The sequence below is a fragment of the Sphingomonas sp. GW821-FHT02B09 genome, assembly GCF_059421875.1.
In genome coordinates this window covers 274,552-330,846 of sequence record NZ_JBWKVV010000002.1, presented here as the reverse complement: position 1 = coordinate 330,846, position 56,295 = coordinate 274,552, and the positions used below count along the sequence as shown (strand labels likewise).

General features: G+C 66.1%; 57 protein-coding genes and 1 tRNA gene (2 of these 58 cut by a window edge). 19 read left to right on the top strand and 39 right to left on the bottom strand.

All coding sequences use genetic code 11. From position 1 onward, the window contains the following. Positions 1-198 carry the start of a Y-family DNA polymerase gene (locus tag AC07U4_RS09515; protein WP_495195274.1) on the bottom strand. The gene continues 1,356 nt to the left of window position 1, outside the view, so 198 of the gene's 1,554 nt are visible here — the first part of the coding sequence; the start codon lies at positions 196-198; the stop codon falls past the left edge of the window. After that, positions 107-880: a hypothetical protein gene (locus AC07U4_RS09510; RefSeq protein WP_495195273.1), complete on the bottom strand. Its 774-nt coding sequence runs from the start codon at positions 878-880 to the stop codon at positions 107-109. The genes AC07U4_RS09515 and AC07U4_RS09510 overlap by 92 nt, the downstream gene beginning before the upstream one ends. Positions 881-1,033: 153 nt before the next feature. Between AC07U4_RS09510 and AC07U4_RS09505 the strand changes: the two genes are divergently transcribed. After that, a tRNA-Gly gene (locus AC07U4_RS09505) sits at positions 1,034-1,108 on the top strand. 205 nt (positions 1,109-1,313) lie between these two features. Here AC07U4_RS09505 and AC07U4_RS09500 read toward each other — a convergent pair. Genes AC07U4_RS09500 through AC07U4_RS09475 form a run of 6 tightly spaced genes read right to left on the bottom strand, consistent with a single transcriptional unit; the run spans position 1,314 to position 8,268 of the window. Further along, positions 1,314-3,164, bottom strand: a complete 1,851-nt coding sequence (locus tag AC07U4_RS09500) for a hypothetical protein (RefSeq protein ID WP_495195272.1) — start codon at positions 3,162-3,164, stop codon at positions 1,314-1,316. Then, complete coding sequence (locus AC07U4_RS09495; RefSeq protein WP_495195271.1) at positions 3,164-4,093, bottom strand: TniB family NTP-binding protein; 930 nt, start codon at positions 4,091-4,093, stop codon at positions 3,164-3,166. Before AC07U4_RS09495 ends, AC07U4_RS09500 begins: the two co-directional genes overlap by 1 nt. A 17-nt stretch (positions 4,094-4,110) precedes the next feature. Continuing rightward, entirely contained in the window at positions 4,111-6,351 is a 2,241-nt protein-coding gene (locus tag AC07U4_RS09490) for a TnsB C-terminal domain-containing protein (RefSeq protein ID WP_495195844.1), read from the bottom strand. A 5-nt stretch (positions 6,352-6,356) separates the two neighbouring features. Next, a complete protein-coding gene (locus tag AC07U4_RS09485) occupies positions 6,357-7,130 on the bottom strand; it encodes a hypothetical protein (protein ID WP_495195270.1) in 774 nt (257 codons plus the stop codon). Beyond that, entirely contained in the window at positions 7,127-7,552 is a 426-nt protein-coding gene (locus tag AC07U4_RS09480; protein WP_495195269.1) for a hypothetical protein, read from the bottom strand. The genes AC07U4_RS09485 and AC07U4_RS09480 overlap by 4 nt, the downstream gene beginning before the upstream one ends. Then, positions 7,549-8,268 (bottom strand): hypothetical protein, encoded by a 720-nt coding sequence (locus tag AC07U4_RS09475; RefSeq protein WP_495195268.1) that lies wholly within the window; start codon positions 8,266-8,268, stop codon positions 7,549-7,551. The genes AC07U4_RS09480 and AC07U4_RS09475 overlap by 4 nt, the downstream gene beginning before the upstream one ends. A 464-nt stretch (positions 8,269-8,732) precedes the next feature. Here AC07U4_RS09475 and AC07U4_RS09470 point away from each other — a divergent pair, with 464 nt between their 5' ends. Next, entirely contained in the window at positions 8,733-9,878 is a 1,146-nt protein-coding gene (locus AC07U4_RS09470) for a hypothetical protein (protein WP_495195267.1), read from the top strand. Positions 9,879-9,938: 60 nt separating this feature from the next. On the opposite strand, the gene AC07U4_RS09465 is transcribed toward AC07U4_RS09470, so the two are convergent. After that, positions 9,939-10,856 (bottom strand): hypothetical protein, encoded by a 918-nt coding sequence (locus AC07U4_RS09465; RefSeq protein ID WP_495195266.1) that lies wholly within the window; start codon positions 10,854-10,856, stop codon positions 9,939-9,941. 292 nt (positions 10,857-11,148) lie between these two features. Here AC07U4_RS09465 and AC07U4_RS09460 point away from each other — a divergent pair, with 292 nt between their 5' ends. After that, positions 11,149-11,601: a hypothetical protein gene (locus AC07U4_RS09460; RefSeq protein ID WP_495195265.1), complete on the top strand. Its 453-nt coding sequence runs from the start codon at positions 11,149-11,151 to the stop codon at positions 11,599-11,601. Here AC07U4_RS09460 and AC07U4_RS09455 read toward each other — a convergent pair. Then, on the bottom strand, positions 11,584-12,021 hold the full coding sequence (locus AC07U4_RS09455) for a hypothetical protein (RefSeq protein ID WP_495195264.1): 438 nt from the start codon (positions 12,019-12,021) through the stop codon (positions 11,584-11,586). The genes AC07U4_RS09460 and AC07U4_RS09455 overlap by 18 nt on opposite strands. A 581-nt stretch (positions 12,022-12,602) precedes the next feature. Between AC07U4_RS09455 and AC07U4_RS09450 the strand changes: the two genes are divergently transcribed. Beyond that, entirely contained in the window at positions 12,603-13,433 is an 831-nt protein-coding gene (locus AC07U4_RS09450) for an alpha/beta fold hydrolase (RefSeq protein WP_495195843.1), read from the top strand. A 163-nt stretch (positions 13,434-13,596) separates the two neighbouring features. Here the strand turns inward: AC07U4_RS09450 and AC07U4_RS09445 are convergent, their stop codons facing one another. The 7 genes from AC07U4_RS09445 to AC07U4_RS09415 all read right to left on the bottom strand — a co-directional run bounded on the left by AC07U4_RS09445 (position 13,597) and on the right by AC07U4_RS09415 (position 18,736). Next, positions 13,597-14,796 carry a ThiF family adenylyltransferase gene (locus AC07U4_RS09445; RefSeq protein ID WP_495195263.1) on the bottom strand — a complete coding sequence of 400 codons (1,200 nt, stop codon included), beginning with the start codon at positions 14,794-14,796 and terminating at the stop codon, positions 13,597-13,599. Further along, on the bottom strand, positions 14,771-15,085 hold the full coding sequence (locus tag AC07U4_RS09440) for a hypothetical protein (RefSeq protein WP_495195262.1): 315 nt from the start codon (positions 15,083-15,085) through the stop codon (positions 14,771-14,773). Before AC07U4_RS09440 ends, AC07U4_RS09445 begins: the two co-directional genes overlap by 26 nt. A gap of 40 nt (positions 15,086-15,125) precedes the next feature. Beyond that, complete coding sequence (locus AC07U4_RS09435; RefSeq protein ID WP_495195261.1) at positions 15,126-16,043, bottom strand: hypothetical protein; 918 nt, start codon at positions 16,041-16,043, stop codon at positions 15,126-15,128. Further along, positions 16,043-16,789 (bottom strand): hypothetical protein, encoded by a 747-nt coding sequence (locus tag AC07U4_RS09430; RefSeq protein ID WP_495195260.1) that lies wholly within the window; start codon positions 16,787-16,789, stop codon positions 16,043-16,045. Before AC07U4_RS09430 ends, AC07U4_RS09435 begins: the two co-directional genes overlap by 1 nt. Positions 16,790-17,017: 228 nt before the next feature. Further along, a complete protein-coding gene (locus AC07U4_RS09425; RefSeq protein ID WP_495195259.1) occupies positions 17,018-17,428 on the bottom strand; it encodes a hypothetical protein in 411 nt (136 codons plus the stop codon). After that, positions 17,421-18,293, bottom strand: a complete 873-nt coding sequence (locus tag AC07U4_RS09420) for a DNA polymerase III subunit epsilon (protein WP_495195258.1) — start codon at positions 18,291-18,293, stop codon at positions 17,421-17,423. Before AC07U4_RS09420 ends, AC07U4_RS09425 begins: the two co-directional genes overlap by 8 nt. 53 nt (positions 18,294-18,346) lie before the next feature. Continuing rightward, positions 18,347-18,736, bottom strand: coding sequence for a hypothetical protein (locus AC07U4_RS09415; protein WP_495195257.1), 390 nt, complete (start codon positions 18,734-18,736; stop codon positions 18,347-18,349). Between the two features lie 205 nt (positions 18,737-18,941). On the opposite strand from AC07U4_RS09415, the gene AC07U4_RS09410 reads away from it, so the two are divergent. The 3 genes from AC07U4_RS09410 to AC07U4_RS09400 all read left to right on the top strand — a co-directional run bounded on the left by AC07U4_RS09410 (position 18,942) and on the right by AC07U4_RS09400 (position 20,696). Beyond that, a complete protein-coding gene (locus tag AC07U4_RS09410) occupies positions 18,942-19,208 on the top strand; it encodes an ArsR/SmtB family transcription factor (protein ID WP_495195256.1) in 267 nt (88 codons plus the stop codon). A 113-nt stretch (positions 19,209-19,321) separates the two neighbouring features. Beyond that, on the top strand, positions 19,322-19,609 hold the full coding sequence (locus AC07U4_RS09405; protein ID WP_495195255.1) for a CHC2 zinc finger domain-containing protein: 288 nt from the start codon (positions 19,322-19,324) through the stop codon (positions 19,607-19,609). After that, positions 19,521-20,696: an alpha/beta fold hydrolase gene (locus tag AC07U4_RS09400; protein WP_495195254.1), complete on the top strand. Its 1,176-nt coding sequence runs from the start codon at positions 19,521-19,523 to the stop codon at positions 20,694-20,696. The genes AC07U4_RS09405 and AC07U4_RS09400 overlap by 89 nt, the downstream gene beginning before the upstream one ends. Before the next feature lie 66 nt (positions 20,697-20,762). On the opposite strand, the gene AC07U4_RS09395 is transcribed toward AC07U4_RS09400, so the two are convergent. Both AC07U4_RS09395 and AC07U4_RS09390 read right to left on the bottom strand, forming a co-directional pair. Beyond that, the gene (locus AC07U4_RS09395; RefSeq protein ID WP_495195253.1) at positions 20,763-21,746 is read right to left on the bottom strand and encodes a phospholipase D family protein; all 984 of its coding nucleotides are present in this window, start codon (positions 21,744-21,746) and stop codon (positions 20,763-20,765) included. 108 nt (positions 21,747-21,854) lie between these two features. Continuing rightward, positions 21,855-22,295, bottom strand: coding sequence for a hypothetical protein (locus tag AC07U4_RS09390; protein WP_495195252.1), 441 nt, complete (start codon positions 22,293-22,295; stop codon positions 21,855-21,857). On the opposite strand from AC07U4_RS09390, the gene AC07U4_RS09385 reads away from it, so the two are divergent. The 12 genes from AC07U4_RS09385 to AC07U4_RS09330 all read left to right on the top strand — a co-directional run bounded on the left by AC07U4_RS09385 (position 22,281) and on the right by AC07U4_RS09330 (position 37,223). Next, positions 22,281-22,613: a PaaI family thioesterase gene (locus tag AC07U4_RS09385; RefSeq protein ID WP_495195251.1), complete on the top strand. Its 333-nt coding sequence runs from the start codon at positions 22,281-22,283 to the stop codon at positions 22,611-22,613. The genes AC07U4_RS09390 and AC07U4_RS09385 overlap by 15 nt on opposite strands. Before the next feature lie 78 nt (positions 22,614-22,691). Then, positions 22,692-23,246, top strand: coding sequence for a helix-turn-helix domain-containing protein (locus AC07U4_RS09380; protein WP_495195250.1), 555 nt, complete (start codon positions 22,692-22,694; stop codon positions 23,244-23,246). Positions 23,247-23,317: 71 nt separating this feature from the next. After that, complete coding sequence (locus AC07U4_RS09375) at positions 23,318-23,644, top strand: hypothetical protein (protein WP_495195249.1); 327 nt, start codon at positions 23,318-23,320, stop codon at positions 23,642-23,644. A 31-nt stretch (positions 23,645-23,675) separates the two neighbouring features. Then, positions 23,676-24,161 (top strand): hypothetical protein, encoded by a 486-nt coding sequence (locus tag AC07U4_RS09370; RefSeq protein WP_495195248.1) that lies wholly within the window; start codon positions 23,676-23,678, stop codon positions 24,159-24,161. Beyond that, a complete protein-coding gene (locus AC07U4_RS09365; protein WP_495195247.1) occupies positions 24,083-24,721 on the top strand; it encodes a JAB domain-containing protein in 639 nt (212 codons plus the stop codon). Before AC07U4_RS09370 ends, AC07U4_RS09365 begins: the two co-directional genes overlap by 79 nt. Then, positions 24,718-25,173: a winged helix DNA-binding protein gene (locus AC07U4_RS09360; RefSeq protein WP_495195246.1), complete on the top strand. Its 456-nt coding sequence runs from the start codon at positions 24,718-24,720 to the stop codon at positions 25,171-25,173. The genes AC07U4_RS09365 and AC07U4_RS09360 overlap by 4 nt, the downstream gene beginning before the upstream one ends. 161 nt (positions 25,174-25,334) lie before the next feature. Beyond that, positions 25,335-25,706: a hypothetical protein gene (locus tag AC07U4_RS09355; protein WP_495195245.1), complete on the top strand. Its 372-nt coding sequence runs from the start codon at positions 25,335-25,337 to the stop codon at positions 25,704-25,706. Between the two features lie 64 nt (positions 25,707-25,770). Beyond that, positions 25,771-26,100 carry a hypothetical protein gene (locus AC07U4_RS09350; RefSeq protein WP_495195244.1) on the top strand — a complete coding sequence of 110 codons (330 nt, stop codon included), beginning with the start codon at positions 25,771-25,773 and terminating at the stop codon, positions 26,098-26,100. A gap of 5 nt (positions 26,101-26,105) precedes the next feature. After that, positions 26,106-27,194 (top strand): ImmA/IrrE family metallo-endopeptidase, encoded by a 1,089-nt coding sequence (locus tag AC07U4_RS09345; RefSeq protein WP_495195842.1) that lies wholly within the window; start codon positions 26,106-26,108, stop codon positions 27,192-27,194. A 323-nt stretch (positions 27,195-27,517) separates the two neighbouring features. Then, entirely contained in the window at positions 27,518-33,481 is a 5,964-nt protein-coding gene (proA, locus tag AC07U4_RS09340) for an anti-phage protein ProA (RefSeq protein WP_495195243.1), read from the top strand. Further along, positions 33,481-34,602, top strand: coding sequence for a metallophosphoesterase family protein (locus AC07U4_RS09335; protein WP_495195242.1), 1,122 nt, complete (start codon positions 33,481-33,483; stop codon positions 34,600-34,602). The genes proA and AC07U4_RS09335 overlap by 1 nt, the downstream gene beginning before the upstream one ends. Next, on the top strand, positions 34,599-37,223 hold the full coding sequence (locus AC07U4_RS09330; protein ID WP_495195241.1) for an AAA family ATPase: 2,625 nt from the start codon (positions 34,599-34,601) through the stop codon (positions 37,221-37,223). Before AC07U4_RS09335 ends, AC07U4_RS09330 begins: the two co-directional genes overlap by 4 nt. A 48-nt stretch (positions 37,224-37,271) precedes the next feature. Here AC07U4_RS09330 and AC07U4_RS09325 read toward each other — a convergent pair whose 3' ends face one another. The 20 genes from AC07U4_RS09325 to AC07U4_RS09230 all read right to left on the bottom strand — a co-directional run. Continuing rightward, positions 37,272-38,117 carry a TolC family protein gene (locus AC07U4_RS09325; protein ID WP_495195240.1) on the bottom strand — a complete coding sequence of 282 codons (846 nt, stop codon included), beginning with the start codon at positions 38,115-38,117 and terminating at the stop codon, positions 37,272-37,274. Positions 38,118-38,286: 169 nt separating this feature from the next. Further along, a complete protein-coding gene (locus AC07U4_RS09320; protein WP_495195239.1) occupies positions 38,287-38,490 on the bottom strand; it encodes a hypothetical protein in 204 nt (67 codons plus the stop codon). 197 nt (positions 38,491-38,687) lie between these two features. Then, positions 38,688-39,167 (bottom strand): thermonuclease family protein, encoded by a 480-nt coding sequence (locus AC07U4_RS09315; protein ID WP_495195238.1) that lies wholly within the window; start codon positions 39,165-39,167, stop codon positions 38,688-38,690. 76 nt (positions 39,168-39,243) lie between these two features. Continuing rightward, positions 39,244-39,744, bottom strand: a complete 501-nt coding sequence (locus tag AC07U4_RS09310; protein ID WP_495195841.1) for an SH3 domain-containing protein — start codon at positions 39,742-39,744, stop codon at positions 39,244-39,246. 26 nt (positions 39,745-39,770) lie between these two features. Further along, complete coding sequence (locus AC07U4_RS09305) at positions 39,771-40,736, bottom strand: hypothetical protein (protein ID WP_495195237.1); 966 nt, start codon at positions 40,734-40,736, stop codon at positions 39,771-39,773. Beyond that, entirely contained in the window at positions 40,736-42,013 is a 1,278-nt protein-coding gene (locus tag AC07U4_RS09300; RefSeq protein WP_495195236.1) for a hypothetical protein, read from the bottom strand. Before AC07U4_RS09300 ends, AC07U4_RS09305 begins: the two co-directional genes overlap by 1 nt. Further along, positions 42,013-42,849: a hypothetical protein gene (locus tag AC07U4_RS09295; RefSeq protein WP_495195235.1), complete on the bottom strand. Its 837-nt coding sequence runs from the start codon at positions 42,847-42,849 to the stop codon at positions 42,013-42,015. The genes AC07U4_RS09300 and AC07U4_RS09295 overlap by 1 nt, the downstream gene beginning before the upstream one ends. Further along, positions 42,839-44,269, bottom strand: coding sequence for a hypothetical protein (locus tag AC07U4_RS09290; protein ID WP_495195234.1), 1,431 nt, complete (start codon positions 44,267-44,269; stop codon positions 42,839-42,841). Before AC07U4_RS09290 ends, AC07U4_RS09295 begins: the two co-directional genes overlap by 11 nt. A gap of 166 nt (positions 44,270-44,435) precedes the next feature. Further along, positions 44,436-45,197, bottom strand: coding sequence for a hypothetical protein (locus tag AC07U4_RS09285; protein ID WP_495195233.1), 762 nt, complete (start codon positions 45,195-45,197; stop codon positions 44,436-44,438). 185 nt (positions 45,198-45,382) lie between these two features. Next, entirely contained in the window at positions 45,383-46,294 is a 912-nt protein-coding gene (locus AC07U4_RS09280; RefSeq protein WP_495195232.1) for an alpha-glutamyl/putrescinyl thymine pyrophosphorylase clade 3 protein, read from the bottom strand. Next, complete coding sequence (locus AC07U4_RS09275; protein WP_495195231.1) at positions 46,281-47,276, bottom strand: thymidylate synthase; 996 nt, start codon at positions 47,274-47,276, stop codon at positions 46,281-46,283. Before AC07U4_RS09275 ends, AC07U4_RS09280 begins: the two co-directional genes overlap by 14 nt. 188 nt (positions 47,277-47,464) lie before the next feature. Then, positions 47,465-48,931, bottom strand: a complete 1,467-nt coding sequence (locus tag AC07U4_RS09270; protein ID WP_495195230.1) for a hypothetical protein — start codon at positions 48,929-48,931, stop codon at positions 47,465-47,467. Between the two features lie 204 nt (positions 48,932-49,135). Then, positions 49,136-50,920: a PAS domain-containing sensor histidine kinase gene (locus tag AC07U4_RS09265; protein WP_495195229.1), complete on the bottom strand. Its 1,785-nt coding sequence runs from the start codon at positions 50,918-50,920 to the stop codon at positions 49,136-49,138. Positions 50,921-51,027: 107 nt separating this feature from the next. After that, positions 51,028-52,008 carry an MFS transporter gene (locus AC07U4_RS09260; protein WP_495195228.1) on the bottom strand — a complete coding sequence of 327 codons (981 nt, stop codon included), beginning with the start codon at positions 52,006-52,008 and terminating at the stop codon, positions 51,028-51,030. Between the two features lie 18 nt (positions 52,009-52,026). Beyond that, positions 52,027-52,239, bottom strand: a complete 213-nt coding sequence (locus AC07U4_RS09255) for a hypothetical protein (protein WP_495195227.1) — start codon at positions 52,237-52,239, stop codon at positions 52,027-52,029. Then, positions 52,236-52,376 carry a hypothetical protein gene (locus AC07U4_RS09250; protein WP_495195226.1) on the bottom strand — a complete coding sequence of 47 codons (141 nt, stop codon included), beginning with the start codon at positions 52,374-52,376 and terminating at the stop codon, positions 52,236-52,238. Before AC07U4_RS09250 ends, AC07U4_RS09255 begins: the two co-directional genes overlap by 4 nt. Positions 52,377-52,428: 52 nt before the next feature. Next, a complete protein-coding gene (locus AC07U4_RS09245) occupies positions 52,429-53,130 on the bottom strand; it encodes an adenylate/guanylate cyclase domain-containing protein (protein WP_495195225.1) in 702 nt (233 codons plus the stop codon). A 140-nt stretch (positions 53,131-53,270) separates the two neighbouring features. Further along, positions 53,271-54,197 (bottom strand): TIR domain-containing protein, encoded by a 927-nt coding sequence (locus tag AC07U4_RS09240; protein WP_495195224.1) that lies wholly within the window; start codon positions 54,195-54,197, stop codon positions 53,271-53,273. Next, positions 54,184-54,891: an E2 domain-containing protein gene (locus AC07U4_RS09235; RefSeq protein WP_495195223.1), complete on the bottom strand. Its 708-nt coding sequence runs from the start codon at positions 54,889-54,891 to the stop codon at positions 54,184-54,186. The genes AC07U4_RS09240 and AC07U4_RS09235 overlap by 14 nt, the downstream gene beginning before the upstream one ends. Positions 54,892-54,917: 26 nt before the next feature. After that, on the bottom strand, positions 54,918-56,295 hold the 3' portion of the coding sequence (locus AC07U4_RS09230) for a nucleotidyl cyclase domain-containing protein (RefSeq protein WP_495195222.1). Its footprint extends 176 nt past the window's final position; 1,378 of the gene's 1,554 nt are visible here — the last part of the coding sequence; its start codon lies beyond the right edge, outside the window; its stop codon occupies positions 54,918-54,920.

The window sequence follows — 56,295 nt, the reverse complement described above, 5'->3', positions numbered from 1 at the left end:
ATCCGCGAGGGTCAGCCCCGGCTCCAGCCCGATCCGCGCCGCGGCGAGATCGGTCGCGGTCAGCCGCACGGCATTGCCGACGGTTTCGACGAAGGCGACCGGCGTCTCACCCCGTCCGGCGAACAGGTGCGGCCGGGTGGCGCGCAGCCGCTCGACCGGGAGCGACGGAAAGACCAGCGCCAGATAGCGACGCTCCACGGAAACTCTTGGCATCACGATCCCACTCCACGCGCCAGCGCTGCCCCGCGGGGCCGCCGCGCCGGCGCAGACATTCCACATCGAAGGCGGCGAAGCCCGGCGCACCCGCGCCCGTGCCCTGGTCGAGCGCGGTCGACGGCACCGCCGCCACGCCCCAGCGCGTCGCCGCCGCACTCGCGGTCGGCTCGGCACCGATGCGCAACGACAGCACGGTGACGCCCGACGATTCGGCGGCGAGCATCAACCGCCGCGTCGCGGTGAGATCGAAGCCCGGCGCGCGGCCGACGCTTTCGACCAGCACCGTACCCAGCCCCGGACAGCGCGCCGCATCCGCCGCAGCGCGCAGCAGCGCCGCCTCGTCCGCGACGATTCCCAGCACCAGCGAATCGGCGGACAGGCCGAGTTCGATCAGCCCGCTGGCATGCAGCCGCCCCTGCGTCCGCTCGCACGCCTCGGTACGCAGCCAAAGCAGCGGCACGGCCCGCGCCGCCAGCGCGACGGCGATACCGAAGCCCGCGCCGCTCGGCCCATCGCCCTCCTCGACCGCATAGATTTCATGCAGTTGCGCACCCGTCAGCCCGTGCGCCAGCCAGGCATCGTCCGGCGCCGCGGCACCTTGCGCAGCGCCGTCACCGGCGGCAAGGCGCCGCAAACGGGCGATCAGGGCGGACGAGTCGCTCATATATGTTCTTGTAATGTTCTAATGGCCGAGTCGCCAAGCCGAAATCGTGTTGCTGATTTTGTACGATTGCTGTTGCAGCCCCGGAAAAGCGCTGCTAGTGGCGCGCCTCACCCAAACGGTGGCTCGCAAGAGCAGCCGTTTCAAGGCGCCAGAGCGGGCGTAGCTCAGGGGTAGAGCACAACCTTGCCAAGGTTGGGGTCGAGGGTTCGAATCCCTTCGCCCGCTCCAGTTTCTTGCGAATACCACTTAAGGTTTTCGCATCGCCACATAACGGTGAAATAGAACATCCCCGAATCGAATACTTTCGAGCTTCTCGGGGCTCACGCTTGGTAAGCGTATAGCTCCTTGCATCATCTTGCTGAAACCAAGGCGGCGTAGGTGATTGCTCATGGGCGACGGGCTACCTCACGCCGACCATGATATCGCGATCCCGTCAGGCCAGCCGACTCAACTGTCTAAGCACCGACTGCCTCATCCATCCTAGATCGCTGGGCGGGTGACATCCAAGGCTCAGCAAGGTGTCGCGGATGGTCCGGGGATAGAGCCCCGTCCTGGCGACCAGCTCGGGATATGAAATGTATCGCTTGGCAGCCCGATCGAGTTTGCAGCCGTCGATTTCCCATCTCTTGGGATCGCTCGACCCGACGCGGAGCTTAGACAGAGCCTTCCCGTATTTGGGAAGCAGGTTGAGGATTTCGAGGGCGTCGGCCTGACTGAACGTGTCTCTCGATGCTCCCAGGTCCAACGCCATGCACCGAGCCACATCTCGACCCGCTATGCAGATCGTGCTGACGTCCACGTCCTCGCCAATAGCGCAAAACCGAAGCTGCCTGGAGAGCAACATCGAGAAGATCGTCTCCCATGGCTTCGGACCACCTCCGAACCCGCGCATTACCGTGGCGAGGTCCACCCTGTGAGCGATGCTCCGCGACGAGCTTGCCAGAGAGAGAACCCTGTCCTGAAGGGCACGGACATTTTCTTCGGTTGTTACGGGCGACCCAAAGCGAGCGACAAGCCAGGGATGATCGTCGGCTTCCAGCATGTCGGCAGCGACCAGCCGCTCTACAGCGTAGGCTGGAAGACGCAGCCTGAGGCCGACGGCGTGAGCGCCGAGTCGGTTCCGCCGCGCATGCTCGAGGCGCGCGATTTCGGCGCCGTCGAAATTGAGCAGGATCCTTCCATTGCTCAGGCCAAGCCGCGTCTCGAGCAGTCCCGTGTCCCGGCCTCGACTGACCTCGCCCTCGGTTATTCCCAGTCGCCGCGCCGCCGGTTTCACCAGGACGTTGATTGAAGAAGGCGGATTATCAATGCCGCGATAGGTGTCCGCCACCGCATCCATCAGCTGTCTCACCTGCGGCAGCTTAGTGGCCCGGTCTCGGGACTGCATCAGATTGACGAGCCGCTGCCTCGCCGCACGGCTACGGGCGGACTGTCTTTTCTCCGCCTTCGGACGCGCAGAGCTGATCGTCTCACATACGAGTCGGTCGAAGGCGGCTGGCCATTCGAGCAGGACGTTCCAGGCAGCTGCCAGAGCCGATGCCAGCCGGCGTTGATCCGCCAGCTGCAGGCGTGCGGGACGCTCCAGTGGCAGCCTGGGATCGCACGCCATCGCAAGAGAGTAGGTGAGATCGAGAATGCCTCCTGGCCCTAGCGCCGCCAGATCCGGAGGAAGCCTGTCGATGGTTTCACTGCGATCCGTGCGATCGGATCCGACGATGCGCGACAGAGCCTCGAGCGCGGGGCGTAGAGCCTGCGGAACCGGTACCCCGACCTCTCTTTCCAGAGGAGAGGAGCAACCGTCGCACCGATCAAGAGCCCAGGCATGCCGCCATCGCTGCACCTGCCCGCAGACGGAGCATGTGTCCTTGAGGTACTCCCAGCTTTCCGGACAGAACGGCAGCACACGATACATCGCATGCATCGTGTGAAACTTCCGTTCCCCGACCGACCTTGGAGAGAACCGCCGCACGGCCGTGACAATGTCGTCCCGGCGTACTTCGATCCCGTCCAGGACGCTGAAGCCCGACGTCTCTGACCCACCCAGCATGCGAGAGGCGACGTCTTCGGTCTTGCCGCCGAGCGCCCGTGCAAGGTGGCTCGCATCGACGCCGCCGTCGAGAGCGGTGTACGGCCGGCTTTCGTAAGCCAGACCACACCGCCGCAGAACGGTGAAGGGCGATCGATGTACGTTTTGCCGTCCGGTGCGGGTCAGCCACGAGAACAAGGACTCTCCGTCGATTGCCGGCACCGGCCACATGACCTGATCGGGCGGAATCGTCTCCATTACTGAAGAGCGTCCAGTGGATTGGCGGTCAACGTGCCCGGCTGCACGTACCGAATGTCGACGGCGCGCCGCAGGTCGCCCGTCTCTATCCTGGTACCCCCGCGATGAAGTACGCTTTCGAAGCTGTCCTGGATCACCGCGCAGACTTCTCCGATCAGACCGCCACAGGCGGTGCAGAGCGCCCGCGCGATAGCGTCGTTCTGGAGACCTGATGCGGCAGGTAGCAGCTTCAGACGCGCGATCTCGGCATCCATGCCGCCAAGGAATCCAATCCAGCCTGCCATCTGCTCGTCATCGCTTGGATCGATCGGATGCAGCGACACCTCCGACGCGCAGCGGCGACGAAGTTCGGCGTTCCCCTTGAAGAGCCGATCGGCATTCTCGGTGCCCAGGAAGACGATCGGCACCCAGCCCTCGGTGAGCATGTTCTTGAGGGTATTCGAGACGTCCTTTCCAAGCACCTTCTGGCTGCAGTGGTTGAGCTCGTCGATGATGAGCAGCTCGACGCCTTGCTCGACGAGCGCGAGTCTGAGCCGTTTGAGAAGGAGGCGCTCGCCGCCCTCAGTGCTGTACTGATCCCCCAGCTTCTCGAGGATGGAGGATATCGCGCTAAGTGGGGTTCCCGTGGTGTTCAGGGTAACGTGCACGATCGTCTTGCGACTGGGATCGAAGCCCGGCTGAGACGCGACGAGCCGGCCATAGTGGATGGCGGCCTCGCTCTTGCCTGCTCCAGTCGGCTGGATGATGCGCAGACCTCTCGTCGGCGACCCCGGCTTCCGACCCTGACCAGAGGCGTGGATAATGCCGATCGAAGCGGTCGCCCGATCCTGCCAGGGCACTTCCAGCCTTATCTCCGAAAGCTCTCGCAGCTGCTCGCCGATCCATTGCGCCTTCTGGAAAGGCGTCGCGTCTTCAGGTCTCTCGATCACGGCTTCTACTCTCCTCGTTATCTCGGCTTGAAGGGCTTGGGCGGAGGCGGGGTGGTTCGCGTCGTGGGGGGCTTGGGCTGCGCGTCGGCGCTCGAGGACGCGGATTGTCCGCCGCCGCTCTTCCCTGACCCCTTGCGCCTGTTGCCGCGCTGGCGACGCTGAGGCTCGACCAGCGCTTCGCGACGAATGCCTGCCCGGAGATCGTGTTCGACTACGCTCTCCATGCCGCTGGGTGACGGCTTCACCCTCACGACGTTCACGGAGTCGCCGAGGTAACGGCGCACGTGCGGACGATCGTAGAGCATGGCGAGGGTCTCGCGTTCGCGGGCGGTGGCCTGCGGCATGATTTCCGCCATCGCATCGGAGAATGCGGCTACCGCCGCGAGCTTCTGATCTTCCGTCGAGAAGAGGAGACTCCGCTCCTTGGCGAACTCTGCGACCCGCTCGTTCAGCCAGACCGACATGTCCCGGGAATAGCGTCGTTCGGTGCAGCGCAAGTCGACGTAGCGGCGCTTGGCTGGATTCCATACCGAGACGAAGCCGAGCTGATCGTAATGCTTGATCTTCGCAGGGTAGACGCCTTCGCCACCCGGCGGGAGGGGAAGCGCCGCAGCCATGTCCGCTAGAAGATCTTCCGTGATCCCGGGCTCGGAATAACGCTGGCCATTAGCGGCACAGCCGTTTCGATCGAACGTCACGTACTCGACAGAGCCGATGCAGCGCAGGAACTGGTCGAGGTCCCGGGGCTGGCTCAGGCCGTGGAGGTCCGACTGCTCTATCCAAACGTCCAGTGGTACTCGACCACCCAGAGCAGCGACCTCGGTCGTCGTATGGTAGAGCGCGATCGCCTCGGCGAGCAGCGCACGGAACTCCTCGAGCGTCACCAGGACGTGCTTTTCCGGATCGTATCCGTACTTGCGCATCAACGGGATATCGAAGGAGCTGCCAGGCACCTCCCGCATCAGGGACGTCACGGTCTGATGGCCGCGCTCGACGTGGTTCTTGTGCGTGGCCTGCCCTTCGCCGGCGAGACGCACCTCATGACAGAGATCGCCGGAGGCATCCTCGTTCGCGCGCGCTACGTTCTCGAGCGCGTTGTCGTAGAGCATGCAGCCAGTGATGTAGCCGCCGATGTCCGCGAGCCGTGCATAGCGGGCAGCCAGCAGCGGATCCTCGTCGTTGAGGAAACGCTTCGGCACCTCCTTGCAAAGACCGCAGTGCGCCAGCGCGCGCATCCATGACGCCGTGGATGGCGGCCCATAGGCGACGTCCCATCCGACGAAGCAGTGGGTGAAGACGTCGAACGAGAAGACGACGTTCGGCGTGCCCACCGGCACGCGGTTCTCCAAATCGACCACGAAATACTTGCTGAACGGCGTGCTGTCCTGCTCGACCAGGTCCAGGAAGCGGGTCGGCTCCTTGGCGCGGCCGCCGCCGCCATATTCCTGGCGACGCGCCTTCGTACCGAACTGCGCTTCCTTGGTATCGGCGGACTGTGCCCGCTTGCACTCGCGGCGGAATATCTCCTTGCCATAGGCCTTGAGCGTCACGCCGGGCGGGTCGTACTCGAACTTGATGCCGTTGATCGTCACCGGCCTGCCTGCGTTCACGTCGGCCACGCTGCGCTTGAACAGCGCGAAGCCTCGGCGCTGGGTGCGGGCCGAGCCGGCGACGGCCACCGCATGGCGCTTGCCGAGAGCGATGACGATGTCGTGGAAGCGGCGCTTGCGTCGCACGCGTCCGCTGCGCGACTCCATGTCGGCCAGTCGTCGATCGCCAGGAACGCCGCGACTGGTGATCCAGTTGTAGAGCGTCTTGCCGCAGGGAACGCGGCCGTACGTGTCCTCGATCTCCTTGAGATCGAGAGTCTCTCCAAGCCAGCGGCTCAGGCCGCGCTCGCTGAGCATCGGCTTGTCGCCTTCGGGCTCCCGATCCCAGGCGCGGAGCGCGCGACGACGCAGCGAAGCCGACCGGTCGCGCTTCTCTATCTCGTCAAGCGCCGGCTCTTCGGCACGCGCTTCGGCCCGGACGTCGTCCTCAAGCCGCGGCGACCGCAGGAAGAGCCGCTGCTCGCGCTGGGTCTGCCGCATCATGTCCGTGGTCGGCATCCGCGGCAGGCCTGTCGCCGGATCCGGCATGAGCAGGACCCGGCCATCGGCACTCATGGCCATGAAGGCACCGTCGGGCGTACGGGTCGTGTAGAAGTAGCTTATGCCCTCGAACACGATCTCGTCGCCTGGGCGCATGCTGGAGAACATGTCGCTCAAAAGCGGATTCTCGAGATGAAGCTCGGTGGCGCCAGCAGCCTGAGCTCCGTTCCGTCATGGATGGGCATGGTGCGATCGCAGTCGATCCGGCCCGCGCACATCAGGGCATGGATCGCCGCGACGCCACGTACGCGACTGGCGTCGAGGGCGAGCCTGAGTTCACCCATGGCGATGACATCCGTGCGGCGGAAGATCCGCTCGAAGATCGCCATCCCGGCTTCGCCGACATGGAAGGAACGATGTGCCAGGATATGGCCGCGATTGATCGTCCGCCAGGCGCAACCGTTGATGTCACGATCGTACCGGATCACCAGATCGATATCGACGCGACTGAGGATTTCGCGTGCGACCTGCATCTTCAGCAGATAGTCGGGCGACATGTCCTGCGGGGTGCGCTTGACCTCGATCGCCTCCACGCGGCCGTCGCGGTACTGCCGGAAGTGGTCGCAGATCCAGGCGAAGGAGCCGGACATCAGCCCGTACTGCAGCCGGAACGCCTGGGTCTGATAGTCGACGACGTCCGGATCCACCTCGCTTTCCTGGATGAGATCGGGCTCTGTCAGTCCATCGTAGGGCTGCGGGAGACCCGTCTTCCACGAGGGGTACACGCCGATCGGATGCATGTGCGCATCGCCGAGCAGCGTCCGCAGCGCGCCCTCCGCGTCGGCCACGTAGAGGTGGGCGAGCGGGGTCATGGTAGCGCCGAGGTCGGACGCGGCCTCGACGAGCCGTGCCCGAAGGCGGCCGGAGGGGCTTTCCTGACGGATCAAGCATGCCCCCTTCGCGCCGATGCGCTGCGCGAGAGCATGTCCTGCAGTCGCCGGTGGCCGGGTGCGCCGCGCTGCTGCCGCCAGCGCCTCACCGACGAGGGACTGTCAGGCTCTCCGAATATGGCAGCCAGGGCCGGCGTCCAGTGGCGATGCATCGCCCGGTCGATGGACTTGTCGCCGTTCGGCACCTGATGCTCGTCCATCAGGAGGCACTGTGCGAGCCGCTTGCGCGCGCGGAACTGCTGCCAGTCGCTCAGGCCGTCGATGCGCTCGCCGGAATCGATGACCCGCGAAAGCATGGGCACGTCCGGGAACGCATCCTCGTCGTCGACTACGGAGACCCGGTCGAGCGCCACCTCATGCTCGGACGAGCCGAGCACGAGAGTGACGAGCAGACGGACATAGCGTTCGCCCGCGATCACGCGGCGATCTCCGCACCGATCTTGATGCCGCCGGTGGCTCCTCCGCTCGGCCAGCGCCCCAGATCCAGCAGGGGGCCCGGCTCGACCCGGACCGACGGCGTCAGTTCCGGATGGGGCGCGAGGCGGAGGAGCCCTTGGGCCGTCGCGGCAAGGGCGCACTCCCAGCCTCGGCTTGCACCGCCCAGCGCGCGGGAGACGTCGCAGAGCGTCGGCCGGCGACAGCTGATGAACACGTTCGAGAGGCGTTCGACGTCGAAGGCTGTCAGCTCGACGTCCTGCCGGCAGGCGACGGCCATGAGCGTCATGAACCGAGGCGACGAGCATTCGATCGCCATCGGCGCCACCACCATCGACACGAAGCCGAGCTGGCAGGCGGCAGCCTGGAGAAGTGCGGTCGTCCAGAAAGCGTCACCGCGTTCGACGTACGCGTTCGTCAGGACGGTATTGGAGCCGCTCTCGACGATCGCATGCACGTCGACGCCGCGGATTCTGTCCCCGTCATGGGCATGGACGGTCATGCCGTCGAAGCGGAAGGCGTCGACGTCGGGACAGGACGCGACGAGGCGTTCCAGTCGGACCGCCGCGTCTGGCAGCCCTGTCGTCGTCGAGCACGAGCTCGGAGCCGTTCGTCCGGCCCGGAGGCTCATGAATGCGTCGGGCACCTGGAAGGCGGCAGCCGAGGGAGTGCGGGCGGAAAAGTCGGTTTCGTGGTTCACATCGTGCTCCTGTCGCGGGCGAGCGTCGTCGGCTGCCGACGACGCCCTCCGCCGACAGGGTGAGGGGCTTGCCGTTCGGGCCGCCCTCGGCTTCGGAGTGTGGTAAGGCGGGGCGATCGCCCGCCTTGCTATCTGCTAGCTGACGTCCCAGCCGATGATCGCACGCGAGAAGCTGTCGATGAATATCGACAGCTGCGGCCCGCTCGGCTCCGTCCCGTCGGTCACACTGGCAGCATACGACTCTTCCGTGCTGCGACCCTGTGCCGTTGTGACGCGCGACACGCGCTCCGGCGACGCGCCTCGCATCGTCGCCCCGCCTCTACCCCTTCGCTTCTCCATGTCACCTCCCTTTCATTAACGTGTGAGTCGAATCCATCTAAGCGTGACCGATACACGGGGCAAGAGGTAGAATCACGGTCTAATGACTTTTTGACTGCCGATCGTGCTGCTGCTACCGGGAGGCCATGGAACGTGCGCACAACGAGGAGGGTGAGAACCTCGATCTGCACCGCTTCGAAGTGGATCGCCGGCTCAAATGCCTGCTCCCGCATCCGCTCCCGCCTCGGGAGAAGAGGCTATGGCTCGCCATGTCCGAAGGGCAGCGCGAGCGGGCGATGGAGCGGATGAAGGCTATAGTGCGGTGGTTTTCCGGTCGACGGCCACTCAGTCCATCCTCTGCCGCGGCCGCTGCGGGGCTGAAGACGAACCACTTCTATGAGATGGCGAAGGCATGGCAGAACGCCCCCTCCCTCGTGGCAGTCGAGACATCGGCCGCTGCACCGCGGACCCGGACCAGCGACTACGAAGCGGCGCTGACCAGGCACGTCAAGGCGGTCGTCGACACCATCCCGGACGGAGAAAAGCCGGTCCTCAAGACGCTCGCCGAGATGCTCGGCGAGGCGGCGGGCGAGCAGCTCGACAAGGTCCCCAGCTTCGCCACGCTGAGACGCAAGGTCGAAGAGGAGCTTCGAAGGCGGCAGAGGACGGTTCGTCCAGGAGCGCACATTCAGTTCGACGTGTGCCTGGCGACGATATCGACCCTGGATCATCCGCATCGCATGCTCTTCGCGATCGTGGACGCACGAACCCAGCTGGTTCTCGGAATGGCTTTGGGTCGCCTGCGCGAGGCGCGGCAGGGCTATGCATCCGCTGCGGGCGACGCGCTGCGCCGCCTTGGCTCAGGCTCGTTGAGGCATCTTGCCTGGGCGGACCGCGTCGAGAACATGGAGCTCGTCGCCGGGATCGACGATGCCGGCCTCGACGACGATCTGACGAGGATCGGTGTCGAAGTAGCGCGTGCCGGGATCCGGCCAGGCATCCAGCCTGCCATCGCCGCAAAGAGGTTCGGCCGCTACCTGCGCAAGGCCATGGGAGACCGAATGGGACGTGTCCTGCTGTTGGCAGCCGACAGCGCTGCATCAGCTGACGTCCACAGCCTCGACGACCTCCCGGGCACGAGCGACGACGCAGCCCGCTTCCAGGTGGAGGTCCAGATCCATAATTCCGCGATCCTGGCCGATCTCGAGCGTGATCCTGCAGGCCGCCCTCCCGCTGATCTTCTCGCAGTGCTGAAGATGTTCGAGGCCTGGTGCCAGCACGGTCCCGACTGACGCCTGTCTTCCAGGCGGATTTCCTCGGCCTTCAGGGACGCCATCGCCGCGTGGCGGCTCCTATCCGACGAGGCCCAGCCCGGGCGTCCCGCCCCTCGACATATTGTGCCTCTCTATTGCCGCCGCGATGATATGCCGGGCGTCGGCGACGTCGAGAGGATGATCCTCCTTCGTCCTGAGAAGCTGTTCCGGGCCGAACTTCGTTCTGTTGAACTTGAGCTCGAGGCCGCCGATCGCGTTTCCGATCATGCGGGCCAGCATGCGGCGCGCGATGCCCGCGGTTACGGTTACCGTGGCTTCCGGTCCACCTCCGAAGCTGGCGGCGAATGTTTGATCGATGGTGACGGTCGCGTCCGGCAGCGCCTGCCTGATCGAATCTCCAAGCCGACTCGCGCCGCGGGCTTCGTCTTCGAGCAGCACCGCGGCCAGAATGCAGCCGGTAGAGGAGTGCGCCGCTACCAGCAGGCTGGGCAACGCAAGGCCCTGGCTCGACACCACGGGCATGAGGATACGGCACTCTGCAACGACCACGTCGCCCGCTTCCGTCACCGTCCCACCTGCCTGGCGCATGGTCAGCAGCCGACGCCAGACCGTCGAACGGGCGGGTGACGGCAGCCCGGCCTTGGCGAGGACGTCGGAGACCGCGATCCATGCATCGACTGCCTGTACGTCGTTGCCGAGTCGTTCAAGCGTCGCGCACATGAGCTGTTCGGCCTCCTTCGGCAGCGCACGCCAGCCGACCCGCGTCTTCCTGCGCCGAATTCCGGCTCCGGCTATGGACGAGGCGTTTCCGTGCGCCTTCCAGGCTCTGACTAGTTTCATGAACTGTGTACGGCGAAGCCCCAGCTCCGCAGCGTGGGCCAGGCGCTCCTTCTCGGAAGGCTGTTCGATCTTGAGGAACCGCTCGATCACGGCGACACGCGCCCTGATCTCCGCCCAGCGCATCGGGTCCACGCCCGACAGGTCGAGGTGCTTCATCTTCTTTTCCTTTCGATTTGATGGTTCGGCTGATGCTGCTCATCAGCGTTGTGCGACGACGCGCATTCGTCAGGCGTGGCCGATCGACGCGAGATCAGGCTGAACGGGGTCGTAAGCCGGTGCAGCCCCGGCCTGTTCTGGATTGTTCAACGTCCCGCCCCGTGAGCCAGGGCGACAAGGTCACAGGCCATCGATCGGCAGTTTATGGCGGCAGGAGGCTGGCAGCAGAAGTGACCCTATCGGGTGCGTTCCGGCCGCCTGAGGACGACATCGCTTAAACAAATGGCAAGCGATGCCGACGATGGTCGTCGCGATGACTTCACCTGACAAACTCTATGGCCCGTCCAGTATTCCCACCGTCTTCAGCGATGCAGGCATAAGGCAGGTGCGAGGAGTCGGTACCCTCGAGATCATGACGCTGGTTGAGGGTAGCTACGACTATCACGCTTCCGTGTGCCGGGTCGGCAGCACCTGCGAGGCCGAACTGATGGCAGTGGAGCGATGCATTCGACAGGCAGAGAGGGCTGGTCTGAAGCGGTTTCGCCTGATTGGCGACAACGAGAGGGCCATGCTCCTTCTTGCCGGTAAAAACGTCGCCCGGAAGAGCAACGTAAAGGAAGTGCTCTCGAGGTGCAGGACGGCATCCGATGGCTTATCAGTCATGTACGAGCATGTCGGGCGGCGGTGGAACCTCGCGGGTCTTGAGCTCGAGAGATATCAGGACGAGCTATCGCGCCTGGACTAGAACGTCGCCCGGCCTCTGGAACACTGGCCCGCCCCCCTCGAATAGAATCAGAAGTTCAAGATAGCCCTTGTCGCGTGTCGGACCACGCCTCGCCGACAGGAACATTCCGAAGTCGTCCTCAGATGTCGCGATGGAGGCCACCATGCTCAGGATCGTTATGCTGGTGCCGTCGATACGGAAGGACTCGCCATACGTCTCGCCCGTGCGGGCGCTGCGGTATCGTGCATTCAGAAAGCCATCCGGCAGAGTACGCCTTCCAAGAAACGCTCGCCGCTCGACTGGGTCCATTTTCACCAGTTCGGGCAGCTGAGTGCAAAGCAGATCTGCCGCTTCGGTATCCTCGACGCCGACGACGTCCATGGCGGAAATGATGCCGCACTCGCGGAGGTGATCGAACTTGCTATGGTCCCTGGCTTCCATGTTTTTCCTTTCTCTGATGCATTCTTCTCTCGTATCATTATGAAATACATGCAGATTTCACCGCGATCTCCCGATCTAGTTAACTTGACTATGTTCGGTGGTCGCTCTGCGCAGTGGATTTCTGTGGAGCGAGGCTGCCGCCGAATTGCGGCGTGCTGTGGCTGCCCCACTTAGGTAGCCACACGGCGGCGATGCTCGCGCAACAGACCATGGTATGAGTGAGCATCTTCTCACGTACGATGTCGGACGCGCGATGTTCACGACATGAAGCGGAAACGCCGAAGGATCGCGGCGGCTTCGTGGAGGACCCCGAGGATGCTGCTGCCATCCAGAGAGAGAAGAGATCGCGCATGTGTCGACGCCCTGGAGATGCCGGGCTGGAATAGGACGACAGGGGCAGCTTCTTTCCAGGGCGTGATCGGCATCGGAGCCGATCGTTGATCGCCACAGATGGGCCCCAGCAGTGGTCCTACAAGGCCAGCCGACGCGAGCTTCTGGGGGGCATGCTGGTCGTCGGCCTGGCCGTCGGCGCGCCTGCGCTTGCGATCTCCCCTTCCGCTTCGTTCCAAGGAGAAAAGACCATGTCCTTCATCACGACCAAGGATGGCACCCAGATCTTCTACAAGGACTGGGGCTCGAAGCACGCGCAGCCGATCGTGTTCCATCACGGCTGGCCGCTTTCCGCGGACGACTGGGACGCCCAGATGCTCTTCTTCCTCGCCCATGGCTTTCGCGTGATCGCCCACGATCGCCGAGGCCACGGTCGCTCGACGCAGACCGACACGGGCAACGACATGGACACCTATGTCGCGGACGTGATCGCGCTGGCCGATCATCTCGATCTTCGGAACGCGGTGCACATCGGCCATTCGACGGGCGGCGGCGAGGCCGCGCGCTATGCTGCGCGGGCGAAGCCCGGCCGCGTGGCGAAGGTGGTGCTCGTCAGCGCGGTGCCTCCCATCATGATCAAGTCGGCGACCAATCCGGGCGGTACCGACAAGGCCGTCTTCGACGGCTTCCGGACGGCGCTCGCGGCGAACCGCGCCCAGTTCTACCTCGATGTCGCGAGCGGGCCGTTCTACGGCTTCAACCGCGACGGCGCGAAGGTGTACCCCGGCACGATCCAGAACTGGTGGCGACAGGGCATGATCGGTGGCGCCAAGGCGCACTACGACTGCATCGCCGTCTTCTCCGAGACCGACTTCACGGACGATCTGAAGGCGATCGGGGTCCCTACGCTCGTGATGCACGGTGACGACGACCAGGTCGTGCCTATCGCGGACGCGGGCCTGCTCTCGGTCAAGCTGCTCCAGCACGGCACCCTCAAGGTCTACGAGGGCTATCCGCATGGGATGCTGACGACGCATGCCGACGTCCTCAATCCGGATCTGCTCGCCTTCATCAGGGGCTGAGGTCGCAGCCGGGGGACGGTGGCGATCGACCGCCGCCGCAGGTCGTGCCGCTTGGACGATGGCGCCGCCTTCGTGGCTGCCATCGTCCTTGCTGGTGCGCCCGTGACGTCGGGTCGACGCCGGCGCTTCATCGATGCTCGCGTCGCGCCCGCTCTCCCTAGGGCTAGGAGGCGGGCTGCGACACGCCCGGATCGCTCGAAACCGAGTGAAGGCTGCCGTTCTCGACGACGAAGACGCCGTTATGCTCGCTCCCGCCATCCTTATAGAAGCCGCAGAGCCGCTTCCACCGGATGACGGCGAGCGACGCGTTCAAGGCGTTCAGATCGGCGACCTGCACGTTCGAGCGGTATGGATCGTCATGGCCGCCCGAGCCGCCGGGAATCGAGTTTCGCGCGGCCTCCCGATCCCCATCGACGCTGGTGGTGACGCGGACGAGCCCGAATATGCCGTCGGCGCCGACGTCGATCCCCAGCCCGGTGTCGACGAATCCGGTCCCGTTCCGTTCGAGGCGATCGATGATCGCCCGCTTCGGCGCGATGCGGTCGATGCACAGGAACACGAAGTCCAGCCGATCCAGTATGGCGAGCCTGCCGCGCGCGAGGCTGAATCCGTGCGGCACGATGCCGCGATGCAGGCGAGAGTAGATCGAGGCGAGGTGATCCACCTTCGTGCGCTGAAGCGCGATCTCGTCCAGGGATGCTGCACCGGGAGCACGGAACGCGTTGTGCTGGTCGAAGGTGTCGTCGTCGAAGAGGTGGATGGTCGAGACGGGCGTCTTCGCCACGAGGTCCAGGACATAGGAACCCGTGCCGCCCAGTCCCACGATGCCGACATTCATGCCCTCCAGCTTCCGCTGGAAGGCCTGGATGCCGGCCCGGCCGGTCGCCGTATCGACATAGTGGAACGGCGAATCGGGATTGTGGTCCTCTACGACCCCGCCGCCGGTTCTCGCGGTGGAGGCAGAATCGAGCAGGACTGCGTGCTGACAGAGCGTGTTGACGTAGGAGGTGACCAGTTCGTGATAGTCCCGGTACTCCCTTCCTGATGGCTTCTGACATAGCTGCCAGTATTCGGTCGGCTGACCGGATCGGGCGAGCAGATTGGCGTTGATCCCCGGTATCGCGGCGCCGGTCGCCGTGCACGGCCGGCCTCCACGCCATCCGACGGCATGATAATCCGGCGGCATGGTCGCGTTGGCGGCCATCCGGAGCGGAACGACCAGCGTCCCCCTCCCGACCGTCCTCGTCGCCGTGGCATAGGGTACGTCGGAAACTTCGAGCTGCCCATCGACGAGGGCTACTCTGTAGCCCTCGTCCCGGAGTCGCTCGAGGTCCGCGCTACGATGCGCTGGTCTGTGCGACAACGAACCGCTCTCCTTCCGCGATCGGCAGGCGCTGGTGCGGCGTCAGCAGCCCTTCGGAGGCCTGCAGCGGTCCGCCCTGATAGGTTACGGTGAGCGCCCGGCTTTCCGCAGCCGAGATGTCCGGGAAGGCGAGCCTCACCAGCCGATCATGGCTCACGCTGTCCTCCTCGAGGAGGTGCTGTCTCCCGTTGACGGTGATCATTCGGCCGGGTCCGCCCCCCTGGCGTGGCGCCACAGCGGGCATGACGTTGCGTCCCGTCGGCACGAGCCTGCCTTCGTCCTGGTTCATCCTGTCTTCTCCTTCTTGTTGATGTTCCGAAACAAAGCCGTCAGTCCGGTCCTCGGCCGCCGTGCTGCATCGCAGCGCGTTCGAACTGCCGAAGCAGCTTCTCCCTGACCGAGCGTAGCGGCTGCGCCGCCAGCGAGCGCCAGCTGGTCTCGTCGATCATGGGCGCGAGGTCCGGTGCGACGTCGGCAGCGTCGATCTCCATCGCGTCGATGACTGCCATCGCGACGCTCAGGGTTCGCAGGGCCGGACTAAGGGGGATCTCGGCCGCGATCATCCTGACGCGGCTGTAGATCGCTCGATGCAGTGCATGCTCGTTGCGGGAGACGATCAGCCACGTGATGCAGCCGAGGTCGAGCACGCCCTCCAGCGCTTCGCTGGCCCAGTGTCGGCCGGTGCGGGCATCGAGCATGCTCGCCAGCTGGACGCAGTCGTCGTCCGATGCCGTGTCGGCTCCCGTCACGACGATGACGGGGTTCGCACAGCCGCTCGTCGCCATGACGAGTACGGGCATAGGCGGCAGTACGGGATGGGAGCCGTGCTCGGGCATCATGCTGCTGGAGGAGAGACCAGCCTTCGACAGGTCGATGTGGGCGAAGGGCACCTTGGACTTGCGGGCGAACGCCGCTGCGAGATGCAGGGCATAGTCGTCCTCAGGGACGATGAGCGCGGTCGGGGGGAGCCGGAGCCAGTTCCTGCCCGCCGCTACCTGTCGTCGGCAGGCTTCCGCGACGTGCGCGGCAAGGCCAGGGACCCAGTCGAGGCACAGGTCAGCTGCGATTCCATCCGGGCCGAGACAGTCGCCACCGAGGAGCTCGAGCGGCTCGGCGAGACCGAGGAGCATTCGTCGGCCGGCATAGCTGCGGCCTATGACGATCGACGGGGCCGTACCGCTGTCGCTGTCCCTCGCCCCGACCTCGCGCAGCATTGCGCCGCTCGCCTTTTCCAGATGGCCGCTCATCAGTCCTCTCCTCGGTAGAAGCGGAGGGGACGCCGCCCCCCGACGGCCAGCCCCTGGGCTTTCAGCCGCTTCTCGGTATCGAGCATCTCCCTAAGGAGCATGCGTTCCAGCGCCGGGCCGCCCCTCTCCTCGTGAAAGGTGGCGAACTCCATGAACCTATGCCGGTACGCTCTCAGCCAGTCGCGCAGGCGCTCGCGCTCCCACTGCTCCCGAAACCAGATCTTGAAGAAGCCCTTCTGGTGGCCGCCACGCACGAACTCGAGCCCGAACTGTCCCTCCTTTTCGCAGAGATAGAGTTCGATGACCTTCTCCCGCTCCCGGCGCTCCTGCTCCTTCCTCTCCCGCTTCTCCCGCTCCTTCCGGTTCTTCGCACGGAGCTCCAGCAGCATCGCAAGCCGCTCGGCCCGTGTCTCGGGACACTGGAATGCCATCCTCGCCGTGATCTCCGACGATCCGAAGACGCTCGAGACCCGGCCCCATAGCTGCCAGTCATGCCGGTGGTCCTGCATCCACCTGTAGGACCGACGCATGTCGACCTCCTGGGCGAACACCTGCTGCCAGACCTGCCGCTCGGAAAGGACCTGCTCGCCCAGCGAAATCACGCGCACGAACTCGATGGCAGGTTCGAGACCGGTACGCTTGCGGGGCTCGAACCTCGCCGCATAGAGCGGGTCGCCTTCCACCCCTTGCGGCCAGCTAGCTGGCATGTCTGCGCCATGCGCCCCGTCGTCTTTATGCAGTTCCATGCGGGCGATGTGGCTCTCCTGCCGCGCGGCGGCCAGCGATATGCAGGAGCAGCGGGAGGCCTTCGCGGTGCACCCGCATGCAAACGGGAGCCAGGGTTCCCACGCCGCGCCCGTCCGTCTGACTGGTGGGGCAGCTGGACTGGTCGGCACGTGCGCAACGGCGCGGTTGCGTCGGTCCTATGGACTTAGAGTCCCCGCCGGCTGCGGGGCGGAAGGTGCGGGTCTATCTCATCGCTCGGTCGGCACGTCGCCCAGGACCAGGACCGCTAGGAAGCTCGCTTCGTCCCCGAGCGCTGTCCGTAGCACCGACATGGCCGTCGTCGACCAGCGATGGAGGACGACGAGGGGCACGAAGATCGGCGAGTCCAGCACCAGATGCCATCGGCCATCCTGGCCGTGGACCCGTTCCAGTCGCTGCAGCGAGCTGAGCAGTCGTTCGGATGGCTGAACGACGCGGATCCATCCGACCGAAAGACGGCCGTCGGGTGCGAAGCCTTCTACGCTGATCGCGTCTGCAGCCCAGCCTGCGATCCACTCGGCAGCCGAAAGCGCGCGGAGAACCTTTCCATCGAGGAGCTGTGCGCTTCCCTGGAGGCGATCGTCAGGACTCTGCTCGCCATCGTCATGGCCCTCAGACATAGCGCCCGGTCCAGTCGATGAGTTCGAACTGCGCCGCGACGCGAGATCGCTCCAGCCCGTGGTAGACCCGTTCCCGCAGCCAGCTTTCTTCTTCCGTCCTGTCACGGATCTCGCGCCACCATACGCGCTGCAGCGCATTCCAGTGGTAGCCCCGCTCTCGGAGTACGTCCTTGCGCTGGAAGGCGGCACCGAAGGCGCGTACGATCCAGCTGGGCCGCGCCGCGCTTTCCATGAGGACGGCCAGCGCCGTCCGGCCGGGCTCCAGCTCCTGCCGCAGGATCTGGATCGTCGCATCGACGTTGGCTTCGGCGTGATGCGCTTCCTGGAAGTAGCCGCAGGTCGAGAGCACCTGGTCGAGGCCAGCGCTCCCGTAGCCCCGCGACGTCCAGCCGACGTCCTCGATCGAACAGGCCCACCCATATCCCGCCAGATCCGGCAGGAGCTCCTCGACGAGCGGCCGGTCGAAGCGCGCGTTGTGCGCGATCCGTACGTCCGCGGAGCCGATGATCCTCGTCGCCGCAGCCAGTTCGATAGAGCGCCCGGTCAGGTCGGCATCCGAGAGCCCGGTGCGTCGAACGACATCGTCGGGCAGGGAAAGGCCCGGATCCTGACGCCACACGTACGAGCGATCGATCCTGGTCACGACGTAGCTCGCGTCGAAGGTGAAGCGGCGGGCCGCCAGCTCGATGACGGCACCCAGGTGGCCGACGCCCGCCGTACCCACGTCCACGACGACGCCGACGCCTGCGACCTCGTCATCCCCGTCCGGGGTAGGACCGGTAGGGAGATCGACGCGATGCAGTATTCGCACGTCGCGCGGCGACGCGGCCGACGATGCCTCTTGGGCACCGAGCCTGCTGTCCATGTTCGTCCTTTCAAGATTGCGCTCCGATTTGGAGCGAGGCACTTCGGGTGGGATCAGGCTGCCGTGTCGCCGATCGCGTCGAGGGCCGTGTCCTCGTCGTCGGCGCAGAGCGCATCGATGAAGCGGGGATCCATGTCGAGCATGCCCATTCCGTGGAGCAGGATGGCGCGGGTGCAGTGCTCGAGGTCCAGGGTCGCCTCCATGGCGCATCGGCCACCGAAAAGCCGGCGCGGCGCGAACATCCACGCCATGGGATCGTGGTCGATCCCCTCGCGCTGGAAGCGCGCGCCCACTTCGGAGGCGACCAGCGCAAGGCGCGAGAGCTGGCGAAGGGTAACGGGAGCCGGCTCCTCCGCCGGGGCATCGGGATCCATGGGGTCGGGTATCGGTCCGGCCCATGGGCTGCGCTCGGCACGGCGCCTGCTCAGTAGTCGATCGCTCATCGTCTGTTCTCCTGCTAAAAGTCAGGTGACGCGCACTGGTCCCTCCAGATGGAACACGAGCGATGTGGTAGCTGCAATTGAAATTTCAATGAAAATTGATACAATTTTTTTTGAATCTACGAAACCTGCTCTGAATCGGTAGTCTTGTAAAAGCGGGCTCCGACATTATTCTGGTAGAATGGAAGGGTCGCAAGCCATCGCCATCATGAGCGCCCTGGCACAGCCGACGCGCTATCGATGCTACGCTCACCTCGTGCAGCGGCTGGAATGCACGTCCGGGGAGCTCGCCGAAGCCGTCGAGGTACCAGCCAACCTGATGTCCAGCCATCTTGCCATCCTCTCGCATGCGGGTCTGGTGAACTCGCGTCGCAATGGTCGATCGATCGTCTACTCGGTCGACCGGAAGACGCTGCTGGACCTTGTCGGGCACCTCGTCTCCATGGCATCCTCTGCACAGACCGAGCCGTCCTAGCGCCGGGGCGACGCTATCCGGAACCGGCATCAATGCGACGAGATGCCACATCGTCGGCCTTACTGCTGACGCGAAATCCCGGCTGCCGTTCGAAGGAGGAAAGCAGGAGAGCGATGTCCAGACGCAGCGATCAGGCCAGGAGCATCGTCTCGGCGTTTCCTCTGGCCGCGCTAATTGGCGAGACGGTCGTCCTGCGCGAATTCCGCGGCTTGCGGCGAGGCCGATGCCTCTGGCACGTAGACAAGCAGCCAAGTCTCTTCGTCACGGACGAACCGCCCCTGTTCCACTGCTTCGGATGCGGCGTAGGCGGCGATGCTCTTGACTGGATCATGCGCCGGGACGGGCTCGACGAAGCATCTGCGTTGCAGCTCCTTGCCTCCTACCTCGCATCTGAGCGCTGATCCCGCTGCTGCTGCTCAGAGAGCTGACGGAGTGTCTCCAAGATATTCCGCGCGCCGAACCGGATGTGGCAAGCCTAGTCGAGTGGCGGCCGCCCGTGCGACCCTAGACCATCGTATGTATCGCCGTCGGGTCTTCCGATCGCACTTCTGGAGCGAAGGAGAAGGTCATGACCGAGCGGCCAACCGTCGAAGCCGACAGGATGAGATCCGTGGCGACGCCGCTTCTCGAGATCGCATACGAGGACGACGGCCCACGCGACGGCCCTTGCGCGATACTGCTGCACGGGTGGCCCGACGATGTCCGGACCTGGGACGCCGTGGCGCCGGCGCTGCAGGCCGCAGGCTATCGAACCATCAGCCCTATCTGCGCGGATCCGGGCCGACGCGCTTCAAAGGTCCCGAGGTGACCCGTTCGGGTCAGCTCGCCGCCCTCGCGGCGGACGTGCTCGACCTTGCGGATGCGCTGGGCATCGACCGCTTCGTCGTCGTCGGCCACGACTGGGGGGCACGCGCCGCGTACATCGTCGCGTGTACTTCGCCGGAGCGGGTCATCGCCTGCGTCGCCATCTCCGTCGGCTGGGGTACGAACGATCCCTCGCAGGCGCTGTCTCTGCCGCAGACGCAGAACTACTGGTACCACTGGCTGATGGCCCTACCGCGTGGAGAGGCGCTCGTGCGGGAGGATCGGCGACGGTTCACTCGCTACATCTGGGATATATGGAACCCGGCGTGGACGGTGCCGGACGACGTCTTCGAGCGGACCGCCGCCGCCTTCGACAACCGGGACTGGGCGGACGTCACGCTGCATTCGTACAGGGTCAGGTGGGGATATGCCGAGCCTGACCCTCGATATGCGGCTCTCGAGGCGAAGGTGTCCGCGGATCCGTCCATCGGCGTGCCAACGCTGACGCTGCACGGTGGAGCGGATCCCTGCAACGATCCCGCCACGTCCGAGAACAAGGAAGAGCTGTTCTCCCGTTACTACCGCCGGGTGGCGCTTCCCAGGCTCGGCTACTTCCCGCAGCGGGAGGATCCGGAATCCGTGCTGCGGGAAATACTGCCCTTTCTCGAAAGTCAGATAGGCTAACTGAGGGGCCGACGGAGCAGAGGGCGGCCTTGCGCCGGTCTTGAGCACCGGAACGGCCGGAGAGGATCAGCCGTCCAGCGCGTCCAGCGCCGCCGCCAGCTGCCGCCCGTCGCGGAACACGGCGCTGCCCCTTTCGAGAAGGGCGCGCACGGTCGCGGCGTCCACACGAGCAGCGTCACGGAAGTCGGGGCAGCCCTGAGGAAGGAGCGAACGGACCGCTCGCATGTCTCGCTTCGCGATGACGTTGCCACCCGCCGGGTCGATGCCGCGCAGCGTTCTGCCCCACAGGTGGAGCTTCTCGCGCGGCATCCAGAGTTCGATGAAGGCTGCCGGCCATCGCAGGACGTCGGTCTCGTTCCAGTCGGTGAAAAGGTCGTTGTCGGTAGCCTCGTCGACGATCGCCTTCTCGACGCCGGCCTTCCGCGCGGATCGGCGCGCATACGCGCGCTCCTCCGCCGTAGCCGAAGTGGAGGCGAGCACGAAGCCTACGTTCTCGAAGGCGTCGGGGTCTTCAAGCACCATGTCCAGAAGCGATCCGGGTCGCGAGGGCGCCGCCGCCTGTGCCTGCCGGCGAGGACGAAAGAGGCGCCTGGCGCGCTCGAGCGCAGCTTCATCGACCTGGGCCGAGCCGCCGTAGATCGTCTCGAACCATTCGGCGGCGGCCTTCCACGTGGCGCTGTCGGCCGGGTGGAAGGTAGCGGCCTCCACCAGTCGTGCGCCGTTGGCACCGAAGCCAAGTCCGTTGTCCGAAGCGTTTGCCGAACCGATCACGACGCCCGCTTCGGAGAGGTACACCTTGGCATGGAGGCCATCATGGTAGCGAACGCTGGGGTTCTCCGGAGCTCCGAGTTCGCGCAGGGCATGTGGATGGCACCCGCCCATCGACAGATCGCAGACGACGCGGAGATCGGGCCGATGCTCGTCTCTCGGATCCAGGAAGGAGCCGACGCCACTGCCCCAGAAGGCCACCGCGCACCGGGGATGACGTCCCGCGAGGACACGTCGCACAGCGTCGGTGAGCGCCCCGCCCGTCAGAAAGACGCCGTTCATCGGAGCGGCCTCGCCTTTGAGTATCTGGCTAATACGACGATGTCCTGACCATAGGTGTGGCTTATCGGTTCGAGAGCCAAAAACTTCTAGGAACCATGGCCGCCCTTTTCAACGCGGCAATATGCCCGCAGACTGCTGACGGCGAATGGCGGCGACGAGGGCATCGACGGTATCGACCGTCTCGGTAAAGCCTGCTCGCCTGATCTTTGCCATGTCGGACAGGACGTCGAACTCGGCTCCGAAGACGAAGTCGCCGAATCCCCATCCGACCGCGCGATCGAGTTCGATCTCGCCGAGCCCCTGATCGGAACGGACCGAAGCCCAGCGGGTCGCCAGAAGCGGCATGTGGTCGGCGAGCTTCATCGGAAGGGGTGGTCCCACGTCGATGGCCAGAGCGTCCGCGACCCTGGTCCAGACGCGTTCCCAGCGGAACGGCTCGTGGACGTAGTTGAAGGCCTCGCCCGACGCCGCGTCGGCTGCCGCGGCCCACAGGCTGGGATACGCTGCGTGCGCGCTGAGGCAGGCGAGATCGAGATGCAGCTCGACCATGATCCGTCCTTGGAGAACTCGATGGCGATGCTTCATGGTGGCGCAGCGGCGACGCTGCTCGATACGGCGATGGGATGCGCGGCGCACACCACTCTTCCCGTCGGCAGCGCAGCCGTGACGCTTGACCTGACGATCACGTACACCCGGCCGATCACCGTCCGCAACGTTCCGGTCAGCGCCACCGCGCACGTCCTCAACGAAGGTCGTCGCAGCATCTACGTCACGGGCGAGATCCGCGACTCCGACGACGCTCTCGTCGCACATGCGGTCGGCAACTTCTCGGTGGTGGGACAGAAGAAGGCAGGCGGCTCCGACTGACGGGCCCGCGCCGAACCGGTGACCCTAAACCTTTGAGGAGGTGCAGCGGTCGAGCGCTCTTGGCATATCGGTCGCGTTATGGATCCGGCCATCTACGATTCGCTCACGCCCATGGAGCGCAACTGCCTGCGGCTGGCGCAGCACGACCGTAAGTCCGAGCAGATCGCGCATGCGCTTGGCATCGCCACCTCCACCGTCAACACGCACATCTTCTCCGCCCGTCGGAAGATGGGTGGTCTGACGCGGCTGAGCGCCGCCGACAGGCTGAGGGAGTACGAAGCGTCGGAAGCCGGGGGTATGTCGTCGACGCCTTCGGCACCGACGGAGGCTTCGACCATGGCACCTCCACAGACGCTGTCTAGACACCCGATGTGGATGGCGGGAGGGCCCGACGACGGCGCAGTCCGGACCTCGCCCGCCGAAGTTCGGGAGGAACGGACGACCTTCGCGTTCGACGATGTCGTCCTTCATTCCGGCGGGCAGGAACGGAACCGCGTGGATCCTCTCCATCGCGTACTTCTGCTCCTGGCGATTGCCGTGCTGATTGCCCTGATCCTGATCGCCGCGCCGGCGATCTACGACTCGGCCGCGGAGCGGATCGCCAACAGCCTCGAACGGCCTCACGCAAGATAGCCCGGGTACTCCCGGGCGGAGGACCTATGGCACGCGTTACTGCAGAGCATGTCGAGACGACCAAGCGCGCCGTGATCGCGGCGGAACGGGCTACCAACCGCGGCATCACCGACACGCTGACCTGCCTGCTCGCCATGCAGGGCGAGCGCACCGACGCGCGCGTCTTCATCGACGAGCAGTCCATCGGCGCGATGAAGCTGATCGCACAGAGCCTGGATCTCCAGCTGGAGTCGCAGGCGAAGATCGCGGCGGCGCACGGACTGATGGTCGGCATGATCGGAGCGTTCGACGTTCCGGGGTATGGACCCGGCACCTGCGTGCCGAACGAGCCGGGCAGCGGCTCGCGTGACCGCGGCATCACGAACCAGCCTTCGTCCGCGCTAGCCACGGCAGATTGACCCGGGGACGTGGCCATGCTCCGCTTAGCCGATGCACCCCTATGTCGCTGGTTTCTGGCTTCTCCTGCTCGCTCTCTTCGTGCTGGCCTGGAGCGGTCGCAGGCGGTCCGCTGGTTTCCGGGCCGACATCGGGGAGCCGGAAACCGGCACGGCCACGCTGCTGCTTGGCGCGGCGGTTCTGACGGTTCTTCTTCGACCGTCCCCTGCTACCAGGTTCATCGACCTGGAGTGGGCGATGCTGCTCGTGGACGCCGGGCTCTTCGTCGGGCTGGCCGCGCTGGGCGTGAGGTCCGGTAGATGGTGGGTACTCTGCGCCGCCGCGCTGCAGGCGATCTCGGCCACGGCGCACGTGGCCCGGCTCGTGACGCCGGGAATGTACCGCCTGGGATATCAGGTCATGGAGGAGGCCTCGAGCTATCCGACGCTTCTCCTCCTGGCATGGGGACTCTGGAGCCGTCGTCGGGTGGCGAGGACCGCCGGGCGATCGAGGAGCTTCTCGTCCGGTCGGGATACGTAGCCGACCAGTCTGCCGCCGTCGCCGACGGGCTGATCGAGGAGTTCGGCTCGTTCGCGGCCGCCATTGCGGGGTCGATGAGGCGCCTTCGACGTGCGGGCGCCGACGACCGCGTGATCGAGGCGGTTCGCTGGTTCAGGTCCACGGCGTTGCTGGCACTGCGGCAGCGCGCCTTCGAGCAGCCCGTCATCGGCTCGTCGAAGGCGCTGCGGGAGTACCTCTTCGCCGACATGAGCGAGGGAACGCGCGAGCGCTTCCGGACCCTGTATCTCAACGCCTCGAGTACGCTCATACTCGACGAGGAGACGGCGACGGGCACCGTCGACCGGGCGCCGGTCTATGCGAGGGAGATCGTCGGCCGCGCGATCGAGGTGGGCGCGACGTCGATGGTCCTAGTGCACAATCATCCCGGCGGTGACTGCCAGCCCAGCAGCGCGGACATCGACAACACCGTCACGCTCGCGCGTACCTGCGCCGCTCTCGACATCTCGCTGCTCGATCATCTGATCGTCGGGCGGAACGGCATCGTGAGTCTTCGCGCTCTTGGACTGCTCAGCGAATGAGCGGGGGCGGCATCTGCGCCATCTGGCCGCGGCCGGACGTTGCCGGCCCGACCGCCGCAGTGCGGGGATCGTCGGCGACGGCGACGGCGGACGAGCAGACGGGGCGCGGCGCCTCTAACCGTCCCAGCCACAGGGCTCGGGCGCAGATCCTCTTCAATCAGCGCCGCGCGCGCAGTCGCTGCTTCGGTGCGCACGCCAAGGTGTTCCAAGAGGCGCCGTGGGACATCCTGCTCGAGCTCTTTCTCCACCACGAGGATGGTTCGATCTCCCCGACCACGACGGTCGCATACGACGCGGGCGTTCCGCGGACGACGGCACTTCGTGCGCTGAAAAAGCTGAAGGAGATCGGCCTCGTCACCAGCTGGGCGGATCCCGCCGATCGGCGTGTCAGACGGATCGGTCTCACGGCTACGGCCGTGGCGATGATGCGCCGGTATCTCGACGAGCTATGAGGCAAACACCCCGATGCGTAGCCGGTCGGCATGTACGTGTGAGCGGCGACGGCCCCTGCTCAGGATCGTTCCGTCCGATCCGGCGCAGTATCTCGATGACCATCCGGTGGCCGGGAGCTAGATCAGAGGCCGTGGCGTCATCGAGCATGCGGGAGGATGACTTGGCAGCAGAATTTGCCTCCTTCCAGGCGCGGGTCGAGGAGTGGCTGCGAGCGTGCTTCCCCCCGTCCGCCCAGGCCGACGTTTCGGAACGAACCCATCGCTTTCTCGAGGAGGCGCTCGAGCTTGCCCAGGCAAGCGGCTGCTCGCGCGAGGACGCGGCGGCGCTGGTCGACTACGTGTTCGGACGACCTGTCGGTCAGCAGGCTCAGGAGGTCGGCGGCGTGATGGTCACGCTTGCGGGCCTCTGCAGCGCATCCGGCATCGACATGGCTGCGTCTGGCGACGCGGAAGTCAGTCGCAACTGGGAGCGGATCGAGGCGATCCGGGCCAAGCGGCAGTCGAAGCTCCACGGCTCGCCTCTTCCGCAATGAAGCATACGGTCCCATCGTTCGAACCATGCCAGCCTTCCAGTGGCGCCTGCGGGGTCGGACACGCGTGATCAACGTGACTTTCGAGGGCGAGACGCTTCACGGGATCTGCATAAGTCTCGCGAATGCCGAGCGGGAGTACGGAAGCGTCGCGGCAGGCGCGCTCGTCTCCTTCCTCGAGGACGCACGTGCGCTGGAGCGCGCCGACGAGCTGCTCGATCTGCTGGGGAACGAGGTAAAAATTCAGCCGGACGATTCCCTTTTCGTGGCGTTTGGTTCAGACTACCGCGGAACGCTCGTCGTCGTCGGCAGGCGTTACGGCCTGGATGCCCATGGCAGGATCGACTGGAAGAGCGTGACCAGACTGAAGCTCGTGGAAATCTCGAGGGTGCCTTGACCGAAGTGCAGGAATTCACGCCCGACTGGTTCTCCAAGCCCGGCGACACGCTTCGATCGCTGATGCTTCGCCGCGAGGTCGGGGCAGAGAGTATCGCCGAACGTCTGGACGGCGGCCTGGCCACTCTTAGAGGTCTGCTCGCCGGATCCGTATCGATCGACGAAGACCACGCGAGATCGCTCGCCGACACGCTGGGTGGCACCACGTCGTTCTGGCTGAAGCGCCAGGCCAACTACGACGAGGCGCTCGATAGAGCGCTCGACCGTGCGCTCGATAGCGAAGCCGACGAGTGGCTCAAGCTGAGCGTCCCGGGCGACCGGCCGAGAGGCAGAATGTCCGCCACGACGCGCCGTGACGAGGTTCGCCGGCGACTCAGCTTCTTCAACGTCGGTACGATATCGGCGTGGGAGGCAAGGTATGGCCGTCTCTGCAGCCATACGATGTTCCGAACGTCGCAGGCATTTCGCTCGGAAGACAGCGCGGTGCTGATGTGGCTGAGGAGCGGGGAGCTGGGCGCGGATCTCGTGGCGACCCGGCCCTGGAATCCCGGCAACCTCCAGGACCGCCTGACGGAGATCCGGAAGCTCTCGCAGATCCGACATCCGGAACGCTTCTTGCCAAAGCTGAAGTCGCTCTGTGCCGAGGCCGGGGTGGCGGTCGTCGCCAAGCGTGCGCCCGAGAAGTGCAGGGCGTCCGGAGCCAGTCGGATGGTCGCGGCCGACAAGGCCATGATCCTGCTCAGCTTCCGAGGCCTGACGGACGACCGCTTCTGGTTCACCGTTTTCCACGAGATGGGCCACCTGATCCTGCATGGCGCGAGGCCGTTCGTGGATGCCGACATGGAGGGGGACGACGAGAAGGAGCGCGAGGCCGACGACTTCGCATCCGACGTCATCATCCCCGCGAACAGGATCGACCGCTTTCGCAGCCTTCAGCCGAACAGGGAGGCCATTCTTCGATTCAGCGTGGAGTCCGACGTCGCGCCAGGTCTTACCGTAGGCCAGATGCAGCATCGCGAGATGATCGGTCGGGACACGATGAATCGGCTCAAGCGTCGCTGGCGCTGGGAGGAGCTCGAGCCGCTGCTGGACTAGACGTGACAGTCAAGCGAGACGTCCGGGGTGCAGATCGACAGGCGCAGCGCCGTCTTATGGCCGGATCGGCCAGTCTTTGCGGCCTGTTGATCCAGCGTCCGATAGCTGAATGCTTCTTGCACCATACATCTCAAGACTACGATCGTTTCCGGGTAGGCGAATACGGCCGTCGGACCGCCAGGACCCAGCGTCGTCTTCGGTCCACGCGAGCTGACGTTTCGAGCACGCGGCTCTAGACGGTAAGCTGCCGGAAACGGTTCCTTTTCTACTATGTCCCTTCGGGAAGCGCCGCTAGCTTCATCTATCGATCGCGGGGGTAGGACATGACTGATTCGAGCGACGGACGCCTCGTCGACGCGGAAGCCGGCGTGTCGCCGCCGACGCTGCCGACGCTGACGGCCGATATCGCCGGCAGCTTCACCTATGCGTCCTATCAGAACGCCGTCCCGGTCATCCGATCGCTCGGCATAGAGAACGGCGGGGGCGGGCATCACGTAGGCTGTCGCGTCGAACTCACCTCCTCGCCGCCCTTCCTTCGGCCGAAGGTCTGGACGATCGACCGCCTTGCTCCCGGTGACGCGCTGCCGCTCGGCGATCGGAAGATCGATCTCGACTCCGTCTACCTCGCCGGTCTGAACGAGGCGGAGCGCGGCGAGATCACGCTGCGCCTTTCCGACGGCGAGACGGTGCTGGACGAGCGTCGCTACGACGTGCGCCTGCTGGCACGTGACGAGTGGGGTGGCGTCGCCGACATGGCGCAGCTGCTTCCCGCCTTCGTCATGCCGAACGATCCGGCGGTGGCCCGGGTATTGCGGACCGCGGCTGACAGGCTTGCCGAGCACGGGCAGCCGAGCGGCCTGGACGGATACCAGTCCGGCGATCCGAAGCGCAGCTACCTTCTGGCAGCGTCGATCTATTCGGCTCTCGCAGGGATGGGGATCCACTATGCCGAGCCGCCGGCCAGCTTCGAGGCGCGCGGACAGAAGGTGCGCCGTCCGACGACGATCGCGCAGGAGCGGCTGGGCACCTGTCTCGACACGACGCTGCTGTTCGCGGCCGCACTGGAGGCTGCCGGCCTCTACCCCGTGATCCTCCTGTTCGACGGTCACGCGGCAGTGGGCGTCTGGCTGACCAGGCGGACCTTCGGCAACACGGTCGAGACCGACCAGATGGAGGTACGCAAGGCCCTCGCGTCGAGGGAGCTCATCGTCTTCGAGACCACCGGCATCACCCATAGGCCGGCGATGGCCCTCGACCTGGCGCAGCGTGCGCTCGACCGGCGGATGAGCGAGGACGAGGCGCACGCCTTCGTCGCCGCAATCGACGTGCGCCGTGCCCGAAGCGGCGGCGTGACACCGCTCGCCTCGCACGAGAGCGAGCGGGCGGCGACCGCGGACGACGCGACGACGGCTGCGACGACGCTGGGGCTGCCGGATGCGCCCTCGTTCAACGAGCTGCCGGACATGCAGGTCGAGGAGAAGCCGACCACCGCCGCCGGCCGGATCGACCGGTGGCAGCGCAAGCTGCTCGACCTGACCTTGCGCAACCGGCTGCTCAACTTCCCAGACTCGAAGAAGACCATCCCGTTCCTGTGCACCGACGTCGCGTTCCTCGAGGATCGGCTGGCCGACGGGACGGCGATCCAGATCGTCTCGCTTCCCCAGCAGAACCCGCTCGGCGAGCGCGATGCGGCGCTGTACCGCGAGGTGCACGGCCGTGACCTGAACCGGGGGTACGCCGACGAGGCCCTGAAGCGGGACGAGCTCCCCTCGCCTCTGGACGCGAAGCAGCTGGAAGCCAGGCTCATCGACCTTCACCGGCAGGTACGCAACGACTTCGCCGAAGGTGGCGCCAATACCCTCTTCCTGGCCGTCGGCTTCCTGCGCTGGAAGAAGAAGCCGGAGGACCAGCGCAGCTACCGCGCGCCGCTTCTCCTGATTTCCGTGAAGCTGGAGCGGCGCAGCGCCAGTGCCGCCTTTCGGCTACGCTTCCACGAGGACGACCCGCGGTTCAACGCGACGCTCCTCCAGTTCCTGGAGCGCGAATTCGATCTGAAGCTGCCGCAGTTCGGTGGAGAGCTGCCGCGCGACGACAGCGGCATCGACGTGCCGCGAGTCCTGGCGGCCATGCGGCACGCGATCCGCGACGTGCCCGGTATGGAGGTGCTGGACGAGACGGCCCTGTCGACCTTCAGCTTCGCCAAGTACCTGATGTGGAAGGACCTGACAGAACGGACGGACGCCCTGCGGGAGAACCGCGTCGTCCACCACCTCATCGATACGCCCGACACCGCATTCTACACCGGCGGCGGCGCGTTCCGGGAAGAGGGTGACCTCGACCACGTCTATGCCCCCTCGGACATCATCTGCCTGCTGCCCTCGGACTCGTCGCAGACCGCTGCGAGCCTCGCCGCCGCGGAAGGGCGCGACTTCGTGATCGTCGGACCGCCGGGTACGGGCAAGAGCCAGACGATCGCCAACATGATCGCCAACTGTCTGGGTGTCGGCAAGACGGTGCTGTTCGTCGCGGAGAAGACCGCGGCGCTCGACGTCGTCTATCGCCGCCTTCGGGAGCACGGCCTTGGCGATCACTGCATCGAGCTGCATTCCAACAAGGCGGATCGACGTCACTTCCTCTCGCAGCTCAAGGCCGCATGGGAGCACAACGGGCGCCCGGACCCGGCCGAGTGGCTTTCGGTCAATGAACGCCTGCGGGTGCGTCGGGACACGCTGAACGCCTACGTCGAGGCGCTTCATAGACGCCACCCGAGCGGCTGGACGCCCTACCGGGCTCTCGGCATCGCCATGCGGGACGGTGGCGCGGCGGCGCCGACGCTGGACTGGCCGAAGGACCAGGTCATCGATGCCGAGCGGCTTGCCGCTCTCGAGGAGCTCGCCGGCGAGGTCGGTCTGGTGTTCGCCTCGGTCGACCGCCGGCCGGCCCTGGACCTCGTCGACGTCGACGATCCCGGTTCAGCCAGGCAGGAGGAGATCGTCGCTTCGGGACTCTCGCTGCGCAATGCGATCGACCTGCTGGCAGGTGCGCTCGAGGCGTACCGCGTCGCGCTCGGGCTGCCTTCCTCGGATCAGCCGCCGACGGTCGAGATCGAGACGCTGGCGGCACTGGCGACCGGCATCGAGGCCAGCCGCGACCGCGATCTGTCGATCGCCTTCCATGCCGACTTCGCACGGGTATCCGCTGACCTCACGACCATGACGGCCGCTATCGAGTTCTACCGGGACGCCGAAGGTCAGCTCGGCGCGTCGTTCACGGGCGACTGCGTCCGCGCACTCGACGCCGACGGGCTGGACCGGCAATGGCGCGAGGCGAGCGCGTCGATCTGGCCGATGTCGATGATGGGTCGACGCAAGGTCACGCACCTTCTCCAGGGCTATGCGGACGTAGGCACCGTCGATCCCGAGCGCGACCTGCCGCTCCTGATCGGCATGAAGCGCGAGCTTGCGGTGATCGACGCAAGCCCGCTCAACGATCTCGCGGTGCCCACTGCAGGAATTCACACCGACCCGGTGGCGGTACAGGACGTCCTGAGGGAAGCAGGGCGGCTGCGCGCCGCTCTGAGGCTGGACGGATGGGATCCGGAGGCCCGCGAGCGCGCGAAGCAACGTGTAGAGGCAGCGCTCCAGGATTTGGATCAGGCCGATCGGCTGCGACAGGCCGGAGCGAAGCTCCTTGCCGCTCGCCAGGGTCTCGACAGCGCGCGGACGCGCTTCGCCAAGGCCGCGGGCCGAGACGTCCGCTTCGGCGATGGACGCGACGCGCTCGCCGACGTCTCGGCGATGCTGACGGCGCTGGCCGACGCACGCCACCTGCTGCGCGACTGGTCTGCCTGGTGCCGCGTCCGCGGCAAGGCCCAGGCGTTCGGCCTCGGCACGCTCGTGGAGGCGATCGAGGACGGCGCGGTATCGCCGGATCGTGCGCGGGACGCGTTCCGGATCGGCTACGCACGCTGGTGGCTGCCGACTGCCCTCGATGCGGATCCGGTCCTTCGCGACTTCCGGCGCTTCCAGCACGAAAACGCGGTCGTCGAGTTCCGGGAGCTCGACGACCTTGTCCGCACGCACGCCAGCGGTCGCGTGGTCGGCGCGCTGGCGCACGATCTCCCGACCGTGCAGAGCGTGCCGCGCAATTCCGAACTCGGGCTGCTGCGGTATCAGATGGAGCTGCAGCGACCGAGCCAGTCGATCCGCGACCTGATCGGCCGCATGCCGGAGAATTTCGGCAAGCTCGCCCGGTGCATGCTGATGTCGCCTCTGTCGATCGCGCAGTATCTGCCGCCGAACCAGGCGCTCTTCGACGTCGTGATCTTCGACGAGGCGTCGCAGATCACGACCTGGGACGCGGTCGGTGCGATCGCGCGCGGACGTCAGACGATCATCGTGGGCGATCCGAAGCAGCTTCCTCCGACCAACTTCTTCGGAAGCAACGAGGAGGACGAGGAGGTCGCCGACCACGAGCGGGACATGGAGAGCATCCTCGACGAGGCCAAGGCGTCGGGGATCCCGGTGCGGGACCTTCGCTGGCACTATCGCAGCCGCAGCGAGTCCCTCATCGCCTTCTCGAACAGCCACTACTATCAGAACCGGCTGGTCACCTTCCCCTCCCCCCAGGTGGACGATCGGGCGGTACGTCTCCGGAAGGTGCCGGACGGCGTGTACGATCGAGGCAAGAGCCGTACGAACCGCATCGAGGCGCAGGCGGTGGCCGACGAGGCGGTGGCGAGGATGCGTTCCTGGCTCGCCCTGCCGGAGAAGGGCCGGCCGACGCTTGGGATCATCACGTTCAATGCGCAGCAGCAGTCGCTGATACTCGACCTGCTCGATCTTGCGCGGCGGGAGGAGCCGGCGCTGGAATGGTTCTTCTCGGATGATCGGATCGAGGCGACGATCGTCAAGAACCTGGAGAACGTGCAGGGCGACGAGCGCGACGTCATCCTGTTCTCCATCACCTTCTGGAAGGATGCGGCGGGCAAGCTGACGATGGACTTCGGTGCGCTCAATCGCGACGGGGGCGAGCGGCGGCTTAACGTCGCCGTGACGCGTGCACGGCAGGAGCTGGTCGTGTTCTCCGGCTTCACGGCCGACCAGATCGATCCGACCCGCACCAAGGCCGTGGCGGTGCACCACCTCAAGACGTTCCTCGACTACGCCGAGCGCGGCGCGATAGCCCTGCCCGCGCAGAGCGAGGGCTCGGTCGGGGGATTCGACTCGCCCTTCGAGGAGGCCGTGGCCGCGCAGCTCGAGAAGCGCGGATGGATGGTGGTGCCGCAGGTCGGCATTTCCGGTTTCCGGATCGATCTCGGCGTCCGTCATCCCGACCTTGCGGGCGCATATCTCGCCGGCGTGGAATGCGACGGCGCGACCTACCATAGCGCCGCGACCGCACGGGACCGTGACAAGGTGCGCGAGCAGGTGCTGACGGGTCTGGGCTGGAACATGCTGCGCGTCTGGTCGACCGACTGGTGGTACGACAGTGCCGGATGCGCCGATCGGCTGCATGCCTCGCTCGAGGCGCTGCTCGAGGTCAGCCGCGAAGCCCGCACCGAGCCAGCGCCGGTCACGAGCTGGGAGATGGGCGCCGAAGTCGAGGCGGCCGCCGACGAGAAAGCGGCAGCTGTCGATGCCGAGGGGATCGGAAGCGAAGGGGCGGGCCTCGTCGTGCCCGTCGCCTCCGTCGCGGACGCGGTGACCGAAAAGGCTGCCGACGAGCCTGCCCGCCGTCCTTCGGAGTTTACAGCCGCCGGGCGCTACCGCGTCACCGATCTGTCGGCGTTCGCCGCCGATCCGGCGCGCTTCTTCGATCTTGCGTACCGAGACACGCTGCTGGCGATGATCGAGAAGGTCATCGACGAGGAGGGGCCGCTGCGTACCGACATCGTCTGCCAGCGGATCGCGAGGGCGCACGGCTGGCTACGCACCGGCCCTAAGATCCGCGAGCGGATCGATCGGCATCTCGCCGGCTTCGAACGGACGCAGGAGACGAGCGGCGAGTTCGTCTGGAAGCCGGGTGCCGTCGCCGAGACGTGCGCCTATCGCCCACCGGCGACCGAGGATGATCGCAGGTCGATCCTGGACATCCCTCTCGCCGAGCTGACGGCGGTGGTGCAGGCAAATCCCGCCCTGCACGACCAGTCCGATCCTGCGCGCGATCTGGCGAGACTGCTCGGCGTCGAACGTCTCGCTGCCGGACCTCGTGCGCGGCTGGACGAGGCGATCGCACGCCACCGGGAGATCGCCGGCATTGTACAGAGCACCACGGGAGCGTCCTGATGCGTTTCATCCATTCGAGCGACCTTCATTTCGGAAAGCGCTTCGGCAATTTCGCTGGTGACCTCCCGGGACGCCTTAGGGAGGCGCGTCACGCGGTGCTCGGCACGCTCGCGGAGCACGCTCGTCACAACGGTGCGGGGACCATCCTGCTGGCGGGCGACACGTTCGACACCGAGACGCCGGCGGCGGACGTCCGGCGGCAGGCCCTCACCGAGATGGCTCACCACGCATCGGTCAGATGGGTGATCCTGCCTGGAAACCACGACTCGCTGCAGGCCGCGGAGCTGTGGAGCCAGCTAATAAGGGAGGCCCCCGACAACGTGACCCTGGCGACGGAGGCCGCACCGATCGCGATCGACGACGGCGCGGTGATCCTGCCGGCGCCGTGCAGGACGCGCCGTCCGGGCCGGGATCTAAGCGAATGGATGGACGGCGCCGCGACGGGCCACGGCGTCATCCGGATCGGCCTGGCCCATGGCAGCGTGCAGAGCTTTTCGGAGAGCTCCGTCGCCAATGACGTGATCGCGCCGGATCGGGCGCGCCGTGCCGGCCTCTCGTACATGGCGCTCGGCGACTGGCACGGCGCCGTCGCCATCGATCCCCATACCCACTACAGCGGCGCGCCGGAGCAGGACCAGTTCAAGCACGAGCGCATAGGCTCGGCCCTGCTGGTGGACATCCCCGGCGCCGGCGCAGTGCCTGGAGTCACGTCGCTGCCCACCGGTCGCTTCGCCTGGCGTACGCTGGACCTGCATCTGCTCGCCCAGGACGACCCTGTGGAAGCACTGGGAACCCTGCTGCCGGAAGTGCGCGAACGGCGGCAGACGCTGGCTCGCGTCGTCGCGGCGGGGCGCACCGGCCTCGCGTCGCGAGGTGCGCTGGCCTCCGCCGTCGAGGCCGCGGCACCCGACTTCGCCTGGCTGCGTCTGGAGGATGCGGATCTTGCGACCGACTGCGCGGTCGAGGATCTCGATCTGATCGACAAGGCCGGCGCCCTGCGGGTGGCTGCGGATGCGCTCCTTGCGGAAAGCGTCGATACCGGCCGATCGGCGGAGGACCGCGCCATAGCGACGGCGGCGCTGTCGCGACTCTACGGCTATACCCAGCAGGTGGCGGCATGAAGATCTCGGCCCTACGCTTCAGCAACGTCAAGCGCTTCGCCGCGCGGGGCATCGCGATCGAAGGCATCGGCGACGGCGTGAACGTCCTGTGCGCGGCGAACGAGTTCGGCAAGTCCACGAGCTTCGAAGCGCTGCACGGTCTCTTCTTCCTTCCTCATTCCAGTACGGCGGCGGATGCGAGGAACCTCAGGCCCTACAGCGGCGGCAATCCCCTCATCGAGGCGGACGTCTCGGTAGGCGACGACCGCTATCGGATCAGCAAGCAGTACTTCGGCGGCCGCTACGCGAAGGTCGTCGACCTCGCCACCGGAAGGATCGTCGCCCAGAGCGACGAGGCCGAGAACTTCATCACCCGGATGACGCAGGGCGGCACGGGCGGCCCGGCGGGGCTGCTGTGGGTTCGTCAGGGAATGACCGGTATCGAGGCCCGCAGCAGCCGCGATCAGGAAAGCGATCGTCTCGTGCGAACCGGCCTTCTGGAGTCCGTACAGGGCGAGGTGGAGGCGATGACCGGCGGACGTCGGATGGCCGGCGTCATCGCCGCCGCCGGAGCCGAGCTCGCTGCACTCGTCACCCCGACCGGCAGGCCCAAGGCGGGGGGACGCCTCGCCGACGCCATCGCTCGCAAGGAGGAGCTCGAGGCCGAAGCGCAGCGGCTCGAAGATGAAGTGAAGGCCCTGCATCACGAGCTTGTCGAAAGAAGCGCGGCCCAGACCCGTCTTGCCGAACTGGAGGATCCGGACGCGCGCGAGGAGCGACGGCGCGATGTCGCCGGCGCTGAGGCGGCCTTCGAGGCGGCCAGGTCGCAGACGGAACGACTGAAGTCGCTCGAAGCCGAGCTGAAGCTCGCGCGGGAGCGGCGCGATGTCTCGATGCGCGAACTGAAGCAGGTCGAGGAGGCGCTCGCCGACGCGCGGCAGGTCGCCGACGACGTGCGCGCAGCCGGTCAGCGACGCGACGAGGCGACCGAACGGCGTCGCAAGGTGGACGAGACGATCGGTCTTGCGCAGGCGGAGGCGGAAGCAGCCGAGGCGGAGGAGACGTCGCTGCGGGAACTGCTGGGGCGCATCGAGGCGTCGGCGCGGTCGCGCGCGGCAGCGGAACAGAGGGCGGAGGGAGAGCGGCGGCTCGAGCAGGCCGAAGCGGTACGTGGAACGATCGAGTTCTGCGAGGCTCAGCTTGCCGGTCTCCGGCTGCCGAAGGGCGCTGTGGACGAGCTGCAGGAACTCGACATCGAGATCGCCCGCATCCGCGCCGTGCGGGAGGCAGGGCGACCTACGGTACTCGTCTCCTACGAGCATCGAGACGCTCCTCGCGTCACGATGGCAGGCTCCGACCTGATAGATGGCGAGGAGCGGGGCTTCGACACGCATACGCAGCTGCTTGCCCCAGGGATCGGTACGATAACCCTTCGCTCCACCGGCGTGGACAAGGAGACCGGTCGACTGGACGAGGCGGAAGGACGACGCCGGACGCTGCTCGCCTCGATGGGCATCACGGATCTCGCCGCAGCGCGGGCGCAGGAGGTGCGGGTTCAGTCGCTCGAGGGACAGGCGGGCGAGGCGCGGGCGCAGCTCGGCGTGCTCGCGCCGAATGGCCTGGAGGCACTGCGCAAGGAGGTCGCCGCTCTGGCCTCGATCGACCTCGCACCGAACGATGTCACCGAGGATCCCGATCAGACCCAAACGGCGCTCGAGGCGGCGGAGCTGCGCCGCCGGCAGGCCGTACAGGCGATCCGAGCAGCGGAGCCGACGCGCAACACGGCTAACGACGCCGTGATCGCTTCGGAGACGCAGCTCGCGGTTCTGCGGACCCGCGAGGAGCAGATCGCGGCAGTGCTCGGTCCGCAGGACGGGCGCGAGGAGCGTCACAGGTCGCTCGACGCGGCCGTGGCGGAGCGCGAGTCGACGCTGGCGAAGGCGCAGGAAGCGCATGACGGACAGCGCGCGCAGACGCGCGACCTCGCCGCGGCAGACGCTGCGCTCCGGCGGATCCGCTCGGTGGAGCAGGCCGCGGTAGCGGAGGCGCAGCAGCTGCGCGAGCGCATCGCCGGGCTGACGGCCCATATCGTGCTGAAGTCAGACGATGCCGTCGAGGAGCGCTGGCGCGAGACGTTCGAGGCTCTGGAGGCGGCGGCCGTGCGGGTCGGCGACTTCGAACGGGAGGTCGCGGTGATGACGCGGCTCACCGAAGCGCTGGAGGCTGCCCGCACGAGCGCGCGCGACCTCTACCTAAAGCCCGTCATGACCGAGCTGCATCCGCTGCTTGCCCTGCTGTTTGAGGACGCGACGATCAGCTTCGATGATCGCACGCTGCTGCCGCACACGATCACGCGGCAGGGTCAGGAGGAGAACGTCGACCGCCTCAGCGGCGGCATGCGCGAGCAGCTGTCGGTACTGACGCGTCTGGCGTTCGCCCGCCTGCTTTCTCGCGATGGTCGCCCGACGCCGGTGATCCTGGACGACGCGCTTGTCTACTCCGACGACGATCGGATCGAGCGCATGTTCGACGCGCTGCATCGCCAGGCGAACGATCAGCAGATCATCGTATTCTCCTGCCGCCAGCGCGCCTTCCAGAAGCTAGGCGGCAACGTACTCACGACGGCTGACTGGACACCCTGAAGGTCGGCGGCTCGGAACGACACCGGCGACGGTCTGGCGTTCCGACGATCAGGTCTGCCATCCGCCGCCGAGCGCCAGGAAGATCTGGACCTGATCGGCTGCGAGACGGCTTTCCGCGGCGGCGAGCGTCTGATCCGCGCCGATGGCGGTACGCTGGGCGTCGAGCACCGGCAGGAAGCCCGTTCGGCCGGCGCGGAACAGCGTCTCGGCATCTCGTGCCGCCTTGCCGGCCTGACCGCTCGCCTCGCGTAGCGCCGCAATGCGATCGAGATCGCGCGCGTAGACGGTGAGGCCGCTCTCCGTCTCCCGAAGGGCGGTGAGCACTGCCCCGTCGAAGCGGGCATAGGCGGCGTCGCTCTCCGCCTGTGCGGCGGCGATGCGGGCGCGGTCACGCGTGCGGTTGGGGAACTGCCAGCTGATGAGCGGCCCCAGCGAGAACTTGTAGGTGTCGCTGCCGAACGCCCGCTCGGCGAGCCCGACCGAGCCGACCGACGCGCCGAGGGATATGCGGGGGTACAGATCGGCGGTGGCGACGCCGATGCGGGTGGTGGCGGCGCGCAGTTCGTACTCTGCGCGACGGACGTCGGGCCGCCGACGAAGAAGCGCGGCGCCGTCGCCGATCGGTATCGGCCGATCGAGGTGCGGCTCCATGGTGCAGGCGGCGACGTCGCGATCGAATTCGGCAGGCGGGCGCCCCGTCAGAGTGGCCAGTCGGTAGAGGGCCAGCCGCTGGGTCGCCTGCAGGCCGGGCAGCGTTGCCCGGACCTGCGCCTCCTGCGCGATCGACCGCGTCGCGTCGAGCGATCCGCTGCGCCCTGCGCGCACCAGTCGCTGCGTCAGCTGCGTCCGCGTCTGAAGCGCGAGGGCGCGCTGAGCGACTGCGATCTCCCTCACCGCGGTGACTGCCCGCACGTACCGGACGACCGTCGTCGAGGCCTGTCGATCCGCAACATGGCGTGCAGCGCGAGCGGCACGATCAAGGCACCGGGCTAACCTTCCGCGGCACGCACCTGAAAGGCCGCTCATTCTCGTCGTCGTGCGGCACTACATCGGAGGCGCCCGGTCAGCTCTGCAGGCTGAGCCCCCGTCGACGCAATTCCGCGTCCACGACGTCCCTGAGCGGCGACGTCTCGCTGGCGCTGAAGATGTCGGCGAGATCCAGCAGATCATCGTCGCCGAGCGCAGTCACCGAGGACTTGATCGCAGCCAGCCGGACGAGAGCCCGTTCGCCTTCGGCCAGAAGCCGGTTGATTCGCATGCGCAGCATTCGGGACCGCTACCAGACCCGCTGCGAGATTGAACCCGTACCTTGAGACACCCGTTCGAACATCTCTGACGTCTGACCGATCGGCGGCCCGCTCACGGGGGTCGAACTACCCCGGGGCGGGGCCGGTCTTCCCGCATTCGACAAGCGCCTTTATTCTCGCCACTGGGCGGGCTGTTCGAGCCATAGTCGACGGACCATCACGGGCACCAAGGGTGACGGCGTCCGTCCCAGGTTCTCGCAAGCCCCTCGGCAACGAGCTGATCCCCCAGCGATCGGCCATCGCGGACAAGCACGCGCAGCTTGCGTCCATAGCGATCGGTATCCCGATCGATCGCCTTGAGCTCGAAGCTGCCTGCGTTGAGAAGCTCCGCCAGACGCGACGTCGCCCGATCGCCCAGCTCGGCCTCGTACGTGCAGCGGGGTGAATGGGTCTCCGGCGCGTCGATGTCGGCGACACGGATCTTCTCTCCGTCGATCCAGGCGGTGTCGCCGTCCACCACGCAGTTCGTGCCACCGCCTCGTGGACACAGAGAGAAGCGCGTGCCGGCGGAAACCGCCGTCGAAGGGCCTGCTACGATGGCAGCCGGCGATACGAGGTCGGCAGCCTTGCGCGCGACACCTTCTGGCACGCCGACGCCGATCAGCGCGCCCATCGCCGCTGCCGCAAATAGCGACATGGCGACTACGGTCCCGCTCGTCGCGCCCGAACGACGGTCAGGCTCTCTGCGCCGATGGCGCGGCCGCCTGTCCCGCTCAGAGGCCATATCGCTTGTTCCCGCCCGACGTGATGCAGTACCGACCGCCTCTCGGGCCGATGCATATGTTGCCGCCGCCGCATGGGCAGCTTCCGCCCGAATACGGGCCGCCGAAGCTCCTTCTGGTCGCTCTGTGACGGGCGCGCGGGGACGAGAGGCGTAAAGCGGATTGGCGGTAGCTTCGACGCGCATACGAGGTCTTCCGATCGCGCGCGTGCGATGCCGATACTCTCGAATTCGACATGGCGTAGGAGGCGACGTCGCTGCCTAGCAGATCGCTGCGAACCCAGCATGCGGGCAGGGCGGCGGGATCGACGTAGCTCCATCCCCCGCTGCGGGACAGAACGGGCACTCGGGCGCCGCGCGTCAGCGTTCCAAGAGCAGGCGAGGTCGTTCGGGCAGCGGCACGGCATCTCACCTTGTCGCCGAGGACCGTTTCCGCATGGGCCGCTAGGCCCAGAGTGAGGCTAAGCACGACCAGCAAGAGCCGCAGACACATCGACATTCCGTTTCCCCCTTCCCGCGTCACGCGCGGTTCTCGTACTTGTAGAAGTGTCCCTCGACCCAGAGCAGCAGGGTCTTGTAGCGGCGCTTCTCTGCGGCTCCTGTGCGATCGGTCACGAGGACGAAGAACCTGCATCCGTGTGCCTCCCCCCAGTCGAAGAGCGGCTTCGTCATGCTCTGGAAGCCGGGACCCTGCATCGTGCGATCGTACGCCAATCCGGCAAGCGGCAGCCGTGCCTGGTCCGCGCGCCGGTTCGGAAGTGCGCGATCGTGTGTCACTATGCCTGCCGATGTCAGGGTCACGTCGAAGATGTATTCGGGTGCACCTGTCCGCGTCGCCCAGCAGGCCGGCTTCTCGGAACCCTTGCCGAGGGCCTCGAGGCGACGGGTGGCGTACGCCATGCTGCCCTTGAGCCGTTCGTTCTCGAGACGGGTCGACAGCATCTGCTCGGCGATCTTCGTCTTCTCTGACGGCAGGTCTGCCATGGTCGCCCTGAGCGCGTCCCGCTCCGCCGCGATGTCCGCGATCCGACGACGTAGGTCCTCGCCGCGACGGTCCATGTCCCGATCGGAAGCCGTCGCCTTCGCGGAAGCCGATCCGGTACGATCGGCTCGCTTGCCCGTGCCGGCCGCCTGTTCCGCCTTCGTGACCGCGGCGGCCGCCTGTCCCAGGCGGCGGCGTGCTTCGTCGACAGTGTCCTGACGCACGGCTGAATCGACCAGTTCGTGAGCGAGGGAGCGCGCCGCCGCGGGATCTGTGGCCTTCTCCCTCAGCAGACGTTCGACACGCGACGCCGCACGCTCTTCGGGCACGGCTCGCTTCAGCTGGGCGATCTCCCGATCCTTCGAGAGGAGAGCGGCGCCGAAGGCCAGAAGCAGCACGAAGATCACGAGGATGCCGAGCTCTGCGAGGGTCAGTCCGAGGACCAGGCCCTTCCGGTATGTGGCGTTGTCCCGGTCGACTGATCGATCGCTCAGGTTCGCCATCAGAGAGACGGCCGATCCTGTGGAGCATGCTGCGGTACGACCGGCTCGACCCTGATGGCGTCGAGGGGCTCGTCGACCAGGCTGATCGGAGCGGAGACGGGAACGGGGGTTTCCACATGCGCCACTGCCGCGATGGCGCGATCGACCGCCTGCTGCAGCTGGCCATGCATGCCGTCAAGCGCCTCGCTGATCCGCCCTGGCTGCGCCTCGATCGATCGGGCCGCCGCCTCCGCGCGTTCCATCGCATCGACTGCCCGTTCGAGTCCGGCGGTCTGAGCCTGGACGGCCGCCGAGGTCTCCGCCGCCACGCGGCCGACTTCGGAAGCCTCCCGCTGGATCGTCGCTACCGCCTCGACGCCGCCGTCGAGATGGGCATGAACTCCGGAAAGGCCCTGCTCGAGCCTTTCGGCGGCCGATGCCAGTGAAGCGAGCCGCTGCTCGACGCCGTCCACGGGCCCGACCCCGTCGTCCATGCGCTTGGCGAGCCGATCCACGGCAGCCGAAAGTCGGCGGGCGACGGCGTTGAACTCGGTATTGCGCTCGGTCGAGGAGCGCAGGCCCTCGTCCCAGCGCGCCTGCGAGGCATCGAGCGTCGTCCTGAGAGCGTCGCTCGCATCCGCCAGTCGGACGGCCGCGCCTCCGATCTGGGTCTCGAGGCCCTTCGAGGCGCCCGCGAGGCCCTCCGCGCTCTGCGTGACCGCTTCCCGCAGCCTCGCGCCCGCCTCGTCCAGGGACGAGCCCAGCTTCTCGCGCATCTCCTCGATGGCGTCGCTGACCGACTGACGACTGGCCCGTGCGGCCATGCCGAACTCGGCGCTAGCGTTCATCATCTCCACCTTCAGGCGGCGCGAGGCCTCCGCCAGCTGCAGCCGCGCCTCCTTCTCGGTTTCCACCGGATCGCTGCGCATCTGGCTGAAGACGACCCGGAGCGTTACGCCGACGAGCGTCGTCGCCAGCGCGATGCCGAAGTTCGCGACGATCTCCTCCGCAGTGCCGCCGGCCGAGAACTGGGCGAGGGACACGGAGAGGCTGACCAGCGTGAAGATGAAGCCTAGATAGTATAGGTTGTCGCCGATCTGATCCGCTCGCGCCCGGTAGAACCGTCCGACGACGAGCGAGGCGTAGGCGCCCATGACCAGGCAGGGCGCCATGGTCACGAAGAGCTGCCGCACGCCGAACGACTTCAGCAGCACGATCGATGCCGCGCCTGCGATCGCCGCGACCAGAAACGCGAACGCCTGGACCTTCGCGGTACCTTCCTCGAACTTGGACTGCATCAGTTCCTCCCCGGCAGCGGTGTCGATCGTCGCACCCTTGCGCCCGCCGCAGCGAACCACCCCTCCCAGAAATCGGCGAATCCGGAAGAGGTCTGCAGCGCGTCCTGCGCGCTGCGCCTGATCATGAGCAGCTCGACGTTCACTCCCTCGAGCTGCCCGGGAATGGCCTCGCCCGCCCGCTCGGCCGCCCGGTCGTCCAGGGGGCCGCCGTACATGCTGTAGGCCGGCGAGTTCTGGATCAGGTCGGAGGCGAGAAGCAGTCGACGCGGCAGCTTCCGCACGGCTGGAGGAAACGCGGAGACGCTGACCGCCTGGACGCCTTCCAGAATCGGCGATCTCTCTGCACGAGGTACGTCCAGTACGCCGTCGAGCGCCTTCTGCAGCGGATCCTCGAAGCCTTCGTCGTATCGCTTCTGCACGAGCTCCGGCGAGGCAGTCCACTGATCGACGTCCCTGCTCGTACCCGGGTTGCATTTCGAGAACAGTGGCCGGAGCAACGCGGTCTCGTCTGCGCCGGCAGCGAAGATCTTGAGCATGCCGTAGCGCGGGAGATCGTCGGCAGCCGCCAGGACGCGCGAGCGGATGGCGGCCTGCGTAACCTGCGAGGCCGGATCGGTGACGTCGACGACGACGGCGGTGACGGCGACCGGACCCGTCTTCGGGCAGAGGCTGTCCGTCGCGAGTGCTGGGTTGTTCCGACCTGCCATGAAGTAGAGCACGCCGATCCCGATCATGACCAGCCCACCGATCGCGAAGAACAGCAGCCCGTTCCGCTTCTGCTTCCTGTCGCGCTCCATTCGGCGGTTGCGCACGGGCGGACGACGGTCACGCGCCATGGGCGGTCTCCAGATCGTCCAGGGAGCGAAGGCGGCCTATCGCGCTCTCGAAGGCCTCGTTGAGGCGCAGCGACTGCGCATCCAGAACGGTCTTCGCCTCGGACGTGATGCGGGAGACCTCCTCGTCGGAATAGCGGATCTCGCCATACGAGGGCGCCGCGCCGCGCGGCATGTCCCAGCGGCGATTGAAGTGCGCCGGCACTGGCGTCGTGCGCGCCTTCCGGTTCGCCTCGCGGTAGATGCCAAGAAGGTCGATTCCCAGCCGTTCGAGGAATGCGAGGTGAGCCTCGAAGCCTCTCGATATGCGCGCGATGGCCTCGTGTATGGAACGGCTCTCCGACCGCTTGCGGGTGAGATCGTCATGCTCCTCGTTCATCCCCGCGTGAGCAGCCTCGTACGCCGCGTTCAGGGCGTCGATCAGATCCTGGCGATCGTCGAGGTAGTCCCGGCGGCGCTCGTCGAACGCGCGCGAGGGGCGGTCGTAGCCGAAGTAGGCATCGCCTATTCGCCGACCGTCGGCCAGCGCGATGAGGGAGAACGCGAGGCCGAGCACGAGCATGGTGATCGAGGAGGCATCAAGGCCCGACAGCGCTCCCTTCCGCATGGTCTGCCAGGCGACGACGCCAGGATGTTCAGGGTCGACGGCGAAGGCGGACCTGTAGTGGGCCACCATGAGGTTCAGGCCGACGGCCAGCACCACGTATGCGCCTAGCACGCCCCAGCCTGCAGCTCGTGACGGCGCCGACCGGTGTACCACCAGCGTCGTGCCGATGCGCCCGGCCGTCCAGCCGATGCCGATGTTCAGAGCGGCGAAGATCGCGGCCTGGAACCAGCCTCCGACGAGGCCCAACGGATTGCCCTGGGCGAAGAAGACGCCGTTCAGCAGCGTCTCCACCACGAGCACCGCGAAGAGGACGCCGTACAGGAACCACCGCTGCCCGTCGGTCCGGGGATATTCCGCAGGTCGATCCAGGCCGTGCCTTTCGCGGAAGGCATGCAGGTGCTTCTCCGCCTCAAGCATGTCGCGGCGTAGAGGGTTGAGGCGGTCGACGCCCTTGGCGGCTTCGCCGTCGATCGCGGCGACGCCCACGTCGGCCGCCGATCGAATCTGGCTTGCCTTGGTGTCGAACTCCAGGTCGAACAGCCGATCCCGGTACGTGTTCATCATGTCCCGGAACTGGTTCTCGGAACTGGCGCGTTCCCGTTCGATTCGGTCGACGACGCGGCTCTCCACGAGATCGAAGTGCGCCTGGTCCGATGGCGGCTCCTCGTCGGCGCCCCGGTCGCGGCCCTCCCGCTCGAGGTTGAGGTCGCCGGCAAGGCGATCAAGTCTGGGCTGGACGAACGTCTCGGTCGAGACGTCGTATGCGTGGCTCGACTCGCTGGCGCGGCCGATGAACGCCCCTATCTTGTTAAGCACCGATTTCCCCCGCGATCGGTCTGGTCCCCTGTCCGATCTGCGAAGCCGTTGATAGCATGCGATAATCGCTCGGCAACCGCTGGACAGCCCCCTGACAGCGAGGATCGCCCCGTATCAAGACGCCGGCCTCCGTTGCGCCTGTTCGCAAGACGGAATCGACGTGACATCAGGCCGCCTCGCCTGGGGCCGGCCGGACCGGACCGCCCTGATCCGCCGCTTCGTCGTCCGATCCGCTGCCGATGCGCGTCCTGCGCAATAGGCCACCTGCAGCGCCCAGCAGCCGACCACCGCTCCTCACCGCTCCGCGCGCCGCCGCGTCCGCGCCTTCGCCGATGGCCCTCGCTCCCTCGCCGGCCGCTCCGGCGGCCGACGACAGCCGAGCAGCCGCCGCGTCCCTGATCGACGTGCGCGGCGGCGCATCGAGCCCCTCGCGGACCCGCCGCGCCTCGTAGGCCGCTAGATTGTAGGAGCGCAGGTTGTAGGCGAACCAGGAGCCCGTCCCCGCAGCATAGGCGGCCGTCGCTATCCATCCCCAGACGGTCGCCTTGCCAGCGAGCTGTCCGCCCGCAGCGGCGGCTTCGGCAGCCTTCGGACCGGCCTTGAGCAGCGCCGATGCGGCCTTGAGCTTGCGGCCGCTTTCGATCGCCGTCTTCGCGACGGAGACGGCCCTCGTGGCATCAAACCTCTTGGACCCGCCGGCGATCCCGGACGCCGTCTGCTGAACCGCCGCAAGCGCGCTGGCGGAGCTCTTCGTGGCGAGCGCCGAACGTTCGTCAGGTGTCAGACCGTAGAGATCCGCGATCTCGCTCGCGGCATCGTCCAGGCTGGCCGAGCTGAACGCCAGAGCCTTCCCTGCCGCGGTGGCGCTTCGTCCGAGGATGAGGCGATTTGCCCGGTCATACAGCGCATCCAGATCATCTAGCGTCATGTGGTCCTCATGGTTGGTGGGGTTGGTCCGAGCATGCCGGCGACCTCGTTGTCAGGTCGGGCGGCGGCAGGGATCCGTGGATCACGGCGAAGGGAGCTGTCCTGGCAGCTCTCCCCCTTCGGCCATTTCGCCAGATGGAGGTCAGGCGTGATAGATGCAGGTCGGCCGCCCGGAAGTCGCTGCACCTATCCGACGTAGTGCACGAAGCGACGCGGGCTCTTCTGCCAGTTGCACAGCGCGTCCTCCATTACCGCCATCCCCACGCCGAGCCGGCGATCCAGAGCGTCGAGAGTCGGCTGAAGGACGCGGCCTGACGATGCGCTGTCTTGCCTGCCGTCGATCAGGAGGCGCGCTCCGGCGCGCGGCCCCGTCGCGCCGTCGAGATACGCGCTTCCGGCGGCGATCGGCGCCAGGCCGTATCGACCGACGAGGGAGAGGTAGTCGAAGCGTGCGAGGCGGCCGAAGGTCAGGATCCTGAGCCGACGGTACAGGTAGTCGAAGATCGTGTGAGGGTCGTTGCCCGCGGCGCGCGTCGCTGCCGCGAAGAAGGCCGCATGCCCCGCCGGGCCGATCCATGAGAGATAGTCGTCGACCACGCGCTTCATCGGACGCGATGCGTTCGGACGCATGCTCTCGTACTTGCGGTGGTTGCCGAACGCGCCGCCGATCGCTTCCCAGTTGACGTCAAGCCAGGCATGGAATGCCGCCGGGTCGGCGGTCACCGCGCGCCAGGACCAGAGGCCGGTCCCAAGCATGCCGTAGACGTCCCGCAGTCGCTGCCATCCCACGCGCGGCCGCGCGAAGTGCGTCATCAGGAAGACGAGCCATCCGGCCTCGTCGACGTTCCCCTGCTGCATGTGAAACGCCACGGCACGTTCCGGATCGAACGACGGGCTATGTGGGTCCGCGCGGTGCGCACCGACCGCTTTCCGCTGCACGAGACGGTAGTAGTCCTCGCGGCGAAGGCTCGCCACGAACTGCATGGCGAGGGCATCGATGGTGGCAGCGTCGCACAGTCCTTGAAGAGACAGCGGTCCTGCGGCGGCGGCAAGTTCACCTGCGATGCGCCGGTGCTGTGCGTTCCTAGTAGGCCACATGATCTGTCTGTTCTTCCCCGCTTGCACGGCCAGCCAGATGCATCCGGCCGTCGACGTATGGTCTGTAGAATGGGTCCGCTAGCTGCGTTCGAAGCTGCTTCAGCGGCTCAGGGTAATCGAGCGACCACCTGCGGGCCCAGTAGACCTGCAGCAGCCTGACGATATCCGCCCAGTATTCCTCGCTCGTCTCCGCGGCCGCATCGAGCTCCTGCCCGCGGCGGACTCGATCCTCGATTGCCAGAAGGCGCGGCACGAGTTCGAACGGATCTCCGGCAGGCATTTCCGGCATTTCATCCGTCTGCTGGAAGCCTTCGTGAAGGTACGGGTCAATTTTGGCGAGATCGTCCATGTAGAGGTGCATGCTTCCGACGTACTGCAAATATTCGCCAAGACCGACGCCCAGTCGTCGAGCCATCATCTCCTGCAGCATCGTGAAGCAGAAAACGTCGTGCGGCAGGCCTTTGTATGCATCGTTGGAGCGCATCGTTACGGACAACGTAAGTCGCCCGTCGCGAAGGAGAAACTGCAGCGTGGTCGTGCAGGGTATTTCCAGATGTTCGCCGACCACGTCCTCGGCGTTCAGGATCTGGATGACGGCACGTTTTGATGCCGGCCTGCGCGAAAGCAGATCGTAAACGCTGTCGAACTGATCGATTGACTCGCGCATCCGTCTGAAGCGAGGACCATAGGCCCCTTCGATGACGCCGTTGACGGCTTCCTTTCTGTAGGGACCAACATACGGTTCGATGAAGGCGAGCGTGTCCGATCCGGAAAGATACCAGAGCAGCTCGCCCAATGCGCTGAACAGCCTACCGCGATCTTCCGACCGGCTCACCCGTGCACGAGGTCGGAGGATGCGCAACGTGACGCCGAGGAGCTCGACGGTGTCGCCACGACTGCCCACGTTTGAACTGCCGTGATCCTTCAGCTGCCCGTATAGCCGGTACAGTACACCATCGAGGCTTTCGCACTGTATTTCCACGTTTCTGGCCTCAGCCGATCTGGCTAGTTCGATGTTCTGAGACGATCTTCCCGATCATAAGCCGGGTCAATCTGCGACAGGCCGGAAGATCAGACATATCGCAACCGGATCGGTAGCTTCAGCGTGGTCGTTCGGCCGATGCTATCGATGCCGGTGCTTGAGCATAGTTCGCACCTGTGCCGGGACAGCTATATCCACTGCCTGATCTCACGGTCGATCGCGTAGTTTGAAGTCAGCCTCGAAAGGCTGCTGCACTGCTCCAGACCGCTTCCGTCTTCCACGCCGACGATCTTTGGATTGCGATTTCGAACATGCTCCAGGACGTCCTCATGGAACGGCTCGTCACCGTCCTTCACCTCGCGACAGGCGAACAGCGCGACATCCTTGTGGACGTTCGCAACGAGATCCTCATGGAAGTTGGCCTGCGAGCCGTGATGCGGAAGCATCATGTAGGCCAGATGGTCCATGGCGGCTTCATAGAAATGGAGGAGCCGCTGCCGCCGACGCGTGTACCGCAGTTTAGCGTCCCCCGTCAGCAGCCATCCGAACCGTTTTGTATAGGGCTTCGCCGGAATGGAGTTCCGGTAGTAGGTAGTCCTCCGTGCGGTCGGTCCGACATACAGCGACAGGGAAACGGCGTTGGAGTCGCTGAGGCCGCTGATCTTGTAGGCCGCCTTCATCCTGACCACGAACTCGCCGTCGGTCGCGACCTTGTGTAGTGCGAGCTCGGCAAGATCCAGTCGGTCGGCATCCACTTCCAGGAGGTCGGCCACACGCCTTACCAGCTTTTTCCTTGCCTCCGGACGAGCAGGATTGACGAAGGGGACGAACGCCCAGTCGGAACGGTGCGTACGCCCCGCGATCCAGCCCGATCCTGAGGGAGCCAGGATGTTCTCGGCTTCCTCTATCGGCACGTTCCGCGGATCGAGCAGCGTGGTGTCGCGGGGCATGGTCCGCAGTACGGCGTCCGCGTCCGGCCCCAGAAGCCCAGGTCGACCCTCGCCGCGATCCTGCTCGACCTGCACGACGCGTTCGGCTCCGCGCTCGCGGAACCAGGCCGGCGGATCATGAAGTACGCTCCGAAGCTCGAGAGTCATGGCATCGTCGGCGACCGCCGAAAGCTGGATCGCCAGCCGGTCGATATCGTCGAGGTACGGCAGGACGACGGTACCCACCTTCACCTCCGACAGGAGGTGGGCGAGACCGGAGATGTGGTCGGAATCGAAGTGGGACACGAACAAAAGGTCGACTTTTCCCCTCGACTTCTTCACGCGTTCGACGAATTTGGTCAGGTGCTTGTTAAGCTGCGCCTTGCCCGACGTGGTCAGGGCTCCGCAGTCGTACACCCAGGTCAGGAACGGCGCGCTCAGTCCGAGGGCGCCGGCATGGAAGCCTCCATGTCCGACAGGATGCTGTCTCACGATCGCGGTCGGCACGTTGTCCAGCCCATGCGTCGGTATCCCGAGCCAGCTCTGAAGATCTTCGTAGCCGGCCAGCCGCAGGCGCTCTCGCAGCCTTTCGAGCGGGTCCGAACAGTGCTGCGCAAGACGACGCAGATCCTGCAGGAGCTTCGGTGCCAGGCTTTCGCCAGTCCCCTTCGACAGCGCCTCGGTTGCGAGGGCGGCGAGACGGTCGAGTTCGGCTTCGGTATCCATGTCCGACCTTGTGGTCGGAAAACCCTACCGAATGGGGAACGCGAGCCTACAATCGTCACCGATCCGGCAGCTTTCGTCTGTCCTTGGCCTCCGCCATCCAATGATCGCTGGTTTTCCGATCGTCCGGCAGAGCTGGTCACCTGGTCAGACCGCGAGGGCAGGTTCCGGACCCGTCGGACTGTAGTCGAGACGCGTCGCTCTCCTTCAGCCCGTTCCATACGACGCGGCCGGGAGGCGAAACCGGAAGAGCGCGCCGCCAAGCGGCGAACCGTTCTGCGCGACCATGCTACCGCCGTGGGCGCTGACGATGGACCGGCAGAGCGCAAGTCCAAGTCCCGTTCCTTCCGCCTTGCTGGAGACGAAGCGCTCGAACACCTCGTTCAGTCGATCGGCTGCGATGCCCGGACCGCTGTCCGATACGGTGCATTCGACATGATCGACGTCGTCGCGAATGCCGACTTCGACTCTTCTCGCGCTGGGCGGGGCCGAGGCAATGGCCTGGAAGGCGTTGATCAGAAGATTGACGATGACCTGCTCGATCTGGGTTCGATCGACGTGGACGATATCGTGCGCTTCGGCGAACGTTGCACTGATCTCGATACGCGCTGATCGCGCCTGCGCCTGAACCAGCTGCAGAGCGCTCCCCATGATGGCGTTGAGCGACACGTCGGACATCACCGGCGTCCGGCCGGACGCCATCTCCCTGACCCGAGCGATGATGCCGCTCGCCCTCTGCGCGTAGGCGACGATCTGTTCCAGAGATCTTCGGGCACGCTCGACGCGGGGCTCGGCCTGATCGAGCCAGCGCAGTCCCGTGGTTCCCGTGGTCGCGATGGCCGAAAGGGGCTGGCTGATCTCATGCGAGATCGATGCCGCGAGCTCCCCGAGGAGAGACAGTCTGGAAGCATGAGCGAATTCCGCATGCAGGCGGTCATATGCCTCCTGGGCTGCAAGGCGATCGTTTATGTTGATCATGCCGACCATCGATCGCCGCTCGCCGCCGTCGGATAGGACGGCGCTCGCGAACAGAACGTTGACGATGCCCCCTTGCAGGGTGTCGAGCTGCGTCTCGAGCTCGCAGCTCGAGCGCAGGATGCCTGCGGCAAGGACCTGAGCGAAGGTATCCGGGCGGCTGCGCCATGCGAAGCCGATCGGCCGACCTGCGAGGTCCTCGGGACTGGAGGCTCCGAGCAGCGCCGCCGCCTGCGCGTTGGCCTCCTCGATGAAGCACGCCTCGCCGATGCTTCTTACCACCTCGTGATGACTCGCGAGGTACGCCGCGATGGCTGGCTTGCGGGGAAGACCGAGACCTCGAAGCCGATCATGCAGGGCATCGCTGTTCACGCGACAGAGCGCGATCGGCATGTGCTGGAACAGGGCGCGGTGGTTCTGCAGTCGGCGCTTCAGAGCCGCGTTCTCCAGCTCGAGCGCTTCGAGCGCAAGCAACGTCTCGTCACGCTCGTGCGGTCCATCGACGATGGTCGCCCCGGACTCTGCCGCCGGCTTGGCGGCGATTTCGCGTGCGACCTCCACGGAATAGGACATGGTCCCGTCGGGATCGTAGAAGCCGGTGAATTCCGCCCGCACCCGGATCGCCTGCCGATCCTCCGTCGCTCGGGTGATCTCGAAGATCGAATTGCGTTCTTCATCGAGAAGCTGAGGCCAGAAGACGGGATCGCTTCGGAGCAGCGCATCGGCATCCTTGCCGAGCGCGTCGACGGCGGGCCAGCCGTAGAGCTTCTCGGCTGCCTCGTTCCACGCCAGGGCGAGCCCTTCGCGGTTCCGTACGATCAGCGCGCCGGCCATCCGGTCGAGGACTTCGTTCGCGCTGAAGCCGCCGACGGGGGGCTCGGACGCCGCTGCTGCGCTTCTGCGCCAGACTTGCCTACCATCCGGCAGCCGCTTCTGGCGCGGCAGCTTGATGACCGCACTGCTGCATGGGAAACCGTTCGGGGCCTTTCTGCACGGCCGTCGGCCGGCCCGCTTCACGAGCGAGGTCGTGGCTAGCCCCAGGAGGCGCGTCGTGTCGCCCCATACCCCGGTATGTAGGCAAGGCGTCCTGCGCGCCACGAACGCCCGATCGGAAGCAACCTCGATCAGGACGAGGCAACACGACCCAGTACGAGACCGATGAGGCTCGTAGCCAGCGCCGTCGCCGCCACTGCATTCCAGCCGAAATGAGCCCACGTCACCGGCGTCAGTAGCGAGAAGACGCTGCCGCCGAGAAAAGTGCCGGTGGAGTAGACGGCATTGAGGCGCATCCGGATGTCGGACCGGAGGCCATACAGCGCCGCCCGCAGCGTGACGTCCGTACCGATCGCCCCGATCCCCACGAGCACCATGCCGGCGACGATGCGGATATAGCTCGACGGCATGAGGAGAAGCGCCATCCATCCTGCAGCGGCAATGCCGAAGGACGCCCGCACCGCCAGCGTGGCGCTCTTCCGGTCGGCAAGTCGCCCGAGAGCCGGCGCGCAGATGACGGCCGTCACGGCCACCAGGGAGAGTTCGCCGATCTGACGCACTTCCAGCTGAAAGGGTGCCTCCTGGAGGTGGAGAGTCAGTCCCACCCAGAGCATGTTGAAGCTGCCGAAGCTGAGCGCCTGGAGCTGCGTCGATCTGCGCAGCAGGCCGGACGTGCGTGCAAGTGCCATCAGCGAGCGCATGAGGCTGCCGTAGGTCTGATCGCTCAATGCCGGGGTGGGAGGCATGGTGCGTCTCATCGCTGCCGCCATGAGGAGCGTGGCGGCGGCGGCAGCGGCGTAGACGTTCCTCCAACCGACGGCGAAGCCGATGATGCCTGATAGCGATCGGCCGAGCATGATGCCTGTCAGGATGCCGGTGGCGAGCAGTCCGGTGATGGCGCCGCGCCTCTCCGGCGCGATCAGCCACGTGGCGTAGGCTGGAAGGAGATACGTGACGATGCCGCACAGGCCGGCGACAATGCTGGCTCCGAAGAACAGGACGTCGTTCCCCGTCCACGCCATGACGAGGAGCGCAAGTGCCTGCACGGCAAGAAGGCGGGTCGCGATCACGCGGTTGTCGATGCGATCGCCGAGCGGAAGCAGCAGGAGCATGCCTCCGGCGAGGCCGACCTACGTCATCGTCGGCGCAAGACCGGCGAGCTCGCGTGGGATGCCGAGATCGCGGGCGATTTCGACGAGAAGCGGCTGGCTGTAGTAGTTGCTGGCGACGCAGACCGCGCACGTGACGCCGATCAGCGAAAGCGCTGCCGACGATAGGCGATCGGGGACGCTTTCGCGTCCCCTGGCTTCCCTGTTCTCTCTGCTGATGGCGGAACTGGTCACGCCTGCGCCTCCAGCTCCACCGGCCGGATCAGGCGGGTGTAGCTGGCTGCCCGGGTGACGTCGATGCCGGGATTGGAGATGCCGTCGTGGGCGATTCCGACCACCTTCCCGCCTTCCACCACCTGTCGGAACTCCACGCCGAGGCTGCTCGCGAGCGATAGCGAGAGACGCCACTCCCGACGCCTGCACTTATTTGATGCTCCGACACCAATTGGATCTGTAGACAAGCTGATCTTCCATCGAAGACCAGATATGCGGCGTCCACATGTCTTGGCGTGGATCACCCCCGTATTTGGCGGAATCGGCCAATCTGTCGTATACGTCTGCGGTGATCCAGGTCGGAGTCGAGCTGCTTTCGTTGCTGAGCTTGGCCGCGTAATTCGCCGCGCGTCCGACCCAGACCAGATCGTTGGCCCCCCGCACGCCGGTCTTTGCGGCCATGACGAGCGAGTGGTCGATCCCGCAGGTATGTGCGATCGTGAAGTCCGCATTTGGATATTGCGCCTCCAGCTTGGGCTGGATGATCTCGTCGCAGGCCCAGTGTATCTGAAGAGCCGCTTTGACGGCGTCGCTGCTCTGTGACGTGCCGAGATAGATCGCCATGATCCTGTCACCATCGTACGCGGTGATGGTACCGCCGCGAGCGCGAATGATGCGCGCGGCGACGAGGAGGAAGGTCTTATAGATCTCCGCTGCGAACTCGCGCTTCCACCCGTCGACGAGCCGGGTCGATGCCGCCAGATCGGCATAGAGCACGGTCGCCTCCAGGGACCGGCCGGTGTTCGAGAGCGTAAGGTCGGTACTGTCGGGCACTACCGTGCCGTTGGTCACCGTCCACGCTTCGCGAAAGATCTTGGCTACGGCGTCTTCGAGGTCGGCTTTGAGAGACAAGAAGAGTGATCCAGTAAGTCGTTGAAGGAGCCTGGGCCTCATGGACGCGCGGTGATCGACCTGCTGATCACGAAGATGGCGCAGCGGTTCCGAAAACCCTGGCTTCGGCCGGACAGGATCGCCCGGCCGAAGGTTTCGGACTAGCCGTTATTCGGGCCGAGCTCGCGCATGTGCTTCCTGAGGCTGGTGCAGGCCGGCGCCATCGCCGCGGCTCCATCGCGGCCCTCTTGAAAGCGATACGTGATCGTGGTCACGCCCGCGAGATCGCTCGGCAACTTCACCTTCTCTCCTCGCGGTTCCATGAGCACGGCACGAGACCTGCCTAGTCGCCCCATGAAGAGCCCGAGTTCGAAGACGACGTTGTCGCGCGGGCTCGGCCATTCGCCGGTCTTCTTCGCGTCGACCGTGATGTCGTCCGGGTGGGCGATGGCGATGGCGAAGTCTGCACGGTCTACCTCGTCCTCGAGCGTCTGCAGCGTGTACCCTGTCGCGCGAAACACACCATCGGTCCACACGACTACCGTGAATTCATCATGGTCGAGGCCGCTTTGGATCTCCTGAGCTATAGAGATGGAACTGACGGATGAGATGATGAAGACCCGTATGCGATCGCGATATGCCCCGATGCCGGCGTTGCGTTGCAGCAGTCTTCGGGCAAGCTCCTTCGCGATCGTCCGATAGATTTCGGGATACTTCGTGCCGAGCTGTGCAAGGTCGTCCTCCGTGAGCTTGGCAGCGATCACCTCGTCAGTTGCAACAACGTCGGCTGAGCGGCGCTGGGTCGGCTGTATCGCCGACATCTCGCCCACATGGTCCCCGGCGGTGCGCTTGGCCTGCGGTCTACCGTTGACGACGATTTCGACGGTTCCAGCCAGCAGAAGGTAGAGGTCGTTGTCGTCCGCATCCTGTTCGATCAGCTTCTCGCCGGCGCCGATCGTCACGAGCTCGGCCTTCTCGCAAATCTCGTTCGCCAGATCGGCATTGCCGCCGACGAGCTTGTTGCTCGAGATCGCGTCCAGTCGCAGTCGCCGTCCAGCTTCTCCGGTCAACCTGTCAATCAATGCCATTTCGTTCCTCGTGAGATGGTGGTGATACCTCGGAATATGGTCGCTGTTCGGCAACCTCGAGATCCCGCAGTGGGCAGACATGCATGGTGCCGCAGCAGCGGCCACCCACGAAGGCGTACCCTTGGGCGAAGGCCGCCTCCGCGGCTCGCCTTTTGATTTCGGCTGCGATCAACTCCTCGATGGCGAGGCGCCGCGGGGATTTCGTTGCGAGCGTCCTCGAGCTGACGTCCGGCGGCGGCAGCGGGCCGGCAAGACGACCGATGCCGAACTCGAGCGCACGCCGGTACCTGCTAGCGAGCCCTGCGCGTTCGGCGGCAGCCTCCGCAGCAAGCTGGTGATGCGCGGCCTCGCCGTGGGACAGCCAACGCCCCGTCGGCCATTGCCCGCGTGCGTCGGCATACTGTTGGCAGAGAAGATACGATCGGAGCTTGGCCCAGAAGTCGTCGATCCCGTCGGCGGTGCAGCCGAATGGTTCCAGCCCGAGGCAGAAGCTGCCATCGAAGTTGACGTGCCGTTCCGGGCAGCGCCGAGGCAGCTGTGTGCCCGGCACGGCCTCCGCGACCGACAGCCGATCGGACGCGCTGACCCGCAGATGGTAGAGCCTGCCCGGCCGGCCGCTGGGGTGCGGCGGCTGTGCAGCGAGGAGAATGTCGTCCCCATCAGGTTCGAACGTCGCCCAGTCTGGCGCTAGCATGGCGGCGAGGAGGAGGAACGTCCTGCTCAGAGACCACCATAGGAGCGGTTAACAGCCACGGGCACTTCGGCCTGTGCGACCGCGTCGGCCGCCGGCTGCGACTGAAGGACAACCGTGTCGAAGTCGAGCTGTCTCGACTTCCCGTCGATCGGAAACAGGCGACGCGTGTCGGGCGAGGCAAGCGCGTAAGCCCGATCTCCTATTTTCGTTTCGGTACCAGAACAGATTGCCTGGCACTCCTCGGACGAAAGCGTCGCATGACTGGTAGCGACACGGACCGACCGGTCGCCGCGGATACCGATGCGGCTGACTGGCGTGGGCCCGACCTCGAAGCCGATCGCGAGCCCGAGACGCCGCGCCGTGGGGAGCATCTCGACGCATAGATCGAACGATGATCGGAGAGCGCCGACACATGCCGTGGCCCGCTCGACGCTAATGCGTTCGTCGGTACGCTGATCGTCGCCGACAGCGATCAGCCCGTGAATGCAGTCTCCGATGAAGCGCACCTTCCGGCCATCGAAGTCTTCCTGCAGCACTGCGTTGAGCTCGCCTCGAATAACGTGCAGATCGCGCACGGCATCCGCAGTGCCGCCGCTCGCCATCGCGGCGTCGACGTAGGCGGTGTATCCGTCCAGGTCGGCGAAGATCGACACCAGCGGCATGCGGATGCTGCGAGCGGGGCTGAGCTTGGAGTAGTCGATCGAGCGCAGCGGCGGTCGATGGTGATGGAAGACGAAGCCCGCCATGCCGATGGTCGTGTCACGGTGGGTCCGCATCGCAGTGCGAAGATCTTCGGCCCGACGGTCGATGCGCTCGGCGTTCAGCGTACCTACGCCAAGTGATGCGACCTCCCATTCGCTGGCCTTGCTGGCACGCTCGGCGACCATGCCTCCCACCTGCCGCAGCCCGAACAAGGCCCGCACGCGATCCGACGGATAGATCCCTGGCGTGGTACCCTCTGCGAGCTTGGCGGCGTAGTTTGCGGCCCCGCCGATGAACAGCGGCTCCCTCTCGTCCTTCCGACCGGAGTCGATGGCAACGCACCGCCCGATGTCGATGCCGATCCGGAACTCCGGACGCGTCTGTCCGCGCAAAATGTCGCGGCTGGCAGCCTCGGACAGCGCGATCGTTTCGCGAGCGAGCTGCAGCGCACGGGACACGGCGTCGCGGACGTTCGTCTGATCGCGAGGATTGTCGATCGTCACCACGGCATGCATCCGAGGACCATGGTAGTCTACGCGCTGCGCGCCTACGCCATCCGATGCCCTGTCCAGTGCCGCGTAGTGCAGGTGCAGGAAGGAGAGCGCTCTTGCGTGGCTCGCCTCGGTCTCCGCGCCGGCATCACGCCGCATGGCATCATAGTTGATCACGTTGATGTATAGCTGGACCGTGTCGGTAAGGACG

Coding starts and splice junctions, on each gene's coding strand:
- AC07U4_RS09510 (WP_495195273.1), bottom strand. CDS start 880: ATGAGCGACTCGTCCGCCCTGATCGCCCGTTTGCGGCGCCTTGCCGCC.
- AC07U4_RS09500 (WP_495195272.1), bottom strand. CDS start 3,164: ATGGAGACGATTCCGCCCGATCAGGTCATGTGGCCGGTGCCGGCAATC.
- AC07U4_RS09490 (WP_495195844.1), bottom strand. CDS start 6,351: ATGTTCTCCAGCATGCGCCCAGGCGACGAGATCGTGTTCGAGGGCATA.
- AC07U4_RS09470 (WP_495195267.1), top strand. CDS start 8,733: ATGGAACGTGCGCACAACGAGGAGGGTGAGAACCTCGATCTGCACCGC.
- AC07U4_RS09465 (WP_495195266.1), bottom strand. CDS start 10,856: ATGAAGCACCTCGACCTGTCGGGCGTGGACCCGATGCGCTGGGCGGAG.
- AC07U4_RS09460 (WP_495195265.1), top strand. CDS start 11,149: ATGCCGACGATGGTCGTCGCGATGACTTCACCTGACAAACTCTATGGC.
- AC07U4_RS09455 (WP_495195264.1), bottom strand. CDS start 12,021: ATGGAAGCCAGGGACCATAGCAAGTTCGATCACCTCCGCGAGTGCGGC.
- AC07U4_RS09450 (WP_495195843.1), top strand. CDS start 12,603: ATGTCCTTCATCACGACCAAGGATGGCACCCAGATCTTCTACAAGGAC.
- AC07U4_RS09440 (WP_495195262.1), bottom strand. CDS start 15,085: ATGAACCAGGACGAAGGCAGGCTCGTGCCGACGGGACGCAACGTCATG.
- AC07U4_RS09435 (WP_495195261.1), bottom strand. CDS start 16,043: ATGAGCGGCCATCTGGAAAAGGCGAGCGGCGCAATGCTGCGCGAGGTC.
- AC07U4_RS09430 (WP_495195260.1), bottom strand. CDS start 16,789: ATGGAACTGCATAAAGACGACGGGGCGCATGGCGCAGACATGCCAGCT.
- AC07U4_RS09425 (WP_495195259.1), bottom strand. CDS start 17,428: ATGTCTGAGGGCCATGACGATGGCGAGCAGAGTCCTGACGATCGCCTC.
- AC07U4_RS09420 (WP_495195258.1), bottom strand. CDS start 18,293: ATGGACAGCAGGCTCGGTGCCCAAGAGGCATCGTCGGCCGCGTCGCCG.
- AC07U4_RS09415 (WP_495195257.1), bottom strand. CDS start 18,736: ATGAGCGATCGACTACTGAGCAGGCGCCGTGCCGAGCGCAGCCCATGG.
- AC07U4_RS09410 (WP_495195256.1), top strand. CDS start 18,942: ATGAGCGCCCTGGCACAGCCGACGCGCTATCGATGCTACGCTCACCTC.
- AC07U4_RS09405 (WP_495195255.1), top strand. CDS start 19,322: ATGTCCAGACGCAGCGATCAGGCCAGGAGCATCGTCTCGGCGTTTCCT.
- AC07U4_RS09400 (WP_495195254.1), top strand. CDS start 19,521: ATGCTCTTGACTGGATCATGCGCCGGGACGGGCTCGACGAAGCATCTG.
- AC07U4_RS09395 (WP_495195253.1), bottom strand. CDS start 21,746: ATGAACGGCGTCTTTCTGACGGGCGGGGCGCTCACCGACGCTGTGCGA.
- AC07U4_RS09385 (WP_495195251.1), top strand. CDS start 22,281: ATGCAGCTCGACCATGATCCGTCCTTGGAGAACTCGATGGCGATGCTT.
- AC07U4_RS09390 (WP_495195252.1), bottom strand. CDS start 22,295: ATGGTCGAGCTGCATCTCGATCTCGCCTGCCTCAGCGCGCACGCAGCG.
- AC07U4_RS09380 (WP_495195250.1), top strand. CDS start 22,692: ATGGATCCGGCCATCTACGATTCGCTCACGCCCATGGAGCGCAACTGC.
- AC07U4_RS09370 (WP_495195248.1), top strand. CDS start 23,676: ATGCACCCCTATGTCGCTGGTTTCTGGCTTCTCCTGCTCGCTCTCTTC.
- AC07U4_RS09365 (WP_495195247.1), top strand. CDS start 24,083: ATGGGGACTCTGGAGCCGTCGTCGGGTGGCGAGGACCGCCGGGCGATC.
- AC07U4_RS09360 (WP_495195246.1), top strand. CDS start 24,718: ATGAGCGGGGGCGGCATCTGCGCCATCTGGCCGCGGCCGGACGTTGCC.
- proA (WP_495195243.1), top strand. CDS start 27,518: ATGACTGATTCGAGCGACGGACGCCTCGTCGACGCGGAAGCCGGCGTG.
- AC07U4_RS09335 (WP_495195242.1), top strand. CDS start 33,481: ATGCGTTTCATCCATTCGAGCGACCTTCATTTCGGAAAGCGCTTCGGC.
- AC07U4_RS09330 (WP_495195241.1), top strand. CDS start 34,599: ATGAAGATCTCGGCCCTACGCTTCAGCAACGTCAAGCGCTTCGCCGCG.
- AC07U4_RS09320 (WP_495195239.1), bottom strand. CDS start 38,490: ATGCTGCGCATGCGAATCAACCGGCTTCTGGCCGAAGGCGAACGGGCT.
- AC07U4_RS09315 (WP_495195238.1), bottom strand. CDS start 39,167: ATGTCGCTATTTGCGGCAGCGGCGATGGGCGCGCTGATCGGCGTCGGC.
- AC07U4_RS09310 (WP_495195841.1), bottom strand. CDS start 39,744: ATGTGTCTGCGGCTCTTGCTGGTCGTGCTTAGCCTCACTCTGGGCCTA.
- AC07U4_RS09305 (WP_495195237.1), bottom strand. CDS start 40,736: ATGGCGAACCTGAGCGATCGATCAGTCGACCGGGACAACGCCACATAC.
- AC07U4_RS09300 (WP_495195236.1), bottom strand. CDS start 42,013: ATGCAGTCCAAGTTCGAGGAAGGTACCGCGAAGGTCCAGGCGTTCGCG.
- AC07U4_RS09295 (WP_495195235.1), bottom strand. CDS start 42,849: ATGGCGCGTGACCGTCGTCCGCCCGTGCGCAACCGCCGAATGGAGCGC.
- AC07U4_RS09285 (WP_495195233.1), bottom strand. CDS start 45,197: ATGACGCTAGATGATCTGGATGCGCTGTATGACCGGGCAAATCGCCTC.
- AC07U4_RS09280 (WP_495195232.1), bottom strand. CDS start 46,294: ATGTGGCCTACTAGGAACGCACAGCACCGGCGCATCGCAGGTGAACTT.
- AC07U4_RS09270 (WP_495195230.1), bottom strand. CDS start 48,931: ATGGATACCGAAGCCGAACTCGACCGTCTCGCCGCCCTCGCAACCGAG.
- AC07U4_RS09260 (WP_495195228.1), bottom strand. CDS start 52,008: ATGCTCCTGCTGCTTCCGCTCGGCGATCGCATCGACAACCGCGTGATC.
- AC07U4_RS09240 (WP_495195224.1), bottom strand. CDS start 54,197: ATGGCATTGATTGACAGGTTGACCGGAGAAGCTGGACGGCGACTGCGA.
- AC07U4_RS09235 (WP_495195223.1), bottom strand. CDS start 54,891: ATGCTAGCGCCAGACTGGGCGACGTTCGAACCTGATGGGGACGACATT.